42 protein-coding genes, 2 tRNA genes, 1 pseudogene and 1 riboswitch are annotated in these 57,671 nt (G+C 54.2%); of the genes and pseudogenes, 18 read left to right on the top strand and 27 right to left on the bottom strand.

Going from position 1 to position 57,671, the window contains the following annotated elements; translation table 11 throughout:
* The first annotated feature begins 249 nt into the window (after window positions 1-249).
* From CIK87_RS11295 to CIK87_RS11270, 7 genes are all read left to right on the top strand, one after another.
* On the top strand, window positions 250-2,310 hold the full coding sequence (locus CIK87_RS11295) for an LTA synthase family protein (protein ID WP_254045972.1): 2,061 nt from the start codon (window positions 250-252) through the stop codon (window positions 2,308-2,310).
* A 19-nt stretch (window positions 2,311-2,329) separates the two neighbouring features.
* The gene (locus CIK87_RS11290; protein ID WP_094387310.1) at window positions 2,330-3,139 is read left to right on the top strand and encodes an alpha-1,2-fucosyltransferase; all 810 of its coding nucleotides are present in this window, start codon (window positions 2,330-2,332) and stop codon (window positions 3,137-3,139) included.
* Between the two features lie 226 nt (window positions 3,140-3,365).
* Window positions 3,366-3,908, top strand: coding sequence for a DUF3575 domain-containing protein (locus CIK87_RS11285; protein WP_022310368.1), 543 nt, complete (start codon window positions 3,366-3,368; stop codon window positions 3,906-3,908).
* A 43-nt stretch (window positions 3,909-3,951) separates the two neighbouring features.
* A complete protein-coding gene (locus tag CIK87_RS11280; RefSeq protein ID WP_094387252.1) occupies window positions 3,952-6,036 on the top strand; it encodes a carboxypeptidase-like regulatory domain-containing protein in 2,085 nt (694 codons plus the stop codon).
* 7 nt (window positions 6,037-6,043) lie between these two features.
* The gene (locus CIK87_RS11275) at window positions 6,044-8,836 is read left to right on the top strand and encodes a hypothetical protein (protein ID WP_094387251.1); all 2,793 of its coding nucleotides are present in this window, start codon (window positions 6,044-6,046) and stop codon (window positions 8,834-8,836) included.
* Window positions 8,837-9,115: 279 nt separating this feature from the next.
* Window positions 9,116-9,250 carry a hypothetical protein gene (locus CIK87_RS14760; protein ID WP_256387323.1) on the top strand — a complete coding sequence of 45 codons (135 nt, stop codon included), beginning with the start codon at window positions 9,116-9,118 and terminating at the stop codon, window positions 9,248-9,250.
* Complete coding sequence (locus CIK87_RS11270; protein ID WP_094387250.1) at window positions 9,251-11,473, top strand: hypothetical protein; 2,223 nt, start codon at window positions 9,251-9,253, stop codon at window positions 11,471-11,473.
* Window positions 11,474-11,544: 71 nt separating this feature from the next.
* On the opposite strand, the gene CIK87_RS11265 is transcribed toward CIK87_RS11270, so the two are convergent.
* Window positions 11,545-12,234, bottom strand: a complete 690-nt coding sequence (locus CIK87_RS11265; RefSeq protein WP_158216247.1) for an N-formylglutamate amidohydrolase — start codon at window positions 12,232-12,234, stop codon at window positions 11,545-11,547.
* A riboswitch (SAM-I-IV-variant riboswitch) is annotated at window positions 12,234-12,335 on the bottom strand. (Overlaps the previous gene by 1 nt.)
* 499 nt (window positions 12,336-12,834) lie before the next feature.
* Between CIK87_RS11265 and CIK87_RS11255 the strand changes: the two genes are divergently transcribed.
* Window positions 12,835-16,407, top strand: a complete 3,573-nt coding sequence (locus CIK87_RS11255; RefSeq protein ID WP_094387247.1) for a tetratricopeptide repeat protein — start codon at window positions 12,835-12,837, stop codon at window positions 16,405-16,407.
* 243 nt (window positions 16,408-16,650) lie between these two features.
* Here CIK87_RS11255 and CIK87_RS11250 read toward each other — a convergent pair whose 3' ends face one another.
* Window positions 16,651-17,424, bottom strand: coding sequence for a glycoside hydrolase family 16 protein (locus CIK87_RS11250; protein ID WP_094387246.1), 774 nt, complete (start codon window positions 17,422-17,424; stop codon window positions 16,651-16,653).
* Window positions 17,425-17,598: 174 nt separating this feature from the next.
* Window positions 17,599-20,085, bottom strand: a complete 2,487-nt coding sequence (locus CIK87_RS11245) for a TonB-dependent receptor domain-containing protein (protein WP_094387245.1) — start codon at window positions 20,083-20,085, stop codon at window positions 17,599-17,601.
* Window positions 20,086-20,191: 106 nt separating this feature from the next.
* Between CIK87_RS11245 and CIK87_RS11240 the strand changes: the two genes are divergently transcribed.
* A tRNA-Arg gene (locus CIK87_RS11240) sits at window positions 20,192-20,263 on the top strand.
* Window positions 20,264-20,340: 77 nt separating this feature from the next.
* On the opposite strand, the gene CIK87_RS11235 is transcribed toward CIK87_RS11240, so the two are convergent.
* From CIK87_RS11235 to CIK87_RS11220, 4 genes are all read right to left on the bottom strand, one after another.
* A complete protein-coding gene (locus tag CIK87_RS11235; protein WP_094387244.1) occupies window positions 20,341-21,987 on the bottom strand; it encodes a beta-N-acetylhexosaminidase in 1,647 nt (548 codons plus the stop codon).
* Between the two features lie 15 nt (window positions 21,988-22,002).
* Window positions 22,003-23,094 (bottom strand): SGNH/GDSL hydrolase family protein, encoded by a 1,092-nt coding sequence (locus CIK87_RS11230; RefSeq protein WP_022310358.1) that lies wholly within the window; start codon window positions 23,092-23,094, stop codon window positions 22,003-22,005.
* 28 nt (window positions 23,095-23,122) lie between these two features.
* Window positions 23,123-23,713, bottom strand: coding sequence for an RNA polymerase sigma-70 factor (locus CIK87_RS11225; protein ID WP_094387243.1), 591 nt, complete (start codon window positions 23,711-23,713; stop codon window positions 23,123-23,125).
* A 101-nt stretch (window positions 23,714-23,814) separates the two neighbouring features.
* On the bottom strand, window positions 23,815-26,010 hold the full coding sequence (locus CIK87_RS11220; protein ID WP_094387242.1) for a DUF4838 domain-containing protein: 2,196 nt from the start codon (window positions 26,008-26,010) through the stop codon (window positions 23,815-23,817).
* Window positions 26,011-26,145: 135 nt separating this feature from the next.
* Between CIK87_RS11220 and CIK87_RS11215 the strand changes: the two genes are divergently transcribed.
* Window positions 26,146-26,221: transfer RNA gene (locus CIK87_RS11215), tRNA-Pro, on the top strand.
* A 167-nt stretch (window positions 26,222-26,388) separates the two neighbouring features.
* Window positions 26,389-27,194 (top strand): annotated as a pseudogene (locus CIK87_RS11210) (IS256 family transposase); the annotation flags it as partial.
* Between the two features lie 300 nt (window positions 27,195-27,494).
* Here CIK87_RS11210 and CIK87_RS11205 read toward each other — a convergent pair.
* The 4 genes from CIK87_RS11205 to CIK87_RS11190 form a co-directional block, all read right to left on the bottom strand.
* Window positions 27,495-28,175: a hypothetical protein gene (locus CIK87_RS11205; protein ID WP_094387241.1), complete on the bottom strand. Its 681-nt coding sequence runs from the start codon at window positions 28,173-28,175 to the stop codon at window positions 27,495-27,497.
* A gap of 22 nt (window positions 28,176-28,197) precedes the next feature.
* Window positions 28,198-28,932 (bottom strand): hypothetical protein, encoded by a 735-nt coding sequence (locus CIK87_RS14565; RefSeq protein ID WP_216820566.1) that lies wholly within the window; start codon window positions 28,930-28,932, stop codon window positions 28,198-28,200.
* 351 nt (window positions 28,933-29,283) lie between these two features.
* Window positions 29,284-29,439 carry a 50S ribosomal protein L34 gene (gene rpmH / locus CIK87_RS11195; RefSeq protein ID WP_004351099.1) on the bottom strand — a complete coding sequence of 52 codons (156 nt, stop codon included), beginning with the start codon at window positions 29,437-29,439 and terminating at the stop codon, window positions 29,284-29,286.
* Between the two features lie 7 nt (window positions 29,440-29,446).
* Window positions 29,447-29,653, bottom strand: a complete 207-nt coding sequence (locus tag CIK87_RS11190) for a hypothetical protein (RefSeq protein WP_094387240.1) — start codon at window positions 29,651-29,653, stop codon at window positions 29,447-29,449.
* Between the two features lie 12 nt (window positions 29,654-29,665).
* On the opposite strand from CIK87_RS11190, the gene efp reads away from it, so the two are divergent.
* From efp to radC, 3 genes are all read left to right on the top strand, one after another.
* Window positions 29,666-30,232 (top strand): elongation factor P, encoded by a 567-nt coding sequence (efp, locus tag CIK87_RS11185; RefSeq protein WP_022310351.1) that lies wholly within the window; start codon window positions 29,666-29,668, stop codon window positions 30,230-30,232.
* 116 nt (window positions 30,233-30,348) lie between these two features.
* Window positions 30,349-31,389, top strand: a complete 1,041-nt coding sequence (locus tag CIK87_RS11180) for a glycosyltransferase family 2 protein (protein WP_094387239.1) — start codon at window positions 30,349-30,351, stop codon at window positions 31,387-31,389.
* Window positions 31,386-32,078: a DNA repair protein RadC gene (gene radC / locus CIK87_RS11175; RefSeq protein WP_094387238.1), complete on the top strand. Its 693-nt coding sequence runs from the start codon at window positions 31,386-31,388 to the stop codon at window positions 32,076-32,078. Before CIK87_RS11180 ends, radC begins: the two co-directional genes overlap by 4 nt.
* 160 nt (window positions 32,079-32,238) lie before the next feature.
* On the opposite strand, the gene CIK87_RS11170 is transcribed toward radC, so the two are convergent.
* The 3 genes from CIK87_RS11170 to kbl form a co-directional block, all read right to left on the bottom strand.
* Entirely contained in the window at window positions 32,239-32,616 is a 378-nt protein-coding gene (locus CIK87_RS11170; RefSeq protein ID WP_022310348.1) for a YbjN domain-containing protein, read from the bottom strand.
* A 55-nt stretch (window positions 32,617-32,671) separates the two neighbouring features.
* Window positions 32,672-34,468, bottom strand: a complete 1,797-nt coding sequence (locus tag CIK87_RS11165) for an AAA family ATPase (RefSeq protein ID WP_094387237.1) — start codon at window positions 34,466-34,468, stop codon at window positions 32,672-32,674.
* Between the two features lie 243 nt (window positions 34,469-34,711).
* Window positions 34,712-35,899 (bottom strand): glycine C-acetyltransferase, encoded by a 1,188-nt coding sequence (kbl, locus tag CIK87_RS11160; protein WP_094387236.1) that lies wholly within the window; start codon window positions 35,897-35,899, stop codon window positions 34,712-34,714.
* Window positions 35,900-36,077: 178 nt separating this feature from the next.
* Between kbl and CIK87_RS11155 the strand changes: the two genes are divergently transcribed.
* On the top strand, window positions 36,078-37,034 hold the full coding sequence (locus tag CIK87_RS11155) for an NAD-dependent epimerase/dehydratase family protein (protein ID WP_022310345.1): 957 nt from the start codon (window positions 36,078-36,080) through the stop codon (window positions 37,032-37,034).
* A 90-nt stretch (window positions 37,035-37,124) separates the two neighbouring features.
* On the opposite strand, the gene CIK87_RS11150 is transcribed toward CIK87_RS11155, so the two are convergent.
* From CIK87_RS11150 to murF, 9 genes are all read right to left on the bottom strand, one after another.
* Window positions 37,125-37,775 (bottom strand): NigD-like C-terminal domain-containing protein, encoded by a 651-nt coding sequence (locus CIK87_RS11150; RefSeq protein WP_158216246.1) that lies wholly within the window; start codon window positions 37,773-37,775, stop codon window positions 37,125-37,127.
* Between the two features lies 1 nt (window position 37,776).
* A complete protein-coding gene (locus CIK87_RS11145; RefSeq protein ID WP_094387234.1) occupies window positions 37,777-38,922 on the bottom strand; it encodes a 1-acyl-sn-glycerol-3-phosphate acyltransferase in 1,146 nt (381 codons plus the stop codon).
* A gap of 18 nt (window positions 38,923-38,940) precedes the next feature.
* Entirely contained in the window at window positions 38,941-39,936 is a 996-nt protein-coding gene (locus CIK87_RS11140) for a D-alanine--D-alanine ligase (protein ID WP_022310342.1), read from the bottom strand.
* Between the two features lie 12 nt (window positions 39,937-39,948).
* Window positions 39,949-41,022 carry an RluA family pseudouridine synthase gene (locus tag CIK87_RS11135; protein WP_022310341.1) on the bottom strand — a complete coding sequence of 358 codons (1,074 nt, stop codon included), beginning with the start codon at window positions 41,020-41,022 and terminating at the stop codon, window positions 39,949-39,951.
* A gap of 37 nt (window positions 41,023-41,059) precedes the next feature.
* Window positions 41,060-41,722 (bottom strand): PASTA domain-containing protein, encoded by a 663-nt coding sequence (locus CIK87_RS11130; protein WP_094387233.1) that lies wholly within the window; start codon window positions 41,720-41,722, stop codon window positions 41,060-41,062.
* A 193-nt stretch (window positions 41,723-41,915) separates the two neighbouring features.
* Window positions 41,916-42,146, bottom strand: a complete 231-nt coding sequence (locus CIK87_RS14085; RefSeq protein ID WP_144008201.1) for a hypothetical protein — start codon at window positions 42,144-42,146, stop codon at window positions 41,916-41,918.
* A 1,050-nt stretch (window positions 42,147-43,196) separates the two neighbouring features.
* Window positions 43,197-45,428: a GH92 family glycosyl hydrolase gene (locus CIK87_RS11120; protein WP_094387231.1), complete on the bottom strand. Its 2,232-nt coding sequence runs from the start codon at window positions 45,426-45,428 to the stop codon at window positions 43,197-43,199.
* Between the two features lie 448 nt (window positions 45,429-45,876).
* Window positions 45,877-47,001 (bottom strand): glycosyltransferase family 1 protein, encoded by a 1,125-nt coding sequence (locus tag CIK87_RS11115; protein ID WP_094387230.1) that lies wholly within the window; start codon window positions 46,999-47,001, stop codon window positions 45,877-45,879.
* Window positions 47,002-47,011: 10 nt separating this feature from the next.
* Complete coding sequence (gene murF, locus CIK87_RS11110; protein WP_094387229.1) at window positions 47,012-48,310, bottom strand: UDP-N-acetylmuramoyl-tripeptide--D-alanyl-D-alanine ligase; 1,299 nt, start codon at window positions 48,308-48,310, stop codon at window positions 47,012-47,014.
* Between the two features lie 5 nt (window positions 48,311-48,315).
* Here murF and CIK87_RS11105 point away from each other — a divergent pair, with 5 nt between their 5' ends.
* From CIK87_RS11105 to CIK87_RS14410, 3 genes are all read left to right on the top strand, one after another.
* Window positions 48,316-48,678, top strand: a complete 363-nt coding sequence (locus CIK87_RS11105) for a hypothetical protein (protein ID WP_094387228.1) — start codon at window positions 48,316-48,318, stop codon at window positions 48,676-48,678.
* Window positions 48,679-48,944: 266 nt separating this feature from the next.
* Complete coding sequence (locus tag CIK87_RS11100) at window positions 48,945-52,229, top strand: hypothetical protein (RefSeq protein ID WP_144008200.1); 3,285 nt, start codon at window positions 48,945-48,947, stop codon at window positions 52,227-52,229.
* Between the two features lie 25 nt (window positions 52,230-52,254).
* On the top strand, window positions 52,255-52,422 hold the full coding sequence (locus CIK87_RS14410; RefSeq protein WP_158215049.1) for a hypothetical protein: 168 nt from the start codon (window positions 52,255-52,257) through the stop codon (window positions 52,420-52,422).
* Between the two features lie 381 nt (window positions 52,423-52,803).
* Here the strand turns inward: CIK87_RS14410 and CIK87_RS11095 are convergent, their stop codons facing one another.
* From CIK87_RS11095 to CIK87_RS14560, 4 genes are all read right to left on the bottom strand, one after another.
* Complete coding sequence (locus tag CIK87_RS11095; protein WP_094387226.1) at window positions 52,804-53,976, bottom strand: MFS transporter; 1,173 nt, start codon at window positions 53,974-53,976, stop codon at window positions 52,804-52,806.
* A 407-nt stretch (window positions 53,977-54,383) separates the two neighbouring features.
* Window positions 54,384-55,634, bottom strand: coding sequence for an L-rhamnose isomerase (locus CIK87_RS11090; RefSeq protein WP_094387309.1), 1,251 nt, complete (start codon window positions 55,632-55,634; stop codon window positions 54,384-54,386).
* A 7-nt stretch (window positions 55,635-55,641) separates the two neighbouring features.
* Window positions 55,642-57,069 carry a rhamnulokinase gene (gene rhaB, locus CIK87_RS11085; RefSeq protein WP_094387225.1) on the bottom strand — a complete coding sequence of 476 codons (1,428 nt, stop codon included), beginning with the start codon at window positions 57,067-57,069 and terminating at the stop codon, window positions 55,642-55,644.
* A 180-nt stretch (window positions 57,070-57,249) separates the two neighbouring features.
* Window positions 57,250-57,671: hypothetical protein (locus tag CIK87_RS14560; protein ID WP_216822762.1), on the bottom strand; the 422-nt coding region annotated here is incomplete at its 5' end.

Raw genomic sequence — 57,671 nt, 5'->3', positions numbered from 1 at the left:
AACAAACTGCCCATCGGTCGTCAGACCGAAATGAGTCGCAAACAAAACCAACCCCGACATGAACTGAAATCTGACGACCGATAAGCGTAGATAGCTATAGACCGTAGGGGAAGAAAAAAAGTTGGGGATGATGACGCTAATTACATCCTTTTGGTGTAATTTTGCATATTGTATCATTTATACCTATTATAATATATGTTGTCACGATTGAAATCACTCCATTTGGAGCGTTCGGTATTTGCGCCATTTATGGCCCTATCGTTGAACATCCTCCTGGTGTATCTCGCCTATAGCATAGCGCGTGTAGAATATCTCCTGGAGAATTACAGTTACTTTGCCCAGAGTGTGAGTGAAGGCCATCTGCCCCGCCTGCTCTGGGGTGGTGTGGTCTTTGATACTCCCGGTATCATGTACACCAACGCCCTGTATATCCTGCTGCTCATGCTGCCACTGCACTGGAAGGAGACTGCCGTCTACCAGCGCGTATGCCGTTGGGTGTTTGTGGTGGTCAACGGCCTGGCCATCATCGTAAACCTCGCCGACTCGGTGTATTTCCGCTACACCCTGCGCCGTACCTCTACCAGCGTGTTTGCTGAGTTTAAGGGCGAAGACAACATCGGCTCGATACTCGGTGTCGAACTGCTGCACCACTGGTATCTCGTGGTGCTGGGCGGACTGATGATCTATGGTCTGTGGAGGCTGTACAGTACTCCGCGAATAGACCGGAGGCAGACCAATAAGATAAGGTATTATCTGGTGATGACGGTGACCTTCGTCTTTGCCGCCGTGCTCTGCGTGAGCGGTATCAGAGGCGGTCTGCTCAACCACTGGTACAACTATATTCTGGCTATCTATACCGCCTATATCGCCTATGTGGCATGGCGCAAGAGCATGAAGACAGTGGGCAGGGTAAGTCTGGCGCTGACTCTGGCGCTGCTTATCACCGCCCCCATCGGCGGCTGGCGTCATCGCGACATACGTCCGGTGGCTCTGGGCAATGCCAACGAGTACACCTATCGTCCCACCGAGGTGGCGCTGGTGCTGAACACCCCGTTCTCCATCATCCGCACCTATGGCAAGGCTGTCTTCACCGACCCAGGCTATTACGGTGACAAGCGAGAGCTCGACGCCATCTACTCGCCCCTGCATCTGCCCGACCACAAGGGTATGGCCAAGCGCAAGAACGTGGTGGTGATTATCATAGAGAGTTTCGGGCGAGAGTATATCGGTTCGCTGGCGCGTACCGCCCTCGGCGATGGTTATAAGGGCTATACCCCCTTTGTAGACTCGCTGGTGCAGCACAGTGCCACCTTCCGCTACTCCTACTGCAACGGTCGCAAGAGCATCGACGGCATGCCCTCGATACTCTCAAGCGTACCTATGTTTATCAAGCCCTTCATCCTCACGCCCCAGTCGCTCAACCATCTGAGCGGTCTTGCCGGCTATTTGGGCAAGAAGGGTTACTATTCGGCCTTCTTCCATGGCGCCCGCACCGGAAGTATGGGCTTCAACGGTTTCAGCAATGCCACCGGATTCAAGGGCTACTTCGGCCGAGAGGATTTCAACCAAGACAAGCGCTACGGTGGCGACAACGACTTTGACGGCTACTGGGCTATCTGGGACGAGCCGTTCATGCAGTATTATTCGACCAAGATGAGCGAGTTCAGCGAGCCCTTTGTCACCGCCCTCTTCACTGCGTCGAGCCATCACCCCTATCAGATACCCGACAAGTATAAGGAGAAATATCCCGAGGAAGGCATCGTGATACACAAGTGCATACGCTATACCGACAATGCGCTTCGCCGCTTCTTTGACACGTCGCGCAAGCAGCCCTGGTTCAAGAATACCATCTTTGTAATCACCTCGGACCACACCAATCTGAGCGACCACGCCGAGTTCTCTTCGGATATCGGCGGTTTCTGCTCGCCCATCATCATCTATGACCCCTCGGGCGACATCAAGCCCGGTATGCGCGACGCCATAGCCCAGCAGATAGACATCATGCCTACCATCCTGGGGTATCTGGGTTATGACGAGCCCTATGTGGGATTTGGCTGCGACCTCTTCCATACGCCCGCCAACGAGACTTGGGCCATCAACTATCTCAACGGCGTGTACCAGTACTGCAAGTATGGCTATGTGATGCAGTTTGACGGTCAGCGCGTGATAGGCATGTATCGCCTGGAAGACTACCTGATGCGTAACAACGAGGTGGGTCATGTGGCTGTGCAAGACAAGATGGAGCGCGAGTGTAAAGCCATCATCCAATCGTATATGGACCGCATGATAGGTGACAGACTCACTCCCTAACCCCATCAAACAGAAGATAATGTTATTTGTAAGAGACAAGGGCCGTATGTGCAACAATATCCTGCAGTATGGCCACGTATATGCCTGGGCACGAGAGCATCGGCGTCGTTCGGTGTCGATGCGGTTTGCCTACAAGTATCCCTACTTCCACATCTGCCACACCCGTTACCACAACTTCGTGGTATATGTGCTGGCTAAGCTAGCTGCCAAAATCGGTCTGCTGCCTGTGGCCACCTTTGGCCATGTGGGCGACAATCCCGAAGCCCAACGCCTGATGGACTCGTGCCACTGGCTGATGGTAGAGGGTTGGGAGGTGAGATACTACGACCTCTTCCTCAAGTACAAGCGGGAAATCAAGCAGCTCTTTGCCTTTGACAGCGCCATAGAATATCATGTAGACCACCTGCTTGCCAACACCCGTGAGGGCGATGTAATGCTGGGTGTACACATACGCCGTGGCGACTACCGCACCTGGCAAGGCGGACGCTACTACTTCGGTGATGACGTGTATATCAACTACATCAAGCGGTTTGCCGAACAGCAGAAGGGTAGGGTGCGCGTCTTCATCTGCGGCAACGACCCCACGCTCGACCGCGACAAGTTCTGCCGCGAGCTCGAGGGTATGGACGTATCGTTCCCCGACGGCAATCCCGGCGAAGACCTGTGTCTGCTGTCGCGTTGCCACTATCTCATAGGCGCTCCGAGCACCTTCTCGCTCACTGCATCGATGTATCACGACACCCCGCTGTGCTGGATGATGGCTCCGCTGGGTGAGGGCGACGATGTGGAGTTTGATGTCTTTGATAACCTGTTCAGGCACATCATCTGAGGCCAAGAAGAAGGTCGCAAATCGGGCATCGAAAATCACGGAAACAGACGGCAGGCGGGCGATTTTAGTTAAAAATTGTCTTACTGATGACCATAATGCCCTCTTTGTAGATGAAATTAGACGAAAAAGCAGTATTTTGGCACGGATAATTAAACCATTGACGCAGAAAGACATCCTATGGTTGTCATAACGTCAATTATCAATAGGAGAAAACTATTAGCTTAGGATGAAGAGAGTAATCACGTTGCTTGTCTTGGCCGTTTGCCTGACACTAAGCGTCAGTGCCCAACGCATCAATCTCAAGACCAATGCCCTGTACTGGGCTGCCGAGACTCCGAATATAGGAATGGAGTTCAGAATGAATCGTCATCTCACCCTCAACATGGAGGCGATGACCAGTTTTATGAACATCAAGGACTACAAGGTCAAGGGCTATGCCTTCACGCCCGAAATGCGCTATTGGCTGAGTGCCCGTCCGCAAGCTGGCCATTTCATCGGTCTGATGGGAGTGGCTGCCGACTATGACCTGACCCACAAGCAGTGTCATCATGACGGTGACGCATTAGGCGTGGGTCTCACCTACGGCTACAGCTTTGTGTTGGGCAAGCGTTGGAGTCTCGAACTCACCGCCGGTGCCGGTTTCCTGCATCGCAAGGAGAAATATTATAATGTGGAGAAGGGTCAGGCCGAGCCTGAAAAAGCGAATAATACCCGCTGGATGGCTGCGCCGCTCAAGGCAGGCGTCTCCTTTGTATACATTCTGAAGTAAGGATAACATCCCCATTATCAACAACAGACATTTCATAACAATTATGACTCGTACTACAAGTTTGCGGACGCTGGCGCAGCGTTGGTTGTCTGCACTCGTTCTGTCGTTGGCCCTCGTGACGGTGGCCTCAGCACAAGAGACGATACGTATCACCGGTAGGGTGGTATCGAAGTCGGACAAGGAACCCCTGATAGGCGTCAATATCACCGATGCCCATGTGAAGCGCGCCTATGCCGCCACCGATGTAGACGGCCGTTTCGCCTTCAACGTACACCTGGGCACTACTCTCAAGTTCAGTATGGTAGGTGCCAAGAGCGTGAATGTCAAGGTGAAGAACCATAAGTTTATGGAAGTCGAGATGGAAGAAGAGAACATCTCCCTGGGTGAGGTGGTGGTTGCCGCCAAAATCATCAAGGGCAAGATAACGCCCGAGCCCACCGATATCGAGGTGAAGGGCAACTACTTCCACGTGAGAACCCGCGTGAGAGTGCCTCGCGAGATGTTCTCGCACGACACACGACTCGTGGTGCAGCCCATCCTCAACGACGTTACCCGCGGTGAGCTGAAGCTGATGCGTCCGCTGGTCTATGACGCCAAGGGATATAACACCACCCAAGACCGCATGTATGGCTTCAATATGAACGACAGTGTAGCCGGCGACCCTCTGGCACGCCATGTCACCGTGAAGAGCAAGGCGATGAGAGAGAAGAACCGCACCAATGACATCATAGGCTATTCGGACTCCATCTATGTGGAGCATGTCAAGGACGAGTTCTCCTGCGATGTCTATATGGCTATCGAGAACTATAACCGCATACTCTACCGCGACACCACCATCATAGCCCGTGGCACGGTGAACCCCCTGCGCTGGCTTGACTATTCGTTTGCCGCCGGAGAGATGAACGACTCTGCCTACATCCCCAAGCCCGAGATGCAGTTGCGTGACAGCCGTGGCGAGGTCAATCTGAGATTCCCCATCGGCAAGAGCGTCTTTGACACCAACGACCCGCAGAACGCGGCAGAGGTGGAGAAGATGCGCCAGCAGATACAGCAGATAGCCGGCACCAAGGACGCCACGCTGCAAGCCCTCTCTATGGAAGGTACATCGTCGCCCGACGGCCGCTACAACTATAACCTCACCCTCGCCCAGCGTCGTATGGACTTTGCGGTCAACTATCTGCGCCAGCTGGTTCCCGAGGAACTGCGCCGCGATATGCAGTTCAAGTCCAAGGCTGCTGTGGCCCCCTGGATCGATGTGGTCAAGCTGATGCGCGCCGACAGTCTCTATGACGAGGCTGCCCAGGTAGAGCAGATCGTCAAACGCTATGGCAACATCGACCAGCAAGGTCGCGCCATCCGCAAGCTGCCCTTCTTCGGCCGTCTGCTTGAAGGCAAGTATCTGCCCCAGTTGCGTAAGGTAGGTTACGTGATGAACTACTCCATCTTCCGTCAGCTCACTCTCGAGGAGATAGCCGAGCTGTACGAGAAAGACTACAAGCAGCTGTCGCGTTTCGAGTTCTTCAAGCTCTACCGCAATGAGACCGACCGCAACAAGCGCGAGAAGATACTGCGCCAGTCGCTCGAGATGTATCCCTCGTTTATGGCTGCCGCCAACGACCTCGAAGCCCTGCTCATCAACCGTCAGGCCTCTGACCCCGACATCCTGCGCCGCTTTGTGGGACGCAGTGCACCACAGGTGGTCAATACCAACCAGATGATAGCTCTGCTCAACGCCGGACTCTACAGTCAGGCTGACTCGGTGGCAGACTTCGTGGCCGACAACGAACAGTCGCATCTGCTCCTCGCCGTCAACGCTGTGCTCAACGGCCGCTATGAAGACAACTTCAACACCGTGGCCCAGACCGGCAAGCGCAACGAGCTCATCATGCTGCTTGCCATGAAGCGCAACAAGGAGGCTTCGGAACTCAGCAAGACTCTGCCCGAGGACGAAGCGCTGACCCACTATCTACGCGCCATCTGCCTGAACCGTCTCGATGACCCCGTTGATGCGTATAAGGCACTGAAAAAGGCACTGGAGATGGATCCCTCGCTGGAGAAGATAGCCCATGTCGATGGCGATGTGAACGACCTGCTGTTAGATAAGAAGAACCAACCAAACGAGCAATAACACCACTATGAACAAGATAAAGAGAATCAACATGCTGTGGCTCGCGCTGTGTGCCGTTGCCCTGACGGCCGCAGGTCAGGTGCCCGGCAGCGCACTCGACCATATGCTGCAGCGTCCCCGCGTAAGCAAAACGTATAAGGACAAGACACTCTTCGACCATCTGTTTGTCGATGCCGGTTTGGGCATAAGTGCCATGGGTCCCGGTGGTATCACCACCAACGGCTTGGGCGAACTGAATATTGGCGACTGGTTTACCCCCGAGCATGGAATGCGCCTCCATTTCGATGGCGGTATATTCAAGCCCGATGGCTTCAGAACCAAGTATGTGGGAGGTGGCCTGGACTATCTGCTCAATCTCACCGCCCTGTCGCAGTATGGCAATGACTACCAGCCCCGCACCTTTGAGCTCTATGGTATCGCCGGATTGGGTTACCACTATTCACGCCAGGAGGGTATCAGCGCCCGCGGACTCGACGTCCATATCGGTCTGCGCGGTCAGGCAGCCCTCTCTCCCTTTACCTATTTATATATAGAGCCCCGCGTCGCGATTATGGACGACGACGTGGCTCAGGGTGCAACCTGGCATGGCTACCGCCCCGTGGCTTCGCTTTCGGCTGGTTTGGGCTATCGTCTGCCCCAGCATCGCCTCAGTTATACCGAAGACAAGGGACATGTGGGCTGGGCTGACAATATCTTCATCGGTGTGATGGGCGGTCCTACTGCGCTGCTCAGCTCAGACCCCAGCAACTGGAGCGACTATGGCGGTCTGCGTCTTGCCGGTACTCTTGGCAAGTGGTTTGGCCACACCAATGGTCTGCGCCTCAATGTCAACGGCAGCTACTTCGACCAGAAATACCATAACAAGGTCAAGGCCATCGGCGCCGGACTTGACTATATGCTCAATATGCACAACGCCTTCGGTGGCTACAATCCCGACCGCAGGTTCTGGGTCAACGCCCTTGCTGGTGTGAGCTACAACTACACTTCGGTCTATCCTGGTATCCATGGTCATGCTTTCGGCTATGGCGGTGGTTTGCAGGCCAATGTCCGGTTGAGTCGCGATATCGACTTTGTCGTTGAGCCCCGTGTCGACTTCTATGGCAACAGCTACGCACCCTATGCCAACTCCTTCAATCAGCGCGATGTGATGGGCTCAGTGCTTGCCGGTCTCGTCTATACTTATCACGACCGCCGTGCGCTGCGCGACGATGACACCTTCACTCAACAAGCCTGGCACGACCATATGTTTGTCGAGACTGGTATCGGACTCAATCTCCCCGTCATGGCCTCTTCCCTCAAGCATCCCGGCGATTATCTCCGTCCGTCGCTCTATGTGGCTGTGGGCAAGTGGTTCAGTCCGCTCCATGGTATGCGTCTGTGGGGTCAGCTGGCTCAGACCCAGTACGATGTCAACGACCGCAACCGTTACAAGCATGTCTCTGCGGGAGCCGACTATCTGCTCAACCTCACCAATGCGCTCTATGGCTATCGTGCCGACCGCAAGTTTGATGTCGTCGGCGGCTTGGGTGCCAATGTCCTTCGTCGTGAGGGCAAGACCAGTCTCTTCATGGGTCTCAATGCTTCGCTCCGCGCCACCTGGCGTCCCAACCGCTTGATGGGTTTCTTCATCGAGCCTCGTCTGCAGGGCTATGGCGACAACCTCCTGCCCAGTACACTCAGCTTTGCCAAACTCGACCTCATCGCCGGCATCCAGGCTGGCGTGCAGTTCAATCTCGATATGCCCGACAGCTACAAGAAGGCTGATGGCGACAACCGCCGCACCTCTATCATGATAGCTGGCGGCGTGACCAATCATCTCGGCGACCTGCGCACCGCCCGTGCCTACAGCCCCATCGGCCGACTGAGCTATACCCACTGGTATTCCAATACCTCGGCATGGCGTGCCAATCTCCAGGGCTACATCCAGCGCGCCATCCACAATAGCCGACAGGGTCAGGTGGGTTTCGGACTCGACTGGATGACCGACTTCACTGCCCAGACCTATGGCTACGACCCCGACCGTGTGCTCAGTTTCAATGGATTTGTGGGAGCCAATGCTGGAGTTGATTTCGGCGATGGACGTACCTGCTTCGCTCCTGATGTGCATGTGGGTACACAGATGTCGCTGCGCGTCTCCGACGCCGTGAGAGTGGTTGTCGAGCCCCAGTTGTCTTACCAGATGTCCAGCCGATGGAACAGCCAGAGTCAGCGCGTGATGCCTCAGCTGCTGCTGGGTCTCGACTACAGCATGAACCGGCATCAGAGCAAACGCGACAACCACGGCGCTCCCGCCCATAGCAATGTCGTGATGGCCGGACTGGGTGTCGGTACCTATTCGGGCTCGTTCCGCGAGGTGAGTCCTTACCGCAACAAGTTCACCTTCAATGCCGACTTGGGTTATGGTCGCTGGCTCGACCAGACCAATGGTGCCTATGTGCGCCTGAGCAACCTCACCGCCCAGCGCCGTGGCGAGCACAACCAGAGCATCCACTCTCTGCAGGCTGGATATATGCTCAACGTCAAGAGCGCCATCACTGGCGAGTCGACCGAGAACGATGTGTTCCAGCTTACCACCCTCCTCGGTGCTTCGATGAATGTCGCCACCCGTTCGGGTCATGGTCCCACCTACGCCCCCGGTCTCCAGGCAGCCGTCCAGGCTGGTGTGCGTGTCGCCCCACAGGTTGAGATATATCTCGAGCCATCGGTGGCAGCCTTCGGCAAGACCATCGAGCGCTCCCACAACTCCTATCCCGTCGAGGCGATGGCCAAGTTGAGCCTCGGCACCAAGATTAGCTTCTGATAGATTATCATCCCCAATATAGACTCCGCAATACATCATCGTGTGTATTGCGGAGTTTGTGTTTATATCGATGAAAATTATTTCCCCGAAGGAGTTGTTTTGTCGGAATTAATTCGTAAATTTGCTGCGTCAGTGGTAGAAATGCTCTTGTTTGTCTACGCAACACAGGCATAAGAGGCTTCTTCGACTGGACACTGACTCCCGATTACAGGTAGTTACTCAATCATCCTAAAGATATCATTAACCATAGTGTTGCACATTAACTGATTTTCTAACCAAATGTACAAAGCGAACATGAAACACTTCCTGACCCTACTCATCGCTGTGCTTTCGCTGCTTCCTTCGACCATGAAGGCTGCCGGCAACAAGGTGATAACCTCTCTCGACCTCACCATCCCGGTGCCCCAAGCCTGAATGACTTTGCAGGAGGGCGAAGAACTCAAACTCACCGCCGCCAAGACCTCTTATGGCGACCTGGTCCAGCAGGGCATCGCCTCAATCATGAACATTATTTGGGAAGGCGAGTTTGACACCAAAGACCCTTCCCACCCCAAGTTTAAGGCCGGCTACTCCTACAGGGCATCAATCAAGGTGATGCTCGACACCAAGGGCCCTTACACCCTCAAGTACCAGATGCGCGACGGCGACTATTATGTAGACGACACCATGATTAAGATTACCGTCAACGGCGCCCCCGCCCGCGTGAATATCAGTGGCCCTTATTACCCCAGTTTCAGCGTTGTGTTCACCGTGCCTGGCGGCAAAGGCGGCAACCTGGAGAAGGAAAACCTGTTTGGAGATTACATCGCCAACAAGAAGAAAAGTCGTGCCAGCCATAACATTTATTCCACAGCGACGGCCGACGCCTGCTGTGGCTCCTTCCATCCCCACGATGTGGTCACCATTACCGAGACCCACGACCCTCTGCCTGAGTTTGAGGGCCCCAACCGTGTCTTCCTTACCAAGGTCATTGTAGACACTGGCGACGAGGCTGTCTACAAGGAGTTCGCCAGTGCACTGAGCCTGTATCAGTCTGGTTATTACAATCTCAAGGAGGTGTGGCTCAGCGACAAAGTCAATGCCGTGACGTTTATGCGCGTCCTCAACGAGGGTATGAAGAACCCTATTTGGCCCGATAGCTATTATTACCAAAGCCACAGCACCATGTTTCTTGCGGGCGATGCCACGCTGTGTGTGCCTGCCAAGCAGGGCGAAGCTGTAAAAGCGCTCATGGCGAAGCATGCCAAGTTTCCGCCCTACACCGTGAGAACCTATACGGGCAATGTGGCCGACGCCCAGAAGGCCGGACTCAAGGCTACCAAGAATCCATGCACCAAGCACAACTTTGTGTCGAGGTTATTCACCGCCGACCGTATAATGCAGCATTACACCTGTACGCAAGCCCCTAAGGTGTATTATTCCTGCAGCATCTGCGGCCAGTGCGAGCGTAATCCCCATCACACCTTCATGTTCCTTAAGCCAGAAGACGAAAAGACTTACATTCCTGGCGTCCATTACTTCAAGGCCAACCTTGCCACCGACCAAGCCTATGTGGGCACCAATGCCGCTGGCGAGCATGTCTACTGGAAGAGCTGTATATGGTGCGGCATGTCGTCCAACTATGAGCAGCGCCATCTTACCGAGAAGCATCGTCGTGCTGCAGGCTTTGGAGGCACGCTGCCCCTGTTCCGTAAGCACATGGAGGCCCAGCTGAATATGCGCGAAGACAATGCCAAACTGGCTACTACCCCTCAGCCCGATATGTTCACGCTGCCCGTCCGCAGCACCGTGAAGAAGAGCGTATGGGCAGAGGACGAGGTCAACCGTGCCCTCTGCGACAACCTCATTGACGAGCAACTCTTGGGCAACGACTATACCGTTACTGCCACACGCCAGCAGGTGGCATCGATAGCCCTGAGGCTCATCAAGGAGATGACCGAGAAGAACGCCGATGAAGGCAAGTTGAACCTCTTTGCCGACATCGCCGATGGCACTCCCGATATGTCGGCTTCCATGACACGTCAGGAGATGGCAACCCTCATCTATCGTGCCCTGCGCTATATTGAGCAGAACTCCAAGTATACCTATACCGACTACAACTCCAACCTCACTGCCTATACCGACAGCCCTCAGCTCAAGGAGTGGGCCAAGGAGCCCATGGCGTTTATGGAGGCGCTGGAGCTTGTCGACCCTGTAACCAAGACCACCCTGGCACCCAACGCCCCTTGCTCTATAGAGCTGGCGCTGGCTACGGCCGAACGTGCCACCATGGCACAGCACACAGGTTGGGCGCAGACGGTGTCGGATAGCGACAATGTAGCTTACATTACCACCTATACGAGTCACGATGCCCTCTCCACGATGCCCCACAACACCGGTGTCACCAATTCTACATTAGGTTTCTACGAGCGAGTGTGGGTATATCGCATGAAGGGCTACAACGGCTCTACCGAGGTGAAAGACAAATATACTGGTCAGCACCTCTATTTCGAATCTAAGTATCTGCACCCCGTGCGCTGGCGCGGCTCCAGCTTCTCTAACACCAAGCAAAAGGCGAAGAACGCCAGCACCAAATCTCAGAAGAAGAGCGGTGGCTTGAAGAAAGGGTTGGGTGTGTTGAAGAGCATCCTGATGTAACCTCATTACCGCCAATACTCACTAAAGATACAGCCGCCTTTGTCACAATGACAGAGGCGGCTGTTCTTTTGTCAACTGCCCGTCAGCAGTCGTTGCTGGAAGGCAGTAATGTCATCTCTCAGGCCATCGTCTTGCAGGAGGATGGAGCCAGGTTTGAGATACGTTTTCTTGTTTACCTCCAGCATCAGTGAGTGATAGCCGAAGTCGCAATCGGGAGTCTCCGAGTTGCTGTATGGGTAGTTTACGCCCACCTTGTACCCCCTGTCCATAAAATGGTTGACAGCCATATCTATAACTTCATGAGATGGCTTCGACCAGTCTTCGTTGTAGCCGATACAGATTTCTACATCGCTCAAGTCATCAGGGAATGAATGACAATCGAGAAGCAGCGCGCCTTCTTGCAGCGCATGGCTGAGGCGCTCTTGATGCCAGTGCCACAGATTCAGGAGATGCCGTTCCTGGTCAGAGGGAATGTTGCGCCTATAATCTTCAAACTCTTTGTAGACGATACCTTGCCCGATGCTTTCCATGGGGTCGTTCCAGAGTCTCTCGGCGTCAACGATGAATCGGGAGTAGGGAAAGCGCACATTCCTAATGCGGCTATCCTGCAATCCGTGGAAGAGATAGTCCGTATGCCAGTCGGTCCACTTGATTACTACATTGTTCAGGAAATCGGCATCGAGATTCCAGAAACTCTTTTCCGCGTCATACAGACCCTCCATAGAGGCGTGCGGCTCATTCAGTACAATGTGTTCGTACATCTTTGTCAGTTTTAATTGTTCTACAATTCGCATCCAAACTGGACCACCGTGGCTGACAGCTCGGTTGGCGTACCCAAAGGGTAACTCTGCAGATGCTATATCTGTTGCAAAGATACAAATTAATATCCATTGCACAGCAAATAAATCGAAGAATTTGTTGAAACTGCTTGCTTTCGTATCGTGAGCAATCCATTGACCAGCCGCCCGCAGGCATTTCGCACCTGCATCGTCTACCCATAAACTCATTATCGTAGAACGCATATTTCTGAGGCATACACATACCTGCTCCTGATGCGTCTATTTCTGATAATCAAACCATGAATTATGCGAATACATATCTGCAACCATTGTTTCAGCCTTTTAATCGGCTATTTCGTGTCGCCATTTGTGCCCAGAATGGCCCGTTCTGATGAAATTTGTCATGCGCGCGTCAATTTCTTTGCCGATTTCAGCCGCAATATAGAAAATATCGCTATCTTTGTCGTCGGCGTTTGCCGACCGTAGGCTGCTGACAGTAAGCATATATGCCTTACGGTGGTTTCCGCCGACATCATAATCGTCTACCACCTATATTTACATCGACTAAACAGGAATTGATACATGAAGACTATTACCGTTTTTCTTGCCTCGAGCAATGAGTTGAATTACGACCGCAATAGTTTCCAGGCTTTGATAGCCAAACTTGACGACATATACGAGCCACGGGGTATCCGCATCAAATGCCGCAGATGGGAGGACTTCCCCGCTTATTGCACAGGTGAAAGGACGCAGGATGTCTACAATAAGACCGTACGCTCCTGCGATATGTGCATCTGTATGTTCCATAAAGAGGCTGGACAGTATACCGTCGAGGAGTTTGAACAGGCTCTGGATGAATACCGAACCAATCACAGTCATCCCAAGACCTTCGTTTATATACGTGCTCTTGTAGAAGGTGAGGTCGAAACCGACGAACTCAAGGCGTTCAAGGACGAACTCTTCAAGAGCATTGGCCATTATTGGTGCAACTATGCCTGTGATGACAGCATGAATCTCCATTTTGTCATGCAGCTTGAGCGTCTCATACCTGACATGGGGCTGTCTGCAGGCGACAGCAGCCAGTTGAAGGTGGAAGAGGGCAATGTCACGCTGCAGGGCATCAAGATAGCCGATTATACCAATCTGCCTTTTGCGGCAGCCAATCCCGAGTACTGCAATCTGAAGGAGAAATATGCCCAGCTCGACAAGGACATCACCCAACTGCGCGCATTGGGAATAGACGACACCCACGATCTGCTCAGAGAAAAGATCATAGACCGACAGAAATGTCATGAGCAAATCATCAATATGGAGAAGCAGTTGCTTGACATGGCCTGCCTGGTAAACAAGTCAATCAGCAGCAATAGCCCCATGAGCGAACGCAAGCGTCTTGCCATCGAGATGTTTGAGCAGGGCAACATCAAGGGTGTCATCAATGTCCTCAACGAGGAAGACATGGTTTCTGAAGCCAAGCAGGCAGAACTGGAGATAGCCCGAGGCCGTCAACTGGTGCAGAGCGGCAATGATCTGATAGAAAAAGGTATACAGACCATCCAAGCGCAGGTCGAAGAATACATCCTGCGAGCCAAAGCCTTGATGCTGGACTTAGACAATGCCGATAGATTCTCACTCGCCTGCAATGCCTACGAACGGGCGATAGAACTGACGCGTAAACATTTGCCCAAGGCAGAGCTTGCTGGCCAGTTGAATGATTATTACTGTTTTTTGTCTGCTAATAACCAATTCTCCAAGTGCGAAGCATATATCGAAGAGAGTGTGTCTATCAGGGCAGAGTTGTGTCGCGACCACCCCGAGATGTATGAGTCAGACTTGGCTCGTTCGTATAACAACTTGGCTAATCTATATTACAAGACCCAACGGTTCCAAGAAAGCGAAGAGATCTACTTAGCGGTATTGGTGATACGCGAACGTCTGGCAAAGGAAAATCCACAGGAGTATGCATCAAACTTAGCACAATCATATAACAACTTGGCAGTTCTATATGGCGCCACCCAACGGTTTCAGGAAAGCGAAGCGATGTACAAGTCGGCATTGGCTATACGTGAACGTTTGGCAAAGGAAAATCCTCAGGCATACGAGCCGGCCTTGGCAGGTTCATATAACAACTTGGCTGTTTTATATTGCGATACTCAGCGTTACGATGAAAGCGAAGCGAAGTACAAGTCGGCAATAGACATACGTGAACGCTTGGCAAAGGTAAATCCTCAGGCATACGAGCCAGATTTGGCTATATCATATAACAACTTGGCAAGCCTATATCTCGATACTCAACGCATCAAGGAAAGCGAAGCGGTATACAGGTCGGCATTGGCGATACGTGAACGTTTGGCAAAGGTAAATCCACAAGCATACGAGCCAGCCTTGGCTCGTTCGTATGCCAGCTTGGCAAGTCTATATAGAGATACTCAACGGTTCCAGGAAAGCGAAGCGATGTACAAGTCGGCATTGGCTATACGTGAACGCTTGGCAAAGGCAAGTCCGCAGGCATACGAGCCGGACTTGGCTCGTTCATATAATAACTTGGGTAGTCTATATAGCGATACCCAGCGATTCCAGGAAAGCGAGGCGATGTACAAGTCGGCATTGGCGATACGTGAACGTTTGGCAAAAGCCAATCCGCCGGCATACGAGCCGGACTTGGCAGCTTCATATAACAACTTGGCCATTCTATATAGCAATACCCAGCGGTTCGAGGAAAGTGAAGCTATGCACAAAGCGGCAATAGCTATACGTGAACGCTTGGCAAAGGCAAGTCCGCAGGCATACGAGCCGGCCTTGGCTGATTCATATAACAACCTGGCACTTTTATATAGCGATACGCAGCGGTTCCAGGAAAGCGAATCTATGCACAAGTCGGCATTGACGATATATGAACGCTTGGCGAAGGCAAATCCTCAGGCATACGAGCCGGACTTGGCTGATTCGTATAACAATATGGCCGTTCTATATTACAATACCCAGCGTTACGATGAAAGCGAAGCAGTGTACAAGTCGGCATTGGCTATACGTGAACGCTTGGCAAAGGAAAATCCTCAGGCATACGAGCCGGACTTGGCTGATTCGTATAACAATATGGCCGTTCTATATTACAATACCCAGCGTTACGATGAAAGCGAAGCGGTGTACAAGTCGGCATTGGCTATACGTGAACGCTTGGCAAAGGAAAATCCTCAGGCATACGAGCCGGACTTGGCTGATTCGTATAACAATATGGCCGTTCTATATTACAATACCCAACGTTACGATGAAAGCGAAGCGATGTACAAGTCGGCAATAGCTATACGTGAACGCTTGGCAAAGGCAAATCCACATACATACGAGCCGGACTTGGCGAATTCGTATAACAACCTGGCCGTTCTGTATTACAAGACCCAACGGTTTCATAAAAGCGAAGCGATGTACAGGTCAGCAATAGCGATATATGAACGCTTGGCAAAGGCAAAACCGCAGACATACGAGCCGGACTTGGCTGATATATATCATAACCTGGCTGCTCTAAATAAACAGCTCCAGTGTTTCCTTGTAAGCGAAGCAATGTACAGGTCAGCAATAGCGATACGTAAACGTCTGGCAAAGGCAAATCCACAGGTATATGAGCCGGACTTGGCGGATTCATATTACGACCTGGCTGCTCTATATAAAAAGGCCAAGTTTTACGATGAAAGTGAAACGATGTACAAGTCGGCATTGGCGATACGTGAACGCTTGGCAAAGGTAAATCCTCAGGTATACGAGTCGGACTTGGCAGATACATATCACAACATGGCTGTTCTGTATTACTATATCCGGCGTTATCATGAAAGCGAAACGATGTACAAGTCGGCATTGGCGATATATGAACGTTTGGCAAAGGTAAATCCACAAGCATACGAGCCGGCCTTGGCTGAGTCATATTACAACTTGGCCATTCTATATCGCGATACCCAGCGTTACGATGAAAGCGAAGCGATGTACAAGTCGGCAATCGCCATACGGGAACACTTGGCAGAGGATGATCTGCAGGTATATGGGCCGGCCTTGGCTCGTTCATATAACAACTTGGCTATTCTGTACAATGAAACCCAACGGCTCGCGGAAAGCGAAGAGATGTATAACGCTGCAGCGGCGATACGTGAACGCTTGGGTATAGAATAGCCACGCGGCATCACAACTTTGGAAGTAAGTGTCTGCAAACCATTAAGTGGCTATTATCCGTTTTGCGTCACGCTGTATAGGGTGGCGCAAATGGTATATATCCTGCGGCAGTCACCAAGTATGGCCAAAGACAAAGCCCGAAGTCTGGTCTTGCCGGTCTTCGGGCTGTTTGTATCTTCGCGTTGTAGTTTACTGACGGCAACGATACTGCCGCTCTCTGCTCAATCAGTGAGTCGGGGCACCTCACTCCAACTCGTAGAACTTCACCCAGTCTATCTCCATCTCTACGGGCAGCTGCTTGGGGTCGGCCTTGCCTACCCACGAGCCCTCTATCTGCATGTCTATGAGCAGGTAATAGGGCGTACCGAATGGGAACTGGCCCTTGTCGGTGGTCTCTATCCTGGGGTAGACCAGCGATGTCTTGCCATTGATAGACAGGATGATGGAGTCGGGCAGTATCTCCACCGCATAGGTGTTGAAGCCGTCGCGGTCTATGGGCAGCGTCGAGCCGTGGGGCGGATTCTGGTCTTTCTTGAGCACGTGGGTGTAGTATGTGTGTATGGTCTGATAGGCGATGGTGTCGTGGTTGAGATGCTCCATGATGTCTATCTCTCCGCCTTCGGGCCATTTTATCTCAGCATCGGGCAGCATCCATATTGCGGGCCAGGCTCCCTGTGCGCTGCCAAACTTTGCGCGTACTTCTACCTTGCCGTGCCTGATGGTACGCTTGTGCTTGGTGTAGAGTCCGCCAGTGACATAGCGGGCTGTGTCGGCGTCGCGATGGGTGTTGACGGCGCCACGCAGCACCAGTCTGCCGTCGTGCACGGCGTAGAGCGAGTCGGCGTCCGACATGTGGCGTTTCCAGTCGGCATTGCCACGTGGAATCTTCGACCACGAGAGGTTGTCATAGGTGATACCGTCAAAATGGTCTTGCCATACGAGCCGGTACTTGTGTGGCGTTGATGCGAGTGCGGCAGTGCATAACAGCAGTGCGGCGATGGTTGTAGTAATCTTCATAATAGGTTTTGTTTAGACAGCTACAAAGGTATAACATTTAATTCTTCTACCGCCTTTTGCCGCCATTTATCTGTTCCCCGATGGCCCACAACAATGAAAGGGCCTGGAGCTCCACGCCTGGAGTCAAGCCCTTTCTAACCTAATTAACGCTTATTTATAAAAGAATGTGTCTTGTTACATTTCCTCCCCGCCCGAATACTGTTCTGAGGGATTCATGCCGTCCATACCCTGCTGGCGCTGCGGCTTCTTCTTGGTGTTGCCGAAGTTGTAGGTCACCGTGAGGTTGACCTTGCGACCGCCCCACTTGTTGATCTGATGGCGGGTGAACGACTCGCTCGATGTGAATGTCTCCCACTTGCGTGTGTTGAACACATCGCGACAGTTGAGCGACACGGTAAACTTGCGGTTCATGAAGTTCTTGCGCACTCCGAAGTCTACATTGTAGTTGCCCTTGCGGTAACCCTGGGTGATGACCTGGCGCGAACGATAGCGTCCGCCGAGCTGTACCGAGATGTCGTAGGGCAGGATGAGGCTTGCCTGCATACGCGCGTTCCATGTGAAGCTGGAATTGCCCTCGCCGGTGATGGTCTGGTCGTCTATCACGTAGCTGAATCCGTTGAGCTTGTAGTAGTAGGCGTTGATGTTGGTGGTGAGGTCCAGTATGCGGAACAACTTATTCTTCAGCGTCGCCTCGATACCCTCGCTCTGGCTCTTAGCCACGTTCTTGGTGGTCTGGTACATGATGCCAGTGGCGGCGTCGTGCCAGTTGACGCGCTGCATCACATCGGTCGTCGGTCGGTAGTAGGCGCTTACCAGCAGCGAGTGCTCGGTCCAGGTGCGCAGATAGTTGAACGAGAACGAGTTGGAGAACTCAGGCGTAAGCTCGGGGTTACCGAACGAGATGGAGGTGGCGTCGCGCGTGTCGCGGAACGAGTTGAGCTGTCCGCCCCAAGGACGGCGCAAACGACGCGTGTAGTTGAGCTGCAGCTGGTCGTTGTCTGTCAGCTGATAGCTCATGAAGATACTGGGGAAGAGCTGGAAGTAGTCCTTGTCAAAGGCCTTGTCGCGCTTCGACGGGTCGCGCTCCTGCTCCCAGGTATAGCTCTCCGTGTTCACGTGCCAGTATTCGCCGCGCAGACCACCCATCACGCCCAGCTTGCCAAGCTGGTATTGGGCGGTGAGGTATACGGCGTGCAGGTCCATGTCGTAGATGAAGCGGTTGTAGAAGGCGCGGTCTTCGCTGGCGTTGAGTCCGTTCCAGCTCTGGTCGGCCCACGACTCCTGCGGCGTGTTCTCTTCAGAGAAGTTGCCCTCATATCCCGCCTGTATCTTGGCGTGCTCGCTGATGGGGTTCTCATAGTCGAGCTTCACCGTCCAGCGGCGGTTGTTGATGTGCATGGGGCGATACTGGTAGTTATACACGGTAGGCATATCGCCTGTGATATAGTCGGTAGAGTCCTGATACACATTGTCATCATCGCTCTTCCACTTGCTCAGTCCCACCACAAAGTCCAGATAGTGCTTGTCGGTGAAGTTGTGGCGGTAGTTGAACTCTCCGTAGAGCATATCCATATTGCCTATGCCCGATGTGCGTCGGGTCATGATGCGGTCGGGGGTACTGCTGCCTGTAGTGCCATACTGGTAGGGCGTGAGCGACCAGTTCTTGTGGCGTCCGTCCATAATCATACCACTCAGAGAGATGTCGTCTTTCTTGGTGGCGTGCCACGTGATGCCAGCCCGCGAGAAGATGCCGTTGCCCATGCGGTCGTTGTCGGCGGCATAGCGCTGATACTGCGAGGTCTGGGGGAAATACTGCTCGCTCTGGCTGTGTCCGCGGTTCTTGCGGTGGCGGTAGCCCACGTTGAGATAAGCGTCCAGCTTGCCGCTGTTCATATTGATGTTGAAGCTCGTCGTAGCGCCGCCGCGGGTGTCGGCACCCGCCTCTACCGAACCGTAGTAGCCTGCCTTGCGGTCTTTCTTCAGCACGATGTTGATGATACCCGCCGAACCTTCAGCCGAGAATTTGGCCGAGGGGTTGTCGATGATTTCTATGCGCTCGATGCTCTCTGCGGGCAACTGCTGCAATATCTGCGCGCGGTTGTCGCTGGTCAGACCGCTGGCCTTGCCGTTTATCCACACCTCTACGCTCTCATTGCCGCGCAGCGAGATATTGCCGTCGTTGTCTACTTCGACCGAGGGGATGTTGTCCAGCACGTCTGAGGCAGCCTGGCCCGAATTGGATACCAGCTGGCTCACGTCAAACGACTTGCGGTCTACCTCCAGTTTCATCGTGGCGCGCTGCCCCGTCACCTTTACTTCCTTGAGCATGTGGGCGTCTTCAGCCATGTAGAGCACGGCATACGACACGGTGGGCGCGGCAGCCGTGATGGCAAATGTGCGCCTTATCGACTTGTAGCCCAGGTATGACAGCTGTGCCACGTACTTGCCTTCCTTCAGGTTGCGCACGGCAAACTTGCCGTCGGCGTCGGATATGGCGCTGCCTATGATTTTGGTAGTGTCGCTCTGGGCTACCACCAGAATGTTGACAAATTCGAGTGGGGTGCTGTGGGCCTTGTCCAGTATGCGGCCCTTCATCACTCCCTGCGCCATGATGGTCATCGTGGCGAGGGCGAACAATAATAATATGTATAGTCGTTTCATACAATCTATTTGATGCATTTGGCGTACCAATGGTTTAACGCGCCAAAAGAAAAATCGATATTTTTTCTTATATTTTGATTAATATGCTTACCTTTGCAGTTGCGTTGGTCCCGTAGTTAAATGGATAGAACGGAGGTTTCCTAAACCTTTGATCCGAGTTCGATTCTCGGCGGGACTACTACACATGAAAGAGGATGAACCTTCATGATGGAGGGGTCCATCCTCTTCTTGTTTTATCCCTTCCGGGCTGTGGGGCTACAGCTCGCGCGAACCCTTGAGGTGCTCTTCGGGCCAGAGATGCTTGGCATAGGTGTAGCCCTTGAGCTCATAGATGGCGCGCAGACACTCCACACGCTTCACAAAGCTCTTGAAGTTCTTCTGTGCGGGCTGCATCCACTGCACCTCGCTCAGCGCACCCATTCTGGGCAGCACCTGATACTCAGCCAGAGACTCGGACACGATGTACTCGCTCCACAGGTTGGCCTGCACGCCCAGGATATGCTTGCCGGCTTCTGCCGGAGTGACTTCGGGGATGGGCTCAAAGCTGTAGGTCTTCTCTATAGGCAGGTCGCCGCCGATGAGCAGAGGCTCGTTGTGGTTGTTGGCGGTCTGGTAGTAGTCGAAGTAGGCGTGGCTGTTGGGCGTCATGATGACGTCGTGACCCAGAGCGGCTGCTTGGGCGCCGGGCTCGGCTCCGCGCCATGACATGATGGTGGCCGACTGGTCTACGTTGCACTCCAACAACTCGTCCCAACCGATGATCTTGCGGCCTTTAGCAGCCAGATACTTCTGCACTTCGGTGGCGAAGTATCCCTGCAGACGGTCTTCCTTGCTCTGCTTGTTGCCAGCCACGATACCCTTGTCGCTTATCATCTGCTGGCACTTGGGGCATTTCTCCCAACGCATCTTGGGAGCCTCGTCGCCGCCGATGTGTATGTACTCGGAGGGGAAGAGGTCGCACACCTCGTCGAGCACGTCCTTGATAAACTGATAGGTCTTGGGATTGCCGCCACAGAGGATGTCGCGGTACACGCCCCAGTAGTGGCCCACCTCATAGGGACCGCCGGTGCAGCCCAGTTCGGGATAGGCGGCAAGTGCTGCCAGCATGTGGCCGGGCATGTCTATCTCGGGGATGATGGTGATATAGCGGTCGGCAGCATACTTCACGATGTCGCGCACCTGCTCCTGGGTGTAGAAGCCGCCGTAGCGCACGTGGTCGTCTACATCGGAGTTGCGGCCCACGGTGGTACCGCTGCGCCATGCGCCCACCTCGGTCAGACGCGGATACTTCTTGATTTCGATGTTCCATCCCTGGTCTTCGGTCAGATGCCAGTGGAAGCGGTTCATGTTGTGCAGCGCCAGCATGTCGATATACTGCTTGACAAAGTCGGCAGAGAAGAAGTGGCGCGAGCAGTCGAGGTGCATGCCGCGATAGGCGAAGCGGGGTGCGTCGTTGATGACCACGGCGGGCAGTGTCACCTCTTCGGCCTGGGCCAGCACGGGCAGACTCTTGCGCAGGGTCTGTATGCCGTAGAAGACGCCCTGGGCTGTGGCGCCGCTGATGGTGATGCCACGGGCAGATACCTCGATGTGGTAGCCTTCGGCCTCCTTCATCTTGGCGTCGGTGCGCAGCACGATGTTGCCGCGCTGGTTTTTCTTGTCGGCCACGGCGGTGGTGAGTTTCATTCCTGTCTTCTCAGCGATATACTCTGCCAGGAATGTGGCGTTGCGCGCCATGTCGGCGTCGCCCAGATACACTATACGGGTCTCGCCGTTCAGCCTGTACGCGCCGCCCTTGGTTGCGGCAATCTCTCTTGGCAGCGGTACTACCCTATAGTCGGCATTGGCGGCTGCGGCAGTGAGGCCCAGCGCCAAGGCCAGTGTCATCATTACTTTTCTCATTATACTGTAGTTTGGTTATTTTACGATTTTGTCTTCCATCTTCCAGTCCATGATACGGCTTATCTGCGGTATCAGCTTCATGGCTATCTTGCGATGGCCCTGGTAGTTGGGGTGGCCGTCGGCGCCATAGTCGCGTCCGTCGCGCAGCACCTCGAGCATGGGTTCGGCAAAGTAGACCTGCTTGTCGTCATAGCAGCGCTCGCGCAGGATGGGGAAGCAAGCCTGCAGATATTTGCGGGCAGAGTGGGGCATGATGCAGAGTATGGGCACGTTGCCGTAGTGGCTGCGCAGACTCTTGATCATCTTGACATAGTTGCCCACATACTGGTCGGGAGTGGGAGTGACCTCGCGCGAGAAGTCGTTGGTGCCGAGATTGATGAGCACGATGTCGGGGCGGTATGCCTTGAAGTCATATTCCACCGTCTTGTCGTTGTCATACACCTTGGTGTGGCGGTCCAGCATGCTGTAGTCAGAGCGCTGCTTCTTGTCGCCGTAGTTGCGCACCATGCCCTGTCCCGAGTGTGCCTGGATGGCATAGTCGGTGTCGAAGTAGCGGGCTATGAGGCAGCCGTAGGCGTGGTCCACGTTCTCGGTCTCTATCTTGAAGTGCTCGTTCTGCGTGGGCGAGTCAGAGCCGTAACCGCAGGTGTAGCTGTCGCCGAAGATTTCTATCATGCGGCTCTTGCGCTCCACGGCCTTGAGCCGCGCACCTTTGGCACCGTAGAAACCGTGGATGGTGGTGATGCCGTTGCCCTCGCAGGCACGCTGCAGACGCAGACGGTGGGTACCCTTGCCCAACTTCTCTGCCAGCACGATGCGCTGGTGGCTCAGACTGTCGGCAAATATCTTCTGGGTCCACTCTCCGTCGATGAATACGTTGAAGTAGCAGGGACGGGTGCTGCTCATGTCTACGGCGATGGTGCCGCCGGTGAAGTCGGTCTGCGCATATACGCCTATCCAGTCGAAGCTGACGCTGCCGTCAGCATGGGCGAGGGTGCGTCCGGTATAGGTCACGCCCTGGGTGATGAGTCGGGTGTAGTCTGTCTTCTGCGCCATGGCCTGGAGCATCAGCACCAGCAGGCACAATAATAGTCCATGTCTTTTCATGTGGTTTCTTGCTTTATGTTGTGATTGATTACTGTATGCTCAGGAGCGAGAGTGCCATCACGATGTAGCGCCCCAGCCGCTCGTTGAGCATCTGCAGGGCGTGCTTGATGTGATACTTCACCGTGTTGACCGATATGCCCAGTTCGAGGGCTATCTCGGCATGCTTCTTGCCGGCAAAGCGGCTCAGCTCAAACACCGTGCGACATTCCAGAGGCAGGGCGGCTATGGCTTCGTCCAGCTTCTCTGCCAGCTCCTTGTCCAGCAGCTGGCCCAGCGGCTGTTCGCCGTTGCCCGTCACCATGGTTTTGTCTGAAGAAGGGGGGATGGCCTCGGTGGCGATTTCGTATTTCTCGCGGTTCTTGCGCAGATGGTCGAGACAACTGTTGCGCACGCAGCGGATAAGATAACTGCGCAGCGACACTTCGACCTCTATGCGCTCGTGGTTTTCCCAGAGATGGAACATCACGTCGCCCACCACCGACTCGGCGAGATAGTCGTCGCGCAGATAGCGGCTGGCAAAGTGGCAAAGCACCTGATAGTGGGTATCATAGAGATACTTGAAAGCCTTTGTATCTCCTTTGCGCAAACCGTTTACTACCAATTTCTCCGAATAGTCCATCGTGTATACAAAATAACCGCCGAAGCAGCATGCAAATATACAACAATAATTTTGTATATCAGCCACTGTCGGCGGTTATTTTATGTTGGGTGCTATAGTTTTTACTCTACGACAACCTCGTCGATAAAGAACCATGCCGGGTAGCCCACTCCGTAGTGCCAGGGAGGACATACGCCGATGGTCTCAATCTTGACGCGCACATAGCGGGCGGTTACGGGCTGGGCGGCGGCCACGGTGCCGGGGATAAACTTGACCTGTATGTCTTTGTCTTCGGCAAAGTCGATGCGGCCCATGTCGGTAAAGGTCTTGTTGTCCATCGAGTACGAGTAGCTGATGCTCTTGGGCAGCAATACCCATGCGCCCAGCTGCTGCAGGAAGTCGGTGGTGACGGTGCTGAAGGTCTTGGCCTCGCCCATGTCGAGCACGAAGTCGGCGTCGCGGCCTTCCCATCCTACCCAGCTTTCCACAAAGGTAGTGCCGCCATAGAGTCCGTCGGTCAGGGCCTTGTCGGCGATGGGCTGGTAGGCCTTGTCGGGAGCGCTGTGCCATATCACCTTGGCGCCGGAAGCCTTGTTGGTGTCTGGGTGGGGCAGGAAACGCTTCTTGTAGAGGTCGCAGTAGTCGTCGTAGCGGTTGTTGCGCTCGTTGAGGCTGGTGATGCCGTACTTGGCACACTGCTCACGGAATATCTCGAGCTTGCGGCTGGTGGCTTCGGCGTCCTGACCGTTCTTGGTGCGGGTTATCTCCAGCTCGCTGTAGCGCAGAGGCAGACGAGCGGTCTGGACACGGGCAAGTAGGGTGCTGTCGCCGGCCACGGCAGCCTCGGCCTGGTCGAAAATCTCGGCATAGACCTTCATCAGACGGTCGTTGAGCATGCCGTTCTTGTGGGATATGGGTGAGTCATATATCCACAGCGGTGTCGACGATGACAGCAACGCTCCGGTGAGCATCATCTGGTACTTATATATATAAGGTGCAGCTGCGCCATAGTATCCCTTCATGAATGTGCGCATCAGCGAGTCGGCGTTCTGATAGGGGTCCCACATGAGTTTGGCTATCATGTAGGCACGCATCTCGCCGAAGTCGGTACCGCGCTGGCGCCCGCCGTTGATTTGCTCGAATATCATGGTAGCGTGGTGCTCCTTGAAGAGCTGTATGTTCTTCTGGATGATGTGGAAGTTGGGGAAAGGAGCCACCATGTTGTCAAAGTTGATGCCGTAGTCCCATACGAAGATGTTGTTGCTGATTTTGCTCCAGCCCTCGAGCGCCCGCATGAAGTCGCGGCCCGACTCGTTGTCGGTCAGAGGCACCTCGCGCTTGCAGTCTATGTCGCAGAGCATGATGTTGACGTTGGGCAGCGGTTTTACATGCTTGGGTGGGTGCATGCTGTACAGGTAGGCGAGGGTAGAGAACTGCTTGTCGGGGAAGCGCTTGGCGAGCTTGTTGACAAAGCGGATAAGATTGCCCGAGGGGGCACCCTCGTACTCCTCTATCTTGGCGCAGGCCTCGCAGTGGCATTGGGTGTTGTTGCCGTCGTTCTGGCTTACGCTAATCATCTTCATGCCGGGGTTGGCCTTGAAGATAGAGTCTATCTTCTGCACCGCCAGCTCGTAGACCTCAGGATTGGAGAGACACCACTGGCTGTGGCTTCCAGGGCGGCGCTTGCCGTTGATGAACGAATAGTATTCGGGGTGCTTCTCGCCGTAGACCGACGAGGGGAGGATGCGGTTGAAGGTATGCACCCACAGATTGCCTGCAAACTCGTCCTGACTGTTCTCCAGGCGGAACCAGCGCTCAAAGTCGGGGTCCTGGCAGCCGTAGCTGTGGGTCTGGCGGAAACGGAAGGCGGGCTTGTCGCTCATCTCGATTTCGGGCAACTCGATGTTGGCTGAAGGGGTGAGCGTGTAGGCCTTGTAGGCATAGTAGCTTACGCCCATATAGCGCTCCAGCAGAGTTACCACGCCATAGACGGCACCCTTGCCGCCACCGGTCTTGATGTGCAGCGCGCCGTTTTTGCAGACGAGCTCAAAGCCGTCCTCGGCGGGAGTGGCTGCGGCTTCGCCTATCACGATGGCGCCACCTTTGGCCTTGGCGGGAGCTATCTCCAGCTGTGCTCCTGAAATCTTGTTGACAAACCGCGCCAGCATGTCGGCTGCTTCGCGGTTAACACTGTTGTCTTCGGCCAGCACGATATACGCCTTGGCCTTACCCTTGCTCACCATGGTCATCTGTGCAAAGGCTGCCGACGTCATCATTACCAGTGCCGCCAGCAGACCCAGTCTGCGATACATTTTCATTGTCTGTTGTTTAGATTGTTAATAGCTATACCTTTGTATTGGTTTACAAAGGTACTCATTTTGAGTGGCACAGGCAATTTTTTCATGGTTTTTTGCTCGATTGTCGGTTTTTTCATTTACCTTTGCATCCGCATTCGGGATGTAGCGCAGTTGGTAGCGCACTACGTTCGGGACGTAGGGGTCGGGCGTTCGAGTCGCCTCATCCCGACCAATGCCAGTCAGGCGGAGAGTCAGTAGAGACCCTCCGCTTTTTTGTTCTGCCTGGTTGCCGTCATCTGCCTCCGCCGCCTCGGAGCCGCCTCGGCTGTCTCTCAGCCAGCCGCCAGCCTCACGCCACCAGTATTCCCTTCTCTTCTGCTCTCCGCCATTCCCGTGCCCGAAACCTTCAGTGCTATAACCGACCGAGTTCTTCCCGAAATAACAGCATGGAAGTCGCGTATGCTTGACCCCGTGTATGCTATTTGCTGGCTTGATGCCATTCACTACAAGGTGAAGGACGATAAGGGTCGTGCAGTCACTCGTGCAATATACGATATCTTAGGTATAAACAAGTCTGGCTACAAGGATCTTCTTGGTATGTATATATATGAGAGTGAAGTTGCTAACTTCTGGCTTGATGTAATGACCGACCTTCAGAACCGTGGTGTACGTGATATTCTGGTTTGTTGCGTAGACGGTCTTAAGGGATTCCCTTACGCAATCCAAAGTGTATTCCCAGAAACCTCCGTTCTGCTATGTGTAGTCCACCAAATCCGCAACTCAATCAAGTATGTAGGAAGCAAGCATCAGAAAGAGTTTCTGAAGAATCTCAAGACCGTATACGGTGCCGTAAGCAAGGATTCCGCATTGGCACAGCTTGACATGGTTGATGAAAAATGGGGTGAGATGTACCCTATAGTTATCAAATCCTGGCGCGGCAACTGGGAGCGTCTTACGGAAAATTTTAGTATACTCCTGCAATCCGCAAGATTATCTACACAACCAATACGGTTGAGGGCTATCATCGTCAGGTGCGCAAAGTAACAAAGAACAAGGGTGTATTCCCGTCAGTCACCGCACTTGAAAAGTTTGTGTATCTTGCCTATCGATACATTAGTGGGAAATGGACTATGCCCCTGTCTAATTGGGCACTGATATCACAACAACTTGCTATAAAAATTGGAGATAGGTTCAAGATTATGTAACTTTGTCTGTGAAAGGCTCCTCTTATTTGTGTGCAGATATGAAATCTGCACACAAATAAGAGGGAAAGAATAAAAAATCAGAGCCGTGACACAGTTCTGTTTACATTACCGCGTTCAAGGCACCTAATGTTGGGATATCGATGACTCCTTGTATTGCTCGGGTACGGGTGCGGTGTTGATTGAACATCGTACACTACCTAATTTATTGTGTAATAATTAGTTAAGTGCTGCTTAGTGAGGTGTGCGGTAAAATCAAAACTATGTTTCTACAACCTTGTAGTCGGAGACTCTTAATCCCGATTATTGTTTACTGGAAGCTGCTTTCCATTCATCATAGATATGGCTAAAGATAGCTACGCCATCATTCAGTTGCTTCCTAGCTAAAGACTTATCTTTGTTCCACCATTCAAGAATGTAATTCTTCAGTCCCTCATATTCCTTTTGATCCTTGAATTGTCGATCCAGGCTTCCCATTTTGCCAAGCGTTGCATTGTAAAGAATAAATGCCCTTTTCTGTCCATTAGGCTTCAGTGCATACCAAGTAGCCCAAGAGTTTCCTGTGTTTATGCCATTGCCAGGCAGAAATACGTGAACTTGATAGACAGATGCATTCTTGCCGCGGTAAAGGAGTTCCATAAGGCGATCCTCTTTTACAGCCCTAATCGAATTACGTGCTATCGTTTGGCAATGTTCCCACACTTCGCCTTCAGGGTGTTCCTCTGTGAGTGCAAGCCATTCCATCTTGGCTATTTTCTCAGCATCGTACTTCTTGGCTTTTTTGCCATCTGGATTCTCGGCAAGTCTTACTTGATATTCTAACGCCCACCCCATGTACTTCTTAGGAATGTAGCCCTCTATCTGTTTGCCATCCATCATAGTGAGGCGAACATGACGCATTTCTGGGTCGTCATTCTTGCGAGCGTGTACAGCTATCGCTACCATCATTACTGCTATGAGCAGCCAAAACTTCATTGCTTTCATAATGCTTCCTTTTAGTTGTTATTTATTGTTTGCCATCTAATACTTCTATCACTCGTTGTATCATAGAACTTCGGTTGTGTTCACCTGGTCCAATGAGTTTCTTTTCCCATTCCTGCGAAAGTCCTACACAGTGGCAAAGTTCTCGGATAAAGGATTTGTCGCATTTCTTATAGGTATCTCCCAAACATATAAGTTTGCCATCAGTCTGTCTGATATAGAAGTCGCAAGCCGTCTTGCTTGGGATGAAAAACATTGCTGCTGCTGTGTTACATTGCCAAGCTTTCATTCCTCCCATGTCCGTCACGGAATAACCTTGGGAGGCATAAATATAGACTTGCAATCGTGGGTGGTTAACATATAGCCAGCTCCATCCCACATTTTCCAAGGGAACAAGTGTGCGTACGTTTTGCTTGGAGGTGGCATTCCACACCACTACAGAATCAATGTTGGCGAAAGGTATCACATCGCTAGTGCATTGGCGAGAAAAAAAGTTTCTATAAACTTGAACATCCTTTTTCTTGCGTGGCAAGTCTATTCGGTCATTACTTTCATAGAGTTGCTGGATACCATTCTTTAGGTACACTCGTCCCTCGCATGATTGAGCTTGCATGCTAATAGTTCCCATATAAGCAAGCAAAATGCTAATGATGAGATATATTCGCCTCAAATATACCTCCTCATGCACGGCATTTTTGATCTCTCGGATGGTCTTGTCATTGGAAAAACGCCAACCTTCTATTTCTTCAAATTTGCACATAAGCAATTCCTCTTGATAATTATACAAATATACGAGGAAACTTTCTGATTACCAAATGAATTAACCATTTTAATAAAAGCACGCTTCCTTTCGGGGGTGTGCCCACTACCTCCACAAGATTTATGATTATCACTGGTGGCTCGTGTCGTCCGATATGGGTTTGCGTGCCTTTGTTGCGTGGTCGTGGTAATGGTGGTCAGGTAGATAGCAGGGGAGGTAGGAGTGATGGCGCTGGCGGAGAGGATGCGAGCAGCGAGAGATGCGTGTGCCGGAGTGATAGGGGTATAAACAAAAAGGAGCAAAGATGTGGTAATCTTCGCTCCTTTTTGTTTCGGATTAACGTCAACGACATTATTTGCCGTGGTGCTCGTCAGAAACGGTTAACTTTTTGCGACCATGAGCACGGCGAGAAGCCAATACGCGGCGGCCGTTCTTTGTTGCCATTCTCTCACGGAAGCCGTGCTTGTTTACACGACGACGGTTGTGTGGCTGAAATGTTCTTTTCATCTTATGCTTATCTTTTATTTGTTATTATTTCTGTCTCTGAAACGGCTGCCGTCTCCCTGGCCATGATGCCGGTGGAAGCATAGACGCCTTTTTGGGTTGCAAAAGTACGCATAATTTTTGAAATAACAAAGAAATCAGACATTTTTCGGTCAGAATTAGATGTTTTTTTATAAAAAAGTAGTAACTTTGCACCGCTTTTAGCAGACAACAACATTATAATAACAATATGATTAACTCACAGGAAATCAAAATCGGTACTTGCATCCGCATGGATGGCAAGATTTGGACTTGCATCGACTTCCAGCACAGAAAGCCGGGTAAGGGTAACACAGTAATGATAACCAAGCTGAAGAATGTTGCTGACGGCCGTGTGCTTGAGCGTACATTCCAGATTGGTTTCAAGCTCGAGGATGTTCGCGTGGAGCGTCGTCCTTACCAGTATCTTTATGAGGATGCCACAGGCCGTATCTTCATGAATCAGGAGACTTTCGAGCAGATTCCAATCCCTGCACACCAGATTACCGGTGTGGAGTATATGAAGGAAGGTGATGTGGTAGAGGTTGTAACCGATACAACTGACGGCACTATCCTGCTCGCCGAGATGCCTGTAAAGACTACTCTGAAGATTACTCACAGCGAGCCCGGCGTAAAGGGTAACACCGCTACCAACGCCACCAAGCCCGCTACTCTCGAGTCGGGTGCCACCGTGCGCGTGCCTCTGTTTATCAACGAGGGCGAGACCATCCTGGTCGATACCCGTGATGGCAGCTATCTGGGTCGTGTAAGCGAGTAATCGCGCAGCACCCTATACTTTTGTGACAACCTATATCTCCGGGGCCACCATGGTGGGTGTTCTGAGATATAGGTTGTCTGCGTTTCAATACCATCAATCCTATCTGTACTACTGACATGAAATATAGTTTTATCATACCCGTCTACAACCGTCCCGATGAGGTCGACGAACTGCTCGACAGCCTTACGCGCCAGGAGTGTCGTGACTTTGAGGTGGTGGTGGTCGAAGACGGGTCGGCAGTGCCTTGCCGCGACGTGTGCGACCGATATGCCGACAGGTTAGACCTGCACTATTATAATAAGGAGAACTCGGGCCCTGGCCAGAGCCGCAACTATGGTGCGGAGCGGGCGCAGGGAGAGTATCTCATCGTGCTCGACTCCGACGTGGTGTTGCCTCCGGGCTATCTCTCGGCGGTAGATGCCGAACTGGCAGAGCGCGAGTGCGATGCTTTTGGCGGTCCCGACAGTGCCCATCCGTCGTTTACTCCGGTGCAGAAAGCCATCTCCTACTCGATGACGAGCTTCTTTACCACCGGCGGAATACGTGGCGGCAAGAAGAAACTGGACAAATTCTATCCCCGCTCGTTTAATATGGGCATCCGTCGTGATGTCTATGAGCGTCTGGGTGGTTTCTCGCGTATGCGCTTTGGTGAAGACATCGACTTCTCTATCCGTATCTTCAAGGCAGGATGCCGCTGCCGCCTTTTCCCCGCAGCCTGGGTGTGGCACAAGCGCCGTACAGACTTCCGCAAGTTCTGGCGGCAGGTCTACAATAGCGGTATCGCGCGCATCAACCTCTACAAGAAATATCCCGAGAGCCTCAAGCTCGTCCATCTGCTGCCTATGGTCTTCACCGTGGGTGTGGCGCTGTTGGCGGTGATGGCTCTGGTGGGAGCAGGGGTATGGGCGGCTTGCCCGCAGACCGCTGTCGGACCATGGCTCATGGCGTTGGCACTGGCTCCGCTGGTGCTCTATTCGCTCATCATCTGCATCGACGCCACCCGCTCGGCGCGCAGTCTGCGCGTGGGTGTGCTCAGCATCGCCTCGGCATTCATCCAGCTCACGGGCTATGGCTGTGGCTTCCTCTCGGCGTGGTGGAAGCGCTGTGTGTGTGGCAAGAGCGAGTTCAGTGCTTACGATAAAACCTTCTATAAATGACCTCCGGCAGTCTGAGCATCAACCAGTGGGCAGAGGAAGACCGTCCGCGTGAGAAGCTGGCCCGCCTGGGAGCGTCGGCGCTGAGCAATGCCGAGCTGCTGGCCATCCTCATCGGGTCGGGCACTCCCGAGAAGAGCGCTGTAGACCTGATGAAGGAGATACTGGCCGACTGTGGCAACAATCTCAACCAGCTGGGCAAACTCTCGCTTGCCGAGCTGCAGCGATACAAGGGCGTGGGATTGGCCAAGGCGGTGACCATTCAGGCCGCCTGTGAAATGGGCCGTCGCCGACAGGTGTCGCGGCCCGAGGAACGCCCGCGCATGGACAGCGCCGACGCCATCTATCGCGAGATGCATCCCCGTATGCAGGACCTCGATGTCGAAGAGGCGTGGGTGGTGCTGGCCAACCAGTCGTTCAGGCTCATCAAGGTGCTGCGGCTGAGCCATGGCGGCATCAGCGAGACGGCGGTCGATGTGAGGGTGGCACTCCGCGAGGCTCTGCTCTGCAATGCCACCGTGATGGCGCTCTGCCACAACCATCCCAGTGGCAACTGCCATCCCAGCCGCGATGACGACCGCATTACCGACCTCATGCGCAAAGCCTGTGAGACCATGCGTATCAGACTGATAGACCATGTCATCGTCACCGATGGCGCCTACTACAGTTATCGCGAGGAAGGCAAACTGTGAGGACCCACTTGCCGCGGGGCGGAAGAATATCAGTGGGGCTGGCTGAGCCATCGGCTTGGTCGTAGTCTATATAAAGAAGATGCACAACATGCTGCTGGCAGCGCGTTGTGCATCTTTTTCGTATGGGTCGATTGTCGCCGTGGCGACCAGGGTGACAGCGTCAGTTAATCTGCTTGTAGAACTCCTGCTGGGCGGCAAGCAGAATATCGAGCACTCTGGGGATAATGTCGTCAAAGACGGGCGTGCTGTCTATCAGCAGCTCGGCAGAGAGCCACACATTGTCGTTGACGATAGTGGCTTTGACCACCTTCATCGAGACGCTCACCGCGTTGGTGGCTTCGAGGACGCCGGCGCGGTTGTCTTCGGTCACGTCAAAGACGCCCGGCATGACCAGACGCAGGAAGGTCTCGTCGTTGTCGCTGCCCATGAATATGAAGTTGCGCATCTGGTACTTGAAGAAGATGTCGTTGTCTTCGTCCTGCTCGTATTTGAAACCTTGTGAGCTGAGGAACTCTTTCATTAAATCTACATTTGTCATAATTTTTGGGTTTTGGTTGTTAGGATGTATATGGTTTATTGTTCTCTTGCTTCTGTCAGGCGTTGAAACCTATGCGCGGGCGTTCCATGTTGCGGCGCTCCACTCCCTGCATCTTCTCTTCTATCTCCTTGTACATATTGACCATCTCGGGGCGTATCGAGGGCCGCGTGTTGCGGATGGAGGTCTCGAGCAGCTCCTGGCTGATGAGCTGGTTGGTGAAGGCTGCCGTCATGGCGGCGTCGTTCACGATGTAGGCGATGTCGCTGGCTATGTATCCGTCGGACAGCTCAGCCAGATGCTGGGCGTCGATGGCTGTCTCGTCGTAGGGGCGGTCCTTGAGGTGGAGCATGAACATCTCCTTGCGCGCGTCGAGGTCGGGCAGCGGCACGTAGATTTGCTTGTCTATGCGGCCGGTACGCAGCACAGCCGGGTCTATCTTGTCGGGGCGGTTGGAGGTGGCGATGACAAAGATGCCCTTCTTGGAGCAGTTGTTGAGCTGGCTCAGAAACTCGTTGACTTCGCCCGACATGCTCGTGTTGTCAATGTTGGAGCGGTTGGGGACCAGCGCGTCAAACTCGTCGAAGCACAGCACAGACGGTGCTTTTTCCTGTGCCTGCTTGAAGAGACTGCCTATCTTCTCCTGCGAACCGTGGATGTAGATGCTCGCCAGGTCTGAGGTCTTGACCATGAGGAAGTTGAAGCCCGTCTCTTCGGCGAATTTTTCTGCGAAGAACGTCTTGCCGCATCCGGGAGGACCATAGAGCAGCATGCCATTGGGTGGCGTGAGCTTGTAGCGCTCTGCCAGTTCCTTGTTCTTGATGACAAAGATTACGCGCTGGTAGAGCATGTCCTTGAGTTCCTTCATGCCGGCGATGTCGGCAAATCCGTTGCCCTTCTGCTGCTCCACGCTGAACGTTACGGCGTTGGGGTTGTCTTCCGCCTGCTGGGTGGTGGGGCCGGAGGATTGTCCCGGTGCATTGGCACCAGTGGTCTCCTGACAGGGTTTGCCGTCGATGAGGCTGATGATTTCCTCGACCGACTTGAAGCGGTCTTCGTATTTCACCGCCAGACCCTTCTGCAGGATGCGGGTGGTCTTGTCGTCGAGGTCTACACCCTCGAGCGAGAGCTGTTCTGACTTGCGCTTCTCCTTGATGAGCGTGAAGCGGCGCGCTCTGGTCATGCCCTCGGTAAAGGTCATCTCCCACGGAGCCGCGCCGAAGAGCATGGTGTAGAGGACGGCCGTGGCAGAGAAGATGTCGCTCTGCTCGTCGTAGAGGCCCATGAAGGTCTCGTTGGCGCAGTATTCCACCTCCAGGTCTGCCACCTCAAAGGGTGTCTTTCCATTGCATCGCGGCGCTGTGTGCCCCATATCGATGATTTCGGGAATGCCTCCAGCCACCTTGGAAAGCATGATGTTGCGGGGAGTGATGTCGTTGTGGCACAGGCCTTGACGGTGCAGGTAGCCGAGGCCGTTGAGAATACCTCTATATATATTCAGGGCGGTGTCGGCATCCATCCTGCCTTCGCGGGCGAGCTTGTCCATCAGCACGTCGCCGGTGAAATAATTGGTGACGAAGTAGTGGCACTCTCCGCAGTCCAGGTGGACCTTGCCCGAATCGATGAAGGAGACGATGTTTTCATTGACAAGTTTCTTGCAGCGCTCGATGGTGTAGACCTCGTGCGTGGCAGTGTCCATGAGGCGCTCTGGAGTCTTCTTGAGGATATACAGCTTGAGAAAATAGATGTTGTCGTTGTCGTCTATCACACGGTAGGTCTCGGTATATTCGTTCTCCTTGATGAGGCTTTGGGCAAGGTACTTGTCAAGTCTTGCGTTCTCTTTCAGTACACTCATAGTTCAGTCGTTAGGTTTGGTGTATAGTATTTCAGATGACAGCCATAGCCGATGGCCGATGGCTATGGTTACAAAATTAAGACAATTTCCGTTAATGCCAAACTTATCTTCCGCTTTTTTTGACTATAGGCAGGGAAAATGTCATCTTTTCCGCCCGTCTCGCGGCTGGACACAAAAACGCCGCAGGCGTTCCTCATCACTGAGAATGTGCCTGCGGCTATAATCTTGAAAACGAAATCGGGTTTATTTGAGCACGCCAAGTTCCTTGCCCACCTTGATGAAGGCGGCGATACACTTGTCGAGCTGCTCGCGGGTGTGGGCGGCAGAGAGCTGTACACGGATGCGGGCCTCGCCCTTGGGCACTACTGGATAGTAGAAGCCTGTGACGTAGATACCTTCCTCGAGCAGACGGTTGGCATAGCGCTGAGAGAGCGGCGCGTCGTAGAGCATCACGGCGCAGATGGCGCTCTGGGTGGGCTTGATGTCAAAGCCGGCAGCCTGCATCTTGTCGCGGAAGTAGTTGACATTCTCTACCAGATGGTCATGGATGGAGTTGTCTTCCTTGAGCATCTTGAACACCTCGAGACTGGCGCCGATAATGGCGGGAGCCAGCGAGTTGGAGAAGAGGTAAGGACGGCTGCTCTGGCGCAGCATGTCGATGATTTCCTTGCGGCCGGTGGTGAAACCGCCGAGGGCGCCACCAAACGACTTGCCCAGTGTGCCGGTATAGATGTCTACGCGGCCATAGGTATTGCACAGTTCGCTCACGCCGTGACCGGTAGCACCTACCACGCCAGCCGAGTGAGACTCGTCGACCATGACGAGGGCGTCGTATTTTTCAGCGAGGTCGCAGATCTTGTCCATCGGAGCCACGTTGCCGTCCATCGAGAATACACCGTCGGTACAGATGATGCGGAAGCGCTGGGCCTGAGCCTCCTGCAGACACTTCTCAAGCTCAGCCATGTCGGCGTTGGCATAGCGGTAGCGCTTGGCCTTGCACAGGCGCACACCGTCGATGATAGAGGCGTGGTTGAGGGCGTCGGAGATGATGGCGTCTTCCTCGGTGAGGAAAGAGCCGAAGAGACCGCCGTTGGCGTCGAAGCAGGCGGCATAGAGTATGGTGTCCTCGGTATGGAAGTAGTCGCTGATGGCAGCCTCAAGTTCCTTGTGGATGTCCTGAGTACCACAGATGAAGCGAACCGAAGACATACCGAAACCGCGACGGTCCATCATCTGCTTGGCACCCTCGATGAGGCGGGGATGGTTGGACAGACCGAGATAGTTGTTGGCACAAAAGTTAAGCACTTCTTCGCCCTTGACCTGGATGGCAGCACCCTGGGGGCTCTCGATGATGCGTTCTTCTTTGTAAAGGCCTGCGCTCTTGAGATTTTCCAAAGTGGCGCAGAGCTGTTCTTTGATTTTACCGTACATGTTTGTTCACGTTTTAGTTCTTGTTAGACTACAAAATAACGCATTATTTTCGACAAATAAAAGCGTTTGCCTGTTTTTTTTGTTAATCTGCGGGTAAAAAGGTTTTTTTATGGCTTTTTTGTCCTTAGTCTCAAAAAAAATTAGTTAATTTGCACCCATAATTTTAAGTACTTGACACATGAAAAATATCTTGGTCATCGGCTCTACAGGCCAGATTGGTTCTGAGCTGACGCGTGAATTGAGAAAAATCTATGGCAACGACCATGTAGTAGCTGGCTATATCAAGGGCGCAGAGCCCAAGGGAGAGTTGCTGGAGAGTGGTCCGTCGGCCGAGGCTGATGTCACCAACGGCGAGATGATAGCCAGCGTGGTAAAGCAGTATAATATCGACACCATCTACAATCTGGCTGCGCTCCTGTCGGTAGTGGCCGAGTCCAAGCCTCGTCTGGCATGGAAGATAGGTATCGATGGACTCTGGAACATACTCGAAGTGGCTCGCGAACATGGCTGCGCCGTATTCACACCCAGCTCGATAGGTTCTTTTGGACCATCTACACCCAAGATGATGACTCCCCAGGACACCATCCAGCGTCCCCGCACCATGTATGGCGTCACCAAGGTTACCACCGAGTTGCTCAGCGACTATTATTTCAATAAGTATGGCGTCGATACCCGTGCCGTGCGCTTCCCCGGAGTCATCTCCTATGTCACTCCTCCTGGTGGCGGCACCACCGACTATGCTGTCGACATCTATTATTCGGCAGTTCGCGGCGAGCGCTTCGTATGTCCTATCAAGGAGGGCACACTGATGGATATGATTTACATGCCCGACGCGCTCAAGGGAGCCATCGACGTGATGGAGGCCGACCCCTCGCGCCTCGTTCACCGCAATGCGTTCAACATCGCATCGCTCAGCTTCGGTCCCGAGACCGTATACCAGGCCATCAAGAAGTACAAGCCCGACTTTGAGATGGTCTACGATGTAGACCCGCTCAAGCAGAGCATAGCCGAGAGCTGGCCAGACCGTCTCGACGATACCTGTGCGCGCGAGGAGTGGGACTGGTGTCCACGCTACGACCTCGACGCCATGACCCGCGATATGCTTGAGAAGCTCGCCATCAAGCTCGGAGTATAACGACTATACATTATATAATATATAAGATGCACAACGCGCTGCCAGCAGCATGTTGTGCATCTTTTTTTTGTTTGGGGTAAGGGTTTCGGTCTAATATCGGCGCTCTAAGAGTCCGCCGTAGGTGTTGACGCGCACTACAATGTCGGCTTCCTGTGCCCTCTCGTCAAGCGGGATGCTCACAAACGCCACCTGGGTGTAGTATTCGGGCACCCCGTTCTGGTTGTGCAGCAGCGTGAAGGTAAACTGCTCGCGGCTTCCCGTGCGTAGGGTGTCACACTTCACGCCCACGGTCTGGCGCCCCATCTCTCCGTTGTCCTTGGCACCCGCCTTGAGCGCCAGTCTCATGTTGATATAGCGCCCGGTAGTGCTGCGCCATGCGCTTTCGAGTCCAAGCGGATCGGTGCGCAGCGTGTCGGGGCGTGTGGTCTCAATAGGCCGCAACACCGGCACCGCACCGATAGAGCGTGGCTTGACGGTGGTGGCTGCGTCGTGATAGTCGTAGTAGAACAAGGCACGATACAGCGTGTCGGCCTTTGCCGCCCATTTTGCCGTAATCGTGGGCTGCAGCTGCAGCGCCTTTCCCTCGTCGGTCACCACGCGGCTTATCACGCCCTTGTCTGCCGTATATGCGTCGACCATTTCAGCCTGCATATACGAGTAGTGTCCGTCGCCCGAGTCGTAGCTGCTGCTCTCGCAAGCCGCCATCACCACTGCCATCACGCCCAGTAGCCAGTATCTCATATCACAGCCCCATTTGGTTGATAGCCGGGTTGGCATACATCTTGAGCATCTGTTCGCGCAGATAGGCATCGTCCTTGCCCTCCATCTCTATCTTGTCCAGCTGGCCCTTGAGGTAAGCCTCAAACTGTGCCTTGTCTTCAGCCGTGTAGTGGTCGGCGTGGGCAGAGTCGCCGTGCAGCAGGTCGAGCGCCACGTAGTTGTTGGGATAGAGGCGGTAGCCCGCAAATATCTGCCGGTCTATGTGGTCGGCGATGAGGCGGAAGAGCTCGGTCTTGGGCGTGTCTGCCGGGATGGTGTCGAGGTAGCTGTCTATGCAGTCGGCACACTGGTAGTGTATGTATCCCTTGTAGCCCATGATGCCGGTCTGCATGCTTGTCACGTCGTCCATCGGGCCTTTCTGCCAACTGGGGTTGTCGCGGCGCGCCTGCAGTTCGGCAGCCTTGAGATAGTCGCAAGGGTCGTACTCATAGCTTATGGCGAGGGGCACGAGGTGCAGCTGCTTCAGGCGGTCTATGATAGAGCCTTCGCCGCCCATCACCATCATCTTGAGTATGGCTTCCTGGGTGCGGTCGTTGCTGTCCTTGGCGCGGCCTTCGCGCTGGGCTATCCATACGTTGTCGTTCTTCTCGGCGATGACGAAGTGCATGTACTCGCTCAGCCGCTTGCTCGCCATCAGCATCTCGCGCATGGAGAGGGCACGCTCTACGATAAACGATTTGTTGACGCGCACCAGGTCCTTGACCCAGGGCAGCTTGAGCAGATTGTCGCCGATGGCGATTTCACATGTCGTGTTGAAGCCCGCGTCTATCAGCAGCTTGTCGAGCAGTGCCGAATCGAGCACTATGTCGCGGTGGTTGCTGATGAAGGTGTAGCGGCTGTCGGTGTCGAGCGATGCGATGTCGATGTCGCATCCCTTGCTGAGCCGCGCCAGAAGCTGTACGAGAAAACCGTAGCAGAAGGTCTTCTGGAAATCGAGGTTGTCCTTGCAGGCGTGCATCTTTTCAGCCAGCGCCTCTTTGGGCACGTCGGGGTAGAGATAGGCCAGCACGCTGCAGAACTGTTCGTTCTGGAGCAGGCGGTCAAAGACGTCCGGTAACTCGTCGGGTTCAAACGGACGGATGGGGTCAAACTGTTCAGGAATTTTCATAAGCGGAAGTTCTGTAGGTTAGAACTGGTTCTCCACAATCTCGCTCAGTACCTGGGTGATGTCGAGGCCGGCGGCGCGCACCTGCTGTGGGATGAAGCTGGTGGCGGTCATGCCGGGTGTGGTGTTGATTTCGAGCATGTTGATGCAGTCGTTGCCCTCGGCATCCTTGGTGATGATATAGTCGATGCGGATGATGCCGTTGCAGTGCAGGATGTCATAGATGCGGCTGGTCTCCTCGGCCACGGCTTTGGCGGTGGCGTCGGCTATGCGGGCAGGCGTAATCTCCTGCACCTGACCGTTGTACTTGGCGGCGTAGTCGAAGAACTCGTTGCTCGTCACCACCTCGGTAGCGGGGAATACCACCGATTTCTCCTTGGTCTTGTAGCAGCCTATGCTTATCTCTGTGCCCTGCATATAGCGCTCTATCATCACCTCGTTGCTCTCCATGAACGCCACGCGCAGTGCGGCAGCCAGCTGGTCGGGCTCTTTCACCTTCGACACGCCGAAGCTCGAACCGTCGGCAGCGGGCTTGACAAAGCAGGGCATACCCAGACGGCGTGCCACCTCGTTCTCGTCGATCTCCTCGCCACGGCGCACCAGGATACTGTCGGCCACGTTGACGCCGAAGCCTCTCAGATAGTTGTTGAGCACATACTTGTCGAAGGTCATAGCCTCGACCAGCACGCCGCTGGTGGAGTAGGGCACATGGAGCAGGTCAAAGTAGCCCTGCATCAGTCCGTTCTCGCCGGGGGTGCCGTGGATGGTGATGTAGGCGTAGTCAAATTCGACGACCTTGCCGTCGCATACGAAGGTGAAGTCGTTCTTGTCTATCTGTGCAGTGGTGTCATTGGCGAGCTGCACGTGCCAGTCCTGTCCTTTGACATCCACGATATATACATTGTAACGTTCTTTGTCGAAAAACGAATAGATGCCCTGTGCCGAGCGCATAGAGACATCGTGCTCTGATGAGTCGCCGCCGCAAACGATGGCGATGTTTCTTTTCAGTTCTTTCATCTTTATCCTTGTTTAGTTTTCTGCAAAAGTATTTTTGGTTGTTCCTGCGATAAACGTACGCCACTTCTCGATGAGCTGGCGCATGTCTTCAGGCCACTCAGACGTGAAGTCCATCTGCTTGCCCGTGGTGGGATGCACAAAGCCCAGTGTGCGGGCGTGGAGTGCCTGCCGCGGACAGAGTGAGAAGCAGTTCTGCACAAAGGCGCGGTAGGAGGCGCTGCGCTCGCCGCGCAGGATTTCCATGCCACCGTAGCGCTCGTCGGCAAAGAGGGGATGGCCTATCGACCGCATGTGGGCGCGTATCTGGTGGGTGCGACCGGTCTCGAGAATGCACTCGATGAGGGTGACATAGCCAAACCGCTCGATGACGCGGTAGTGTGTCACGGCGGGCTTGCCAATGCCCGAGTCTGGCGCAAATACAGCCATGCGCAGACGGTCTTTAGGGTCGCGCCCGATGTTGCCTTCGATACGTCCTTCGTCGTCCTTGACGTTTCCCCACACCAGGGCATTGTAGCTGCGATGTGTAGTCTTGTTGAAGAACTGCAGTCCCAGCTTGGTCTTGGCGTCGGGAGTCTTGGCTACCACCAGCAGACCGCTCGTATCCTTGTCTATGCGATGCACCAGACCCACCTCGGGGTCGTTGGGGTCGTAGCCCTCGACATCGCGCAGATGCCAGGCGAGGGCGTTGACCAGCGTACCCGTGAAGTTGCCCACGCCGGGGTGAACCACGAGACCGGCGGGCTTGTTGACCACCATCAGCTGGCTGTCTTCATAGACCACATCGAGTGGTATGTCCTCGGCCTCGATAGAGGTGTCGTGGCGCGGACGGTCGAGCATGAGCGTGACCACATCGCCCGGGCGCACGCGATAGTTGCGCTTCACGGGGCGGTCGTTGACATGCACAAAACCGGCATCGGCGGCACGCTGTATGCGGTTGCGGCTCGAGTGCTGCAGCTTTTCGAGCATATACTTGTCTATGCGCAGCGGCTCCTGACCGCTGTCCACGACAAATCTGAAGTGCTCGTAGAGCTGGGGTTCGCCTTCGAGTTCGTCTATATCTTGCAGGTTGATGTCTTCGTCTGTCATTATGCTTTATATATATAATAAGGTGTAGCCCCCGAGCCTATTCGGCTGCCGTCGGCGGAGCTTTGACCTCTTCAAATTCGTCCACCTCGCCCGCCGACTCGTTCTCGTCAAACGGGTCGATAAAGTTGATGGAGTCGGCTTCGTCTACCATGCCGTTGCCAGCCTGTACCACTATCGGGTCGTCGACAGCCACGCGGTCGCCCGCCGACACATGGCGTCCGTGTACGGTGATGCCATAGACCCAGTCCTTCTCGCCGGGCACGCGTTGGGGTGTGCCGAGCCTGAAGCCCATGGCAGAGAGTCGCGCCATAGCTTCGCGCAGCGAACTGTTGTCTATCACGTCGGGAATGGTGAGGGTTGGGGTATGCAGCGAGTTGATGGTGACATAGATTACGTGTCCCGACTTCACCTTGTCGCCCGCTGCAGGCGACTGGCTTAGGATGCAGTCGGGAGGGAGAGTCTTGACATAGCCGGTATCATTGACCACCATCACCAGATTGAGGTCGGCCATGATACGGTCGGCGTCAGCAAAGCGCTTATCCTTCAGGTTGGGCACGGTTATGGCTTCGCCATGATGGGTATAGGCGTCGAGGGCGAACTTCACCCCTATCACCAATGCCAGCACCACCAGTGCCATAGCGCAGAGGTTGCCCCACAGATAACGGCTTTTCAATTTGCCAATAATATCGGATGAATTCATCTGTCGTAATTTTCTGCACAAAGTTAGTGCAAACCGAAGACAATACAAAGAAAAAACGTATGTATTTTCATTTTGTATTGTTGAGGTGCCGCCGTAACTTATGTAAAGTTAGTGCAAACCGAAGATATTACAAAATAAATCTCCTTTATTTTTAATATTGGTGAGTTCGAGAAGGCCGCCATGGCGTTTAGCATCATCCGAAGACGCCGATAGTAATGCCAAAAGCCACTTCGCTGGCTCGTATCGTATGGCGCGGATGCGCGTTTCGGAAGGCACGGACACGCGTTTCGGAAGGCACGTACACACGTTTCGGACGATACGAGCCGGCGGAGTTGGTCAGGATATTTGTAGAGGTGGTCTCCAGCGTCGCAGAGAGGGTCAGGAGATTTGTGGAGGTCATCAGAAATTTTGTGGAGATAGTCATAATTTTCGTAGAGGTCATCAGAAAAATTGTGGCGATGGTCACGGGGTGCACAGAGTTGGTTGGTAGGGGCGCGTGGTTATCCGTGGGGTGCGATGGGTTGGTCGGTCGGGGTGTGTGGGTGTCCATGGGGTGCGATGCGATGGTCGGTCGGGGCGTGTGGTTATCCGTGGGGTGTGACGGGTTGGGTCGGTTGAGGTGTGTGGGTGTCCTTGGGGTGCGATGGGTTGGCTGGTAGGGTTGTGTGGGTGTCCGTGGGGTGTGATGGGTTGGTTGGTCGGGGCGTGTGGGTGTCCGTGGGGTGCGATGGGTTGGTTGTTCGGGGTGTGTGGGTGCCCGTGGTGTGCGGTGAGAGGATGGTGCGCACCCTTGGCAACTCTGTAGGAGTTGCGATTTCATAGCCCAGGGTTGAGGTGCGCAGCGCCTCTACCCTGGGTACAAAGATAAAAGATAAAGCTACTCTGAAGGAGTTGCGATTAGCCGTAGGCGTTACCCGCAGCGAGGTTTTCCCGGTTTATATTTTATGATAATTTTCCCATGAGGGAACGTTCTCGGGTTTGGAACATTTGATAATTTTCCCCTGAGGGTAACGCCTACGGCTAATCGCAACACTTACAGCGTTGCATGGCTGGTGGGGTGGATACCCAGGGTAGCGTGCTTCGCCCGCAACCCTGGGCTGGGGAATCGCAACACTTACAGCGTTGCTGTTGCTTGTGTAAGCCCCTCCCCGAACTCTCCCCAAGGGGCAGGAGTTCCACATCAAGCCCCATTCCAACCCTCCTAATGCCTTCTTCAAGGTGAAGGAGTTCCAACGGAAGCCCCATCCCAGCCTTCCCCAAGTGGAAGGAGCACCAACTGCTGGCCTATCCCAGCCTTCTTCAAGGTGAAGGAGTACCAACAGAAGCCCCTCCCGACCTTTCACATGGGGAAGGAGCGCCATCCAAGTGCCTTAAACACTGTGAGATGGGACTCCCGCCCTTTGGGGAGGGTTGGGGAGGGGCTTCAGTTGGGGGCGATTCTGGGGCTATTGCCCCTGGCTATGACTCTGGAAGACTACTTGCCCATGACAAACTCGAGGGTGCCACCTGCCATGATGTCTGCGTAGGTGATGTAGTTCTTCTTATACTTCTTGCCGTTGAGCTTGACCGCCTTGATGTAGCAGTCGTCGGCGCCGCGGCGGTTGGTCTTTACGGTGAAGGTCTTGCCGTTGGCGAGGGTGATGTCTGCGCGGCGCAGCTGGGGCGAGCCGAAGCTGTATACGCCCGACGCGGGGTCTACGGGGTAGAAGCCCATGCTCGACCAGATGTACCATGACGACATCTGTCCGCAGTCCTCGTTGCCCGAGTAGCCGTCGATGCGGTTGAAGTACTGCTCGGTCATCACCTTGTTGGTGTAATACTGCGCCTTGCGGTCTGCGCCGACCCAGTTGTAAAGGTATGCGCAGTGGTGGCTGGGCTCGTTGCCGTGGGCGTACTGTCCTATAAATCCGCTGGCATTGCCGCCGCCGTCGAGGTCCACTCGGGTGGTGTCGGCGAAGAGGTGGTCGAGCTCCTTCTCAAACTTCTTGTTGCCACCCATGAGTGCTATCATGTCGGGCACATCGTGGGGCACGAAGAAGTTGTACTGCCAGGCGTTGCCTTCGGCATAGGGGTGCATGCCCTTGGGTCGGTAGGTGTATGGATTGAATGGCTCCATCCACTTGCCGTTCTCGTCTTTGGCGCGGAAGAAACCAGTCTTCTCGTCGTAGATGTTGCGGTAGAGGTGGGCACGGCGGTTGAAGTATTCATAGTCGTCCATCTTGCCCAGGTGCTTGGCGAGTCGCGCCACGCAGGCATCGTCGAAGGCGTTCTCGAGCGTGATGGAGACTGACTCTATCTGTCGTGTCTCGGGCAGATAGCCATACTGCTCGAGCAACTTCCATGGCGACTGGCGGTGCTCGCGCATCGAGGTGCCGCGCACAGCCTCGTAGACGCGCTCGGCGTCGACTCCGGGCAGGCCCTTGAGGGCTGCGTCGACCATGACGGGTATGGCGTGGTTGCCTATCATGCAGTAGTTTTCAGATCCCCACAGCTGCCAGATGGGCAGATAGCCATAGACGTCGTACTGGCGCAGCATGCTCTTGACCATATCGCCCACTCGCTCGGGCTTGAGCAGTGCATAAAGCGGGTTGCAGGCACGGAAGGTGTCCCAGAGGGAGAAGGTGCTGTAGTGGGTCTCGCCCTCGGGCAGACGGGCGTCGGTGAAGTCGGAGCGTGTGTAGGCGCCGTTGACATCGGAGACGGTGTTGGGCTGGATATAGGCGTGGTAGAGGCCGGTGTAGAAGATGGCCTTCTGGTCGTCGGTGCCGTCGATGCGTATGTTGGCGAGCTCCTTCTCCCAGGCTGCCACTGCCTGCTGCTGGACAGTCTCGAAACTCCATCCGGGGTTCTCGGCCTCCATGTTTTCGCGGGCATTGTCTACGCTCACGGGCGAGAGCGCCACCTTGACGATGAGGGGTTCGCTCGACGCACCGAAGTCGAGGAAGCAGCGGGTGTCGCGGCCGTTGGCCACGTCGCCGTCTACATAGACCTCCTTGCCCTGGCGGAATGTCTTTGCCACTACGGGGCGTGAGAACTGGGCGTAGAAGTATACCTTGCGCGCCTTCTGCCATCCGCTGAGCATGCGGTAGCCCACCAGCGTGGTGGCGTTGACGAGGCGCAGCTGCGAATTGAAGATGATGGTCTTGCGGTCGCCGCCACGGTTCTGCCCGGCGTGACTCATGTCGAACGCCAGCGTCTGGGGCTTGCCTGCTGGATAGGTGATGCGGGTCATGCCCGTGCGGGTGGTGGCGGTGAGCTCGGTGTTGATGCCAGAACCGTCGAAGCGAACCGCATAATATCCCACGGAGGCCTTCTCGTTGTCGTGGCTGAAGGTGGCGGGGTAGAGGTCTTCGCCCTGCAGACGGGTGATGGGCTCTACCGATGGCTGCATCATCACGTCGAGCAGGTCTACACAGCCGGTGCCGCTCAGATGGGTGTGGGCGAAGCCGTAGATGGTGTTCAGGCTGTAGTCGTAGCCCGACGCGCCGTCGCCATTGGGGCATACAAACTCTTCGGGGCTCAGCTGGACCATGCCAAAGGGAGTGGTGGCGCCGGGGAAGTTGCCGCCCTTGAGGCTGTGGGCATCTACCTGGCCGGTGCCGATAAACGGGTTGACATAACGCGTCACGCCCTCGTCGGTCTGTGCCCATGAGGGCATGGCGGCCATGAGTGCCAACGCTAACATGCAGTGCTTGATGATTTTCATAATGGTAACTGTCTATATATATAATATGGTGCAAATATAAAAAAAAGTAAGGACAACGGCGAAGACGGTGGCTGAAAAACTGCGGACGCGGACAAATATTGCAGCCAACAGCCTAAAAACCACAGCCCCACCCTCGGCACGCTGCGCGCCGAGGGGCGTGGGCGCAGGGCTGTGGCGCGGGCGGCATGACGGCTGCTGCGGGGCGGCAACCGTGGCTGACGACGAAGCGAGGGCAGACGGGGCGAGGGGCAAGGGACGGCCGGTGGCGCAGGGCAGCCGCCCAAGCGGCGTGGGGCAAAGTCTGATGACCGTGGGGGATAAAAAAACACGTTTGCAGATGGCTTGCGGCATCTGCAAACGTGATGATAATCGTATCTGTGGCGGGCTCGGGTACGCCCGAGCGAGCATCGGCGAGGCTCAAGATGCGGGGGAGCGGACGGGGCGCGGTCTATCCCCGGATGACGCGGCGATAGACATCGAGCACCTGGGCTCCCACGTTGTTGCCCTCAAACCGGGCTACATATTCCATGCTGCGGGCTATGCGCTCGTCGCGCCCGGGAGCTCCCACGAGCACCTGGCTGATGGCATGGGCCATGGCGCGGTCGTCGTCGGGGTCTACGTAGAGGCAGTCGGGGCCTCCCGCCTCTTCCAGACAACTGCCCGTGCAGCCCACTACAGGCAGTCCGCTCTGGATGGCTTCGATGATGGGCACGCCGAAACCCTCGTAGCGCGAGGGGTAGACACACGCCTCTGCCATCTGGTAGAGCGAGGGCAGGTCGGCATTGGGCACACCGCTGAGCCAGCGCACCCGGTCGCCCAGTCCGTGGGCGGCGATGTAGTCCTTGACCTCCTGCGCATAGTCGGTCTGCCGGCCCACGATGACCAGCGCCACATCGTCTATGTGCTGCAGCGCCTTCACCGCCAGCAGTATGTTCTTGCGTCGCTCCACGGTGCCCACGTTGATGATGTAACGGCTGGGCAGCACGTAGCGGGCGTGCACATCCTGGAGTTTGGCATCGCTCTCGCGCAACTTGAAGTGGGTGCTGCAGCTCTGGTAGATAACCTCGATGTGGTCGGGGTTTACGTGGCCGTAGTGCATGATGTCGCGCTTGGTGCACTCGCTGATGGCTATGATGCGGTCTGCCTGGGCTATGGTGCGGTGGAATTTCCATGTGTATATCTTCACATCGGCCCTGTTGTAGTACTCGGGATGTCGCATGAAGATGAGGTCGTGGATGGTGACCACCGTGCGGATGCCGCTGCGATGGATGCCCAGCGGGAGCTCGCCCGAGAGTCCGTGGTAGAGGTCTACGGCGTCGCGGCGCAGGTCGCCCACGATGCCCCACGAGCGCCAGAGCCACTTGGGCATGTGGCCGCGGGGGTAGACAAAGTCCATATTGGCGGTGGTGCGTACCTGGGTGCGCAGGTCGTCGCGTCCGGCGTCGGGGGCGTAGAGCAGCAGACGGGTGTCGGCATCGATGATGCCCGCGAGGTCGTTGGCCAGATTGCGTCCGTAGCTGCCCAGCCCCGTGCCGTTGCGCACGATGCGTTTGGCGTCAAGTCCTATTTTCATGTTGTCGGTGTTAAAGCAGTGGGGGCAACTCGTAGAGACGTATGCCGTTGCTGCCCTTGATGAGGATATAATGGTCGCGTATGTCGTTGTCGGCGAGGGCTTGCTTGACCTCCTCCACATCGGCAAACTTGCGATACGCGGTGTCGGTATGGGCAAACTCTTCGCCCACGAGCCACACATCCTTGAGTCCGAGAGAGGCTATGTGGTCTGCGATGCGCTGGTGCTCCTCGTGGGAGGCGGCTCCCAGTTCGCGCATGTCGCCGAGGATGGCCATCTTGTGGTCTACCTGCATGAAGGCGAAATTGTCTACCGCCGCCTTCATGCTGGTGGGGTTGGCGTTGTAGGCATCCACGATGAGCGAGTTGCGCTGGGTCACGGTGAGCTGGGAGCGGTTGTTGCTCGGGATGTAGTGCTCGAGAGCATGGCATATCTGCTCGGGGCTCACGCCGAAGCGGAGTCCGATGGTGATGGCTGCCAGCATGTTGGTGATATTGTATGTGCCTATGAGGTGGGTCTGCACGCGGTAGGTGGCGCCGTGGGTCCACTCGAAGCAGAGGAACGGGGCGCTGCTAACCACTCTTCCCATCACGTCGGCAGGGCTTGCGGCATCGGCAGAGTAGGTCATGGCGTCGTCGAGATGACGCTCGGCGGCCATGGCGGTGAGGTAGGGGTTGGCGGCGTCGATGAAGGTCTGGCAGTGGTGGGCGGCGAGGAAGTCGTAGAGTTCGCCCTTGGTGGCCATCACGCCCTCGAACGAGCCGAAGCCCTGCAGGTGGGCTCGACCCACATTGGTAATCATGCCGCAGGTGGGCTCGACATACTCGACCAGCGCGCGGATGTCGCCGGGATGGGATGCGCCCATCTCCACTACGGCTATCTCGTGGGTGTCGTTGAGTCGCAGCAGCGTCTTGGGCACTCCCACATCGTTGTTGAAGTTGCCCTCGGTGTGCATCACGCAGTAGCGCTCGGCGAGCACAGCCGATACGAGCTCCTTGGTAGTGGTCTTGCCGTTGGTGCCCGTGATGCCTATTACGGGGATGTCGAACTGGCGGCGGTGCTCGCGTGCCAGCTCCTTGAAGGTGGTCAGACAGTCGTCGACCAGGATGTGTCGGCCGTCGTCCTTATAGTATTCCTTGTTGTCTATCACCACATAGGCACAGCCCTTGTCGAGGGCGGTGTCGGCGAAAAGGTTGCCGTCGAACGAGGCGCCCCTGAGTGCGATGAAGATGCTTCCCTCCGGACAGTTGCGGCTGTCGGTGGTTACGGTGGGGTGTTGTTGGTACAATTGGTATAATTGTCTGCTATCCATAGCTTATGTCATTTACATCGCAAAAGTACAAAAAATATTTTACCTTGAACCACAACGGACCGAAAAATGTGCGCACGGTGCAGACGATAGCCTCTATTGGCGTCGGGATGACGCCCGCCGGCGCGGATGTAGGCTATGGATGGGTATATATAAATAAGGTGGGGCTGCGGTGCATGAACGCGTTCTCTCGCCGTGCCGCCTGCTGGGGCGAAGATGCCGCAAAATGTCTTGTCCCTTTTCAGGGCTCCGCCCTATGCGGCGGTGCGTGGTGGTGGATGTTGCCGAGAGGGGCTTGGCACAATGGCGGACCTTTTGGGGTTGCTCTTTTTTTCGTGTTTCTGTCCTTTGCGATCTATCCCTTTATGTAATAATGTTTGTGTTGATAATCATGCCGTCAGTGTGTGCTTGACCGCGGTGTGTGAATGTTGACAAAAAGTTGAAAAATGGAGTTTCTACGCTTCTGTCAGATTGACATAGGTCAAGAAAGGGGGGGGGGGGGGGAATACTTCATGGAAATTTTCGGTTAGAGGATTTTAATGGGTACCTTTGCACCCCAGAATTAAGCAAACTAATTATTACTTCAGAAATTAGATAGAAAACAAAAGTTATATAAGTTATGGAATTAAGTACAAGTATGCTTAAAAAAATTACCAAAGTTACATTTCTTTTCTTTCTCCACATGCTTTTTGCAGCCTCGATTGCTCAGGCGGCAGACAAGCCCGTGTATCAGGAGACTGACAGTAGTAAACCCAATTATCTGAGCAACCGCCGTGCGCTGGTTGGCCCCGGATGCAGTGTCAACTCGCTGTTTGACGGAGTCAAGGTGATAGGTGGAGTCAAGGACTTGCAGAACCTCGTGGATGAGGACTTGTCCAATTATGCCTCTTTCCCCTCGCTTGCCGATGTGGGCGTGGCGGTGGCTCCCATCGTGAGCGTCAAGGACCTCGACAATGCATATGCTGCTGGTACTGAGGTGGGCTTCTCGCTCCAGGGTAACACCAGCGCTGCGCTGTTGAAACTCGACGTGAGCACCTTCTATCGCATCTGGTTCTACCGCAATGGAGAGAAGGTGGGCGAGGCTGCCGTCAAGGAAGGTCAGGATGTCAAGGGCCTTGAACTGAAGCTGATAGAGCTCCCCGGCAATAAGGACTTTACCAAGGATATCACTGCCACAGCCCCTGCCGAGTTTGACGAAATCAAGTTGGTCAAGGCTGGTGTGGACGTGGCTGCCCTCGGCACATTCAATGTGCGCTATGCTTTTGTAGGCAAGGCCAGAACCTTTACGCTTACCAAGAGTGGTATTGAGGAGTATAACAAATTGACCGGCCAGAACATCACCGTGAAAGGACACGGTGAGCCGGGTGACCATTGGGCAGTAAACGCAAGTAACCTGGTGGACGACGATTTGGAGAATGGTCGTGCGGTTGTTGTCTTGTTGGAGGTGTTCTCTTCTCTTCCTGCTACAGTAACTGCTGATAATGGCATTAAGAATAAAGAGACCTTCAAGGCTGGCACAGAGGTAGGATTTGTCTATACCAACACTACCGGACTGGACCTGTCTGTGGCCAAAACAATCAAACTGACCCTCTACGATACCAATAACAAAAAAATAGATGAGTACTGGGCTTCTGCCTCTGTCCTGGGCTTGACTGCAGGAAAGGTTGAGAAAGGTACGTTCCTTATCAAGGCTCCCAAAGACTTCTCTTCTGCCAAGATTACATTCCCAGGCGTATTGTCTATAACCGCAGGTGAGGTCAAGGTCAACTACGCCTTCATCCGTATGGCTTCGGAGATAGCCTCGCACCATTGCCCCATCAATGTGGTAGCCAGCAAGTCGGTGTGTGATTGTAACAATGAGTATCAGCTCGACTGGAACAAGGACATCGATGTGACCTGGAGCGTGGACAAGGAACCCCAGGGTTCTCACGCTACTGTGGACAATACCGGCAAGGTGACGCTCAGCGTTCCCGGCGAATACCGCTTCAAGGCACAGGCTGCAGATGGCTGCTACGAGTACACCACCCTGGGTTATGGCAATGTGGCTGCCTATGATGCTGCCAAGAACGGCGAGAAGATACTGGTCAATGTAGACAAGAGCAGTCCTCTCTATGAGCTGACCGACCGACGCGGTGGCGGACTGTCTATCTCGAGCGGCGTGAAGAACAGCAGCGCGCTGCTGTCTAAGGACCTGCGCAACTTCAGCTATCTCAAGGCAAGCGTAGACCTGATTGAAAACAAGGTGCTGGCTGGTGTGAAGAGCATCGACGGCAGCAACCTCGCCGAGGGATTTGACGGTAAGATGAAGGCAGGATTTGTGGTTGCCACCAATACCACCGGACTCACTGCCAATGTGCTCGACATATTCAATGTACATATATATAATAAAGGTGAAGAGGTCAAGGTAAATGCCACCAAGCACTGGAGTACCATCTCCGCCGGACTGGCTGGCAGCGGCCAGATGCAGAAGATGCGCTACAGCATTGAACTGCCCAAGGGTACTGTGTTCGATGAGATTGTGCTTCAGAAAACTGGTGTGCTGAGCGCTGACCTCTCTCAGTTTAATATCTATTATGCATTTGTAGACGACGCCGAGAATACCACTCCTTCAGAGGACCTGCTCTACAACGCCACCATCATCTCTCACAAAAATACAGACGCCTCTATCGACTTCAAGAACAGCGATGTGTTCAGTGTAGCCAATATCGGCAACGGCATAGACAACATCGCCAATGTGATAGACGGCAACCTCAAAAATGGTGTCAATTTCCCCTTGGGTGCCAATCTGGGTGGAGCCAAGCTCGCAGTCAACATGGGCTGTGTGGCTACTCCCGGCCAGCAGCTGGTGGTAGTGATGGACAAGGTGAAGTTGGGTCTGGGTGTGGAACTGGGCAATGCGCTCAAGATCATCACCAGCCTGAAGGGTGAGAAGCAGGAAGAACTGACCTCATGGAAGGTGCTGGGCGCAGACATCATCGGCGACGGCGGCGAGTCGTATGCCATGCTCAACCCCACCAAGGAGTTTGACCAGGTAAGCATCGTTCCACTCAATGTACTGGGTGCCCTCACCAATATCAAACTCTATGGTCTGGCTCTGCGCAATGATGCCAATGAAGACGGTGTGCCCGACGTGGTAGACCCCGAGCCATGTGCCCGTGAACTGGTGCTTGACGAGGACTATGCACTTGCCGAGGAAAGCAGCATGAACAATGTGCGCATGGTGCTGCACCGCACTCTCGCCAAGAACGTAACCGGTGACTATGCCTGGAACTCCATCATCCTGCCCGTAAGCATGACCCGCGCCCAGATAGACCAGGCTTTCGGTAGCGATACCAAGCTGGCCGAACTCTCCAAGGCCGAAGACAAGTGGATATACTTCAAGGAGATGGCTCGTCCTGCCAATGACGCCGACGTGGTGCTCAATGCCAACGTACCCTACCTTATCATGCCTTCGCGCGAGGCCGACCTCGATGCGAACGCCCAGTATGAGTCGATGAAGAACGGTATGGTAAACGGTCCTATCTACTTCGCTACCGGCATCAGCTACGAGAAGCCTGCCACGATGGAAAACAGCGTGAGCAGCAACGAGGCCGAGGCAATTGACTTCTGCGGTTCTTACGAGAAGTCAACAAAGGTTGCCGCCGGTTCATACATGATGAGCAAGGGCAATCTGGTACACACTGCCATAGACCATAACATCAAGCCCTATCGTGGATGGCTCAACGTGGTCTTCGGCGGCCAGCAGCAGAAGCAGCTCAGACTTATCGACGTAAACGGCACCACTACCGACATCAAGAACATCGGTGAGATAACCACCAAGCGTGCCACTGGCATCTATACCATCGGAGGCCAGCGCATGGAGAGCGACAATCTGCCCAATGGCGTGTATATTATCAATGGTGTAAAGGTAATCAAAAAGTAAAAACGATATAAACAGACTGATAAAAATGAACAAGAAACTTTCATACGAGGCACCTCGTACTACAGCATACAAGATAGAAGCATCATCTGCCATCCTCGCTGCATCAGGCGGCTGGACCAACTCTGACAAAGAGCATGGATTTGACATCGTAGAAGAAGATGTCAACAACCCGTACGACGACAACGACTTTTAGTCAGTAGCAGAGACATAACCATAAGCGCCGGCAATTCCAAACAGGAGTTGTCGGCGCTCTTGCATAGTATGGGGGCGTGTATATAGGGCAGTCGTTCCAACAGGGGCCACTTCCCAGTTCTTGCCATGGGGGACTTGGGCCGCGATTACATAGTCAAGGCTTGCGGTGTGTTACTCGCTGTTGATATGTCTGTGCAGGCTGCTATGAATGACGCCATCGGCTAATCGCAACACTTACAGGGTAGCTATGATATGTACCCTACAACCGGCACTTACAGCGTAGTTAAGATATGAACCGTGTAACCTCTGCTTCGTCTTGATGTTTCTGAAGCCCCGCTCGCTGGCATTGGAAACACGGGCTGTCGGCGCTACGGATGAACCTCTATTTCCTGTTGCTTAGAGTGATGGCTAATGATATGAAGGCAAAGGTAATGCCCACGATGCATACGCCTAACCAGTTGGCTCGGTTCCATAAATATCCGGCACAGAATGTACCGAGTGAACCACCTATAAAGTATGTGGTCATGAAGATGGTGTTGGCACGGTTGGAAGCATGCGGAATCTCTTGCAGGCATCCGCTTTGATTACTGAGTTGCTGACATTGCAATCCTATGTCGACCAGGATGATGGCTGCGATGAGCCCTGCGTAGGTGTCGCCGAAGAGCAAGGCTATTCCCCAGGCCATAATCTGCATGCTTGCTCCGAACAGACTGAATTTACGAATGCCGAACTTAGGGACCTGTTTGCCTATGCCACTTGCCGCCACAGCACCCATGATGCCGCAGAGTCCGAGCATCCCTACCATGTCGCTTCCTGCCCTGAAAGGTGGCTGAGCAAGATGAAAGGCGAGGCACGACCATATGGCCATCATGCTGCCGAAACCAAAGGCGGCACGGATGGAGTAGATGCGTACCGAGGGGTGGAGAATGATAATCTCTGCCATGGTGTTCATTAGTCCTCTATAAGTACCTTCATAGTTGCGTTTCATCTCTGGCATCATCAATAGCATCACGCCCATGCAGATGAGCATCACGAAGGCGGCGATAATAAACATCTCGCGCCATCCCAGCCATTCGCCGATGTAGCCGCTAATCACTCGTGAGGTAAGGATGCCCGTAAGTAATCCGGATAGTACAACGCCCATATTCCTGCTCTTGTTCTTGGGTGCAGAAAACTGTCCTGCGATCGGGATGAAGAACTGTGGAATCACGGAACAGGCTCCTATCAGCAACGAAGCCCCCCAGAGCATCCACACGTTTTGTGCCACTGCCATCACGATGGCCATCACGGCAGCGATGCTCATATTGAAGAGGATGAGTCTCTTGCGTGAAAACATGTCGCCCAGGGGAATGAGGAAGAATAGGCCAAGCGCATAGCCTATCTGCGTAATCACGGTGATGAGGTTGGCGCTCTGCTCGGTAATGCCTATGTCATGACGGATTAGTTCGAGCAACGGTTGGTTGTAGTAGCAGTTGGCTACTGTGAGTCCTGCGATGATGGCCATCATCAGGAGAATGTTGCGGGGAATACCTTGATTTTCTTTTAGCTGTATCATTTGGGTCTGTTTCTTATTCCTTTGGGACAGCAAAAGTACTACAAAGTTCTTTAATTACATTGTTCTTAGCGTTTTTTTATTGCTGCCACGCTAAAGTGGCGGGATAATGCTCATAGGGCGGCTGGTATACTGAATGGAGTATGGTGAACCTTTGTCCATGAGTCAGTTCTCTTTTGGCATCTTCCCTCTGTTTGTGTTTCGGCATAGTCTGCCATGTCTTCAATCTATCCCTGAGACAATCTGCTCAAAAGCGACACGGATATGAGCTGGAGTCTGAGGACCGATTTGGGGGTCAACAAAAGAAACAGGGTTGCGGGAATGGAACCTGCAACCCTGAAGTGAGTGGTTGCCGCACTGATGATGCGGCGGGTGATAAGTGCGCTATATACCTTATTATATATATAGCATTATCTCTTGGACAGAACTTCCTGCTCGTACTTCTGTACCTCGGCGATGTACTGCTCGGCTACAGGCACATTGTTCTTGAGGTTGAAGTAGTCGAATACGGCGCCGAATGGGAGGGTCTTCATCTCCTCGAGGAGGGCGAGGCGCTCGAAGCCCTTGCCGTCGTCCTCGTACTTGCGCAGTGTGGCAAGCGGCTCAAGGAATGCCTGGAGCAGAGACTTCTGGGCTGCACGTACGCCGATGACGTAGGCTCCAATGCGGTTGATGGATGCGTCGAAGTAGTCGAGGCCGATGTGGGCACGGTCGAGGGCGTTGGCACGCACAAGCTCGGTGAAGAGGTTGCGGGTGTTGTCGTCGAAGAGTGTCACGTGGTCGGAATCCCAGTGCATGGGGCGGCTCACGTGGAGCATCAGCTCGGGCACGAAGAGGAGGAGGCTTGATACCATATCGCTCACATTCTCGGTGGGCTCGTAGTGGCCGGTGTCGAGGGTGTAGATGGCGTTGTTCTTGGAGCAGTAGCCTGCGAAGAAGTCGTGAGAACCTACGGTGTAGGCTTCGAGACCGATGCCGAAGAGCTTGGCTTCGAGACAGGACTTCATGTGGGGCAGGTCTTCGGCGAGGATTTCGTCGAGGCTCTCTTTGAGAATCTGGCGGTAGCGGTAGCGCTCTACGGTGAGGTCCTTGCTTCCGTCGTGAACCCAGATGTTCATGATACAGGGGTCGCCCTGTGCCTTACCCATGGCATCGGCGATGCGGCGGCAGCGCTTGGTGTGCTCAATCCAGAAGTCGCGGATGGACTTGTCGGGATTGGCCAGCGAGAGGTCGCCACTCTTGGGGTGGGAGAAACTGGTGGAGTTGAAGTCGAGCTTCAGGTTGTGCTCCTTTGCCCAGTCAATCCATCCCTGGAAGTGGGAAACTTCTACCTGGTCGCGGTCTACAAACTTGCCGCCGAACTCGCCGTAAATCTCGTGGAGGTTGAGGCGATGGTTGCCTGCGAGCAGGGTCTGTACTTTCTCTATATCCTGACGCAGCTCGTCGATGTTGCGTGCCTTGCCGGGGTAATTGCCTGTGGCCTGGATGCCACCGGTAAGAGCCGAGTTGCTCTCAAAGCCTGTCACGTCGTCGGCTTGCCAGCAGTGAAGTGATATAGGGGTCTTCTCGAGTTCGGAGATGGCTTTGTCGGTGTCTATGCCAAATTCAGCGTAACGCGCCTTGGCGATGGCATAGTTCTGTTCAATGGTTTCTACTTTCATGATTTTGTTATTTTTTTGGTTCATATTTCTTAATCTCTACCGAGTTGGCTATGATATGGCGCATCTGCCAGATGTCATCCACCTCTCCGGCTGCTTTGGCCTGGAGCATCACGTTGCCCAAGGCAGTGCCCTCCTGTGGGCCTGCCAGTACGGTGATGCCGCAAGCGTCGGCGGTAAGCTGGTTGAGGAAGTCGTTCTTGGAGCCGCCTCCGATGATGTGGAGCACCTTGATGTCGGTCTCGCTGAACTCGCGCAGGTAGCCCAGCACCTCGCTGTAGCGTCGGGCGAGCGAGTCGAAGATGCAGCGGATAATCTGTCCGTGGGTTTCGGGCACGGGCATACCGTGGTCGCGGCAATACTGCTGTATGGTGGCTACCATGGAGTCGGGATTGGTGAAGCAGGGGTCGTCGGGGAAGATGAAACTCTCGTTGTCCTCTATCTCCCAGGCTTCCTTCTGCAGCTCGAGGTGTCCCAGATGGCGCAGCTCTGACCATTCCTGTCGGCAGCGCTCGTAGAGCCACATGCCGCAGATGTTCTTGAGGAAACGTGTGGTTCCGCCTACGCCGCCCTCGTTGGTGAAGTTGAGCTCGTAGCTGCGGTCGTTGATGATGGCTTTCTTGGACTCGATACCCATGAGGCTCCATGTGCCGCTGCTGAGGTAGGCAAACTCTTCGTCCTTGGCGGGCACAGCGGCTACGGCGCTGGCAGTGTCGTGTCCGGCTACAGCTATCACGGGCACGGCGCCGAGTCCGGTCTGCTTCTGCACGGCCTCGTTGATGGTGCCGATGATGGTGCCGGGGTGGGTGAGTGTGCCAAACTGTTCGCGCTTCAAACCTATGCTCTCAAGCAGGCGCTCGTCGAGGTCGCCCGTGGTGGGGTTGAGCATCTCTGAGGTCGAGGCGACGGTGTATTCGCAGATGGCGTTGCCGGTGAGCATGTAGCTCAGCGCGTCGGGCATGAAGAGTATCTTCTTGGCATTGCACAGTGCCACGTTGCCCATCTCGCCCATGGTGTAGAGCTGGAAGAGGGAGTTGAAGTTCATGAACTGGATGCCGGTGCGCTGATATACCTCGGCGCGGCTAATCTTCTCTTCGAAGTAGCGCTCCATCATGCCCATGGTGTGTGGGTCGCGGTAGGCGAGTGGGTTGCGCAGAGGCTGGCCGTCGTCGCCAATGCATACGAAGTCGCATCCCCAGGTGTCGATACCTATGCTCGTAATCTCAATGCCACGCTCGGCGACGGTCTTGAGTCCCTTGATGATTTCATTATATAGGGCAAAGAGGTCCCAATAGAAAAAGCCATTGACATTGATTAGAGGATTGCCAAAACGGGTAATCTCCTCCAAAGCAACCTTGCCGTCTGCAAGGGTGCCTATGATAGTTCTTCCGCTGGTTGCGCCTAAGTCAACCGCAAAGAAACACTTTCTATTCTTCATGATTTGTGTAAGATTTTTAGTTTTTCTGCAAAGTTAACTGATTGTTGGCATTGCGCATCTTGTTTTTTGACCTTAATTCATAAGTTTTTGACAATATCTACACATAATTATATTATATATATGCACGTGGGGGGCTGGATGGACGCGCGGGAATGGTATCGGTGGGGGCCTGTTTGACGATTATGGTTGTCGGGGCGTGTCGTGGTGGTGGCTGCGGGTGTGGTGAGGGTCGAGAGGCGTCTTCGGGTGCTTTTTGCGGTTTTTCCCGCTCTTTGGGCGTGGGTGGGATATGAAGCGAAGATTGGCTCTGGAGCCACTAAAATCGTGACAAAATGGGCGAAAATGGCCTCTTTTGTCAAAATATGCGAAAAAATTGCGTTTATTTTCAACTTTTTTTGTTGAAATGTTTGGTTTGTGTTGAAAAAAGCTATACCTTTGCATCCGCTTTCGAGAATGAAACACTTCTCCTGAGCGCTGAAGAAAGAGTTCTTTGAAAGATTTAAGATAAACAGAAGAGTAGTAGTACAAGAAGCGAGCGGCTTCCGGAGCGATCGGGAAGCCACTTGGGTAAAATGAAGCTACCGTCAATAGATATAGAGACA

Source organism: Prevotella sp. P5-64 (assembly GCF_002251285.1).
GTDB lineage: Bacteria > Bacteroidota > Bacteroidia > Bacteroidales > Bacteroidaceae > Prevotella.
Note: the sequence above shows the minus strand (reverse complement) of the source record. Positions and strands in the feature narration are given on the sequence as shown.

Bases quoted from the DNA above. Each gene is read 5' to 3' on its own strand.
- CIK87_RS11220 (WP_094387242.1), bottom strand. From the start codon at position 26,010: ATGAAAATGTATCGCAGACTGGGTCTGCTGGCGGCACTGGTAATGATG.
- CIK87_RS11170 (WP_022310348.1), bottom strand. From the start codon at position 32,616: ATGACAAATGTAGATTTAATGAAAGAGTTCCTCAGCTCACAAGGTTTC.
- CIK87_RS14085 (WP_144008201.1), bottom strand. From the start codon at position 42,146: ATGACTATCTCCACAAAATTTCTGATGACCTCCACAAATCTCCTGACC.
- rpmH (WP_004351099.1), bottom strand. From the start codon at position 29,439: ATGAAAAGAACATTTCAGCCACACAACCGTCGTCGTGTAAACAAGCAC.
- CIK87_RS11180 (WP_094387239.1), top strand. From the start codon at position 30,349: ATGAAATATAGTTTTATCATACCCGTCTACAACCGTCCCGATGAGGTC.
- CIK87_RS11090 (WP_094387309.1), bottom strand. From the start codon at position 55,634: ATGAAAGTAGAAACCATTGAACAGAACTATGCCATCGCCAAGGCGCGT.
- CIK87_RS11225 (WP_094387243.1), bottom strand. From the start codon at position 23,713: ATGGACTATTCGGAGAAATTGGTAGTAAACGGTTTGCGCAAAGGAGAT.
- murF (WP_094387229.1), bottom strand. From the start codon at position 48,310: ATGGATAGCAGACAATTATACCAATTGTACCAACAACACCCCACCGTA.
- CIK87_RS11245 (WP_094387245.1), bottom strand. From the start codon at position 20,085: ATGAAACGACTATACATATTATTATTGTTCGCCCTCGCCACGATGACC.
- CIK87_RS11150 (WP_158216246.1), bottom strand. From the start codon at position 37,775: ATGAGATACTGGCTACTGGGCGTGATGGCAGTGGTGATGGCGGCTTGC.
- CIK87_RS11095 (WP_094387226.1), bottom strand. From the start codon at position 53,976: ATGATACAGCTAAAAGAAAATCAAGGTATTCCCCGCAACATTCTCCTG.
- CIK87_RS11130 (WP_094387233.1), bottom strand. From the start codon at position 41,722: ATGAATTCATCCGATATTATTGGCAAATTGAAAAGCCGTTATCTGTGG.
- CIK87_RS14565 (WP_216820566.1), bottom strand. From the start codon at position 28,932: ATGTGCAAATTTGAAGAAATAGAAGGTTGGCGTTTTTCCAATGACAAG.
- CIK87_RS11100 (WP_144008200.1), top strand. From the start codon at position 48,945: ATGCTTAAAAAAATTACCAAAGTTACATTTCTTTTCTTTCTCCACATG.
- CIK87_RS11250 (WP_094387246.1), bottom strand. From the start codon at position 17,424: ATGAAGATTACTACAACCATCGCCGCACTGCTGTTATGCACTGCCGCA.
- CIK87_RS14410 (WP_158215049.1), top strand. From the start codon at position 52,255: ATGAACAAGAAACTTTCATACGAGGCACCTCGTACTACAGCATACAAG.
- CIK87_RS11270 (WP_094387250.1), top strand. From the start codon at position 9,251: ATGACTTTGCAGGAGGGCGAAGAACTCAAACTCACCGCCGCCAAGACC.
- CIK87_RS14760 (WP_256387323.1), top strand. From the start codon at position 9,116: ATGTACAAAGCGAACATGAAACACTTCCTGACCCTACTCATCGCTGTG.
- CIK87_RS11275 (WP_094387251.1), top strand. From the start codon at position 6,044: ATGAACAAGATAAAGAGAATCAACATGCTGTGGCTCGCGCTGTGTGCC.
- CIK87_RS11235 (WP_094387244.1), bottom strand. From the start codon at position 21,987: ATGAGAAAAGTAATGATGACACTGGCCTTGGCGCTGGGCCTCACTGCC.
- CIK87_RS11135 (WP_022310341.1), bottom strand. From the start codon at position 41,022: ATGACAGACGAAGACATCAACCTGCAAGATATAGACGAACTCGAAGGC.
- CIK87_RS11205 (WP_094387241.1), bottom strand. From the start codon at position 28,175: ATGAAAGCAATGAAGTTTTGGCTGCTCATAGCAGTAATGATGGTAGCG.
- CIK87_RS11295 (WP_254045972.1), top strand. From the start codon at position 250: ATGGCCCTATCGTTGAACATCCTCCTGGTGTATCTCGCCTATAGCATA.
- CIK87_RS11285 (WP_022310368.1), top strand. From the start codon at position 3,366: ATGAAGAGAGTAATCACGTTGCTTGTCTTGGCCGTTTGCCTGACACTA.
- CIK87_RS11145 (WP_094387234.1), bottom strand. From the start codon at position 38,922: ATGAAAATTCCTGAACAGTTTGACCCCATCCGTCCGTTTGAACCCGAC.
- CIK87_RS11165 (WP_094387237.1), bottom strand. From the start codon at position 34,468: ATGAGTGTACTGAAAGAGAACGCAAGACTTGACAAGTACCTTGCCCAA.
- CIK87_RS11105 (WP_094387228.1), top strand. From the start codon at position 48,316: ATGTCATTTACATCGCAAAAGTACAAAAAATATTTTACCTTGAACCAC.
- CIK87_RS11290 (WP_094387310.1), top strand. From the start codon at position 2,330: ATGTTATTTGTAAGAGACAAGGGCCGTATGTGCAACAATATCCTGCAG.
- CIK87_RS11280 (WP_094387252.1), top strand. From the start codon at position 3,952: ATGACTCGTACTACAAGTTTGCGGACGCTGGCGCAGCGTTGGTTGTCT.
- CIK87_RS11140 (WP_022310342.1), bottom strand. From the start codon at position 39,936: ATGAAAGAACTGAAAAGAAACATCGCCATCGTTTGCGGCGGCGACTCA.
- CIK87_RS11190 (WP_094387240.1), bottom strand. From the start codon at position 29,653: ATGTTGTTGTCTGCTAAAAGCGGTGCAAAGTTACTACTTTTTTATAAA.
- CIK87_RS11255 (WP_094387247.1), top strand. From the start codon at position 12,835: ATGAAGACTATTACCGTTTTTCTTGCCTCGAGCAATGAGTTGAATTAC.
- efp (WP_022310351.1), top strand. From the start codon at position 29,666: ATGATTAACTCACAGGAAATCAAAATCGGTACTTGCATCCGCATGGAT.
- CIK87_RS11155 (WP_022310345.1), top strand. From the start codon at position 36,078: ATGAAAAATATCTTGGTCATCGGCTCTACAGGCCAGATTGGTTCTGAG.
- CIK87_RS11230 (WP_022310358.1), bottom strand. From the start codon at position 23,094: ATGAAAAGACATGGACTATTATTGTGCCTGCTGGTGCTGATGCTCCAG.
- radC (WP_094387238.1), top strand. From the start codon at position 31,386: ATGACCTCCGGCAGTCTGAGCATCAACCAGTGGGCAGAGGAAGACCGT.
- rhaB (WP_094387225.1), bottom strand. From the start codon at position 57,069: ATGAAGAATAGAAAGTGTTTCTTTGCGGTTGACTTAGGCGCAACCAGC.
- CIK87_RS11120 (WP_094387231.1), bottom strand. From the start codon at position 45,428: ATGAAAATCATCAAGCACTGCATGTTAGCGTTGGCACTCATGGCCGCC.
- CIK87_RS11115 (WP_094387230.1), bottom strand. From the start codon at position 47,001: ATGAAAATAGGACTTGACGCCAAACGCATCGTGCGCAACGGCACGGGG.
- CIK87_RS11265 (WP_158216247.1), bottom strand. From the start codon at position 12,234: ATGTACGAACACATTGTACTGAATGAGCCGCACGCCTCTATGGAGGGT.
- kbl (WP_094387236.1), bottom strand. From the start codon at position 35,899: ATGTACGGTAAAATCAAAGAACAGCTCTGCGCCACTTTGGAAAATCTC.